41 protein-coding genes, 1 tRNA gene and 1 pseudogene (1 of these 43 running past the window's edge) are annotated in these 57671 nt (G+C 61.0%); 27 read left to right on the forward strand and 16 right to left on the reverse strand.

The window, feature by feature from the left end:
- Positions 1-170: 170 nt before the first annotated feature.
- Positions 171-422 carry a hypothetical protein gene (locus tag BW14_RS07545; RefSeq protein WP_140462996.1) on the forward strand — a complete coding sequence of 84 codons (252 nt, stop codon included), beginning with the start codon at positions 171-173 and terminating at the stop codon, positions 420-422.
- Positions 423-464: 42 nt separating this feature from the next.
- On the opposite strand, the gene BW14_RS07550 is transcribed toward BW14_RS07545, so the two are convergent.
- The 4 genes from BW14_RS07550 to BW14_RS07565 all read right to left on the reverse strand — a co-directional run bounded on the left by BW14_RS07550 (position 465) and on the right by BW14_RS07565 (position 7345).
- Positions 465-2807, reverse strand: a complete 2343-nt coding sequence (locus tag BW14_RS07550) for a YhgE/Pip domain-containing protein (RefSeq protein ID WP_140462998.1) — start codon at positions 2805-2807, stop codon at positions 465-467.
- Positions 2804-5548 (reverse strand): YhgE/Pip domain-containing protein, encoded by a 2745-nt coding sequence (locus BW14_RS07555; RefSeq protein ID WP_140489949.1) that lies wholly within the window; start codon positions 5546-5548, stop codon positions 2804-2806. The genes BW14_RS07550 and BW14_RS07555 overlap by 4 nt, the downstream gene beginning before the upstream one ends.
- A gap of 302 nt (positions 5549-5850) precedes the next feature.
- Positions 5851-6618: a nitroreductase family protein gene (locus BW14_RS07560; protein WP_140489951.1), complete on the reverse strand. Its 768-nt coding sequence runs from the start codon at positions 6616-6618 to the stop codon at positions 5851-5853.
- A 349-nt stretch (positions 6619-6967) separates the two neighbouring features.
- Positions 6968-7345 carry a DUF4235 domain-containing protein gene (locus BW14_RS07565; RefSeq protein WP_044090566.1) on the reverse strand — a complete coding sequence of 126 codons (378 nt, stop codon included), beginning with the start codon at positions 7343-7345 and terminating at the stop codon, positions 6968-6970.
- A gap of 175 nt (positions 7346-7520) precedes the next feature.
- On the opposite strand from BW14_RS07565, the gene BW14_RS07570 reads away from it, so the two are divergent.
- On the forward strand, positions 7521-8234 hold the full coding sequence (locus tag BW14_RS07570; RefSeq protein ID WP_044090568.1) for a histidine phosphatase family protein: 714 nt from the start codon (positions 7521-7523) through the stop codon (positions 8232-8234).
- Positions 8235-8724: 490 nt separating this feature from the next.
- Here BW14_RS07570 and BW14_RS07580 read toward each other — a convergent pair whose 3' ends face one another.
- Positions 8725-10209, reverse strand: a complete 1485-nt coding sequence (locus BW14_RS07580; protein WP_140489953.1) for an amino acid permease — start codon at positions 10207-10209, stop codon at positions 8725-8727.
- 28 nt (positions 10210-10237) lie between these two features.
- Between BW14_RS07580 and BW14_RS12000 the strand changes: the two genes are divergently transcribed.
- Positions 10238-10573 carry a hypothetical protein gene (locus BW14_RS12000; protein WP_150335689.1) on the forward strand — a complete coding sequence of 112 codons (336 nt, stop codon included), beginning with the start codon at positions 10238-10240 and terminating at the stop codon, positions 10571-10573.
- Positions 10574-11542: 969 nt separating this feature from the next.
- Here the strand turns inward: BW14_RS12000 and BW14_RS07585 are convergent.
- Positions 11543-12160, reverse strand: a complete 618-nt coding sequence (locus BW14_RS07585) for a TetR/AcrR family transcriptional regulator (RefSeq protein WP_044090574.1) — start codon at positions 12158-12160, stop codon at positions 11543-11545.
- Positions 12161-12330: 170 nt separating this feature from the next.
- On the opposite strand from BW14_RS07585, the gene BW14_RS07590 reads away from it, so the two are divergent.
- From BW14_RS07590 to BW14_RS07600, 3 genes are all read left to right on the forward strand, one after another.
- Complete coding sequence (locus BW14_RS07590) at positions 12331-13035, forward strand: ABC transporter ATP-binding protein (protein WP_140489955.1); 705 nt, start codon at positions 12331-12333, stop codon at positions 13033-13035.
- Between the two features lie 212 nt (positions 13036-13247).
- Complete coding sequence (locus tag BW14_RS07595; protein WP_181162337.1) at positions 13248-17093, forward strand: FtsX-like permease family protein; 3846 nt, start codon at positions 13248-13250, stop codon at positions 17091-17093.
- A 226-nt stretch (positions 17094-17319) separates the two neighbouring features.
- Positions 17320-18840 (forward strand): amino acid permease, encoded by a 1521-nt coding sequence (locus tag BW14_RS07600; RefSeq protein ID WP_140489999.1) that lies wholly within the window; start codon positions 17320-17322, stop codon positions 18838-18840.
- A 439-nt stretch (positions 18841-19279) separates the two neighbouring features.
- Here BW14_RS07600 and BW14_RS12005 read toward each other — a convergent pair whose 3' ends face one another.
- Positions 19280-19435 (reverse strand): hypothetical protein, encoded by a 156-nt coding sequence (locus BW14_RS12005; RefSeq protein ID WP_181162333.1) that lies wholly within the window; start codon positions 19433-19435, stop codon positions 19280-19282.
- 921 nt (positions 19436-20356) lie between these two features.
- Between BW14_RS12005 and BW14_RS07605 the strand changes: the two genes are divergently transcribed.
- From BW14_RS07605 to BW14_RS07615, 3 genes are all read left to right on the forward strand, one after another.
- Positions 20357-20896: a MarR family winged helix-turn-helix transcriptional regulator gene (locus tag BW14_RS07605; protein ID WP_044090628.1), complete on the forward strand. Its 540-nt coding sequence runs from the start codon at positions 20357-20359 to the stop codon at positions 20894-20896.
- Between the two features lie 438 nt (positions 20897-21334).
- On the forward strand, positions 21335-23212 hold the full coding sequence (locus BW14_RS07610) for an ABC transporter ATP-binding protein (protein ID WP_140489957.1): 1878 nt from the start codon (positions 21335-21337) through the stop codon (positions 23210-23212).
- Between the two features lie 172 nt (positions 23213-23384).
- Positions 23385-25211, forward strand: coding sequence for an ABC transporter ATP-binding protein (locus BW14_RS07615; protein ID WP_375138438.1), 1827 nt, complete (start codon positions 23385-23387; stop codon positions 25209-25211).
- Between the two features lie 297 nt (positions 25212-25508).
- Here BW14_RS07615 and BW14_RS07620 read toward each other — a convergent pair whose 3' ends face one another.
- On the reverse strand, positions 25509-26528 hold the full coding sequence (locus tag BW14_RS07620; RefSeq protein ID WP_181162334.1) for an FAD:protein FMN transferase: 1020 nt from the start codon (positions 26526-26528) through the stop codon (positions 25509-25511).
- Between the two features lie 82 nt (positions 26529-26610).
- On the opposite strand from BW14_RS07620, the gene BW14_RS07625 reads away from it, so the two are divergent.
- From BW14_RS07625 to rsmI, 3 genes are all read left to right on the forward strand, one after another.
- Positions 26611-28038 (forward strand): MFS transporter, encoded by a 1428-nt coding sequence (locus BW14_RS07625; protein ID WP_140489963.1) that lies wholly within the window; start codon positions 26611-26613, stop codon positions 28036-28038.
- Between the two features lie 106 nt (positions 28039-28144).
- Positions 28145-28217 (forward strand) — tRNA-Ala (locus tag BW14_RS07630).
- 332 nt (positions 28218-28549) lie between these two features.
- Positions 28550-29566 carry a 16S rRNA (cytidine(1402)-2'-O)-methyltransferase gene (gene rsmI, locus BW14_RS07635; RefSeq protein ID WP_223847938.1) on the forward strand — a complete coding sequence of 339 codons (1017 nt, stop codon included), beginning with the start codon at positions 28550-28552 and terminating at the stop codon, positions 29564-29566.
- 52 nt (positions 29567-29618) lie between these two features.
- On the opposite strand, the gene BW14_RS12540 is transcribed toward rsmI, so the two are convergent.
- Entirely contained in the window at positions 29619-29849 is a 231-nt protein-coding gene (locus BW14_RS12540; RefSeq protein WP_140463065.1) for a hypothetical protein, read from the reverse strand.
- 125 nt (positions 29850-29974) lie between these two features.
- Positions 29975-30646 (reverse strand): hypothetical protein, encoded by a 672-nt coding sequence (locus BW14_RS07645; protein ID WP_181162338.1) that lies wholly within the window; start codon positions 30644-30646, stop codon positions 29975-29977.
- A 473-nt stretch (positions 30647-31119) separates the two neighbouring features.
- Between BW14_RS07645 and metG the strand changes: the two genes are divergently transcribed.
- Together metG and BW14_RS07655 are read left to right on the forward strand one after the other, a co-directional pair.
- Entirely contained in the window at positions 31120-32985 is a 1866-nt protein-coding gene (gene metG / locus BW14_RS07650) for a methionine--tRNA ligase (RefSeq protein WP_140489965.1), read from the forward strand.
- 417 nt (positions 32986-33402) lie between these two features.
- Positions 33403-33699 carry a hypothetical protein gene (locus BW14_RS07655; RefSeq protein WP_013141452.1) on the forward strand — a complete coding sequence of 99 codons (297 nt, stop codon included), beginning with the start codon at positions 33403-33405 and terminating at the stop codon, positions 33697-33699.
- A gap of 462 nt (positions 33700-34161) precedes the next feature.
- Here the strand turns inward: BW14_RS07655 and BW14_RS07660 are convergent, their stop codons facing one another.
- Positions 34162-35247 carry a hypothetical protein gene (locus tag BW14_RS07660; protein WP_044090579.1) on the reverse strand — a complete coding sequence of 362 codons (1086 nt, stop codon included), beginning with the start codon at positions 35245-35247 and terminating at the stop codon, positions 34162-34164.
- Positions 35248-35523: 276 nt separating this feature from the next.
- Entirely contained in the window at positions 35524-37014 is a 1491-nt protein-coding gene (locus BW14_RS07665) for a C1 family peptidase (RefSeq protein WP_044090580.1), read from the reverse strand.
- A 297-nt stretch (positions 37015-37311) separates the two neighbouring features.
- Here BW14_RS07665 and BW14_RS07670 point away from each other — a divergent pair, with 297 nt between their 5' ends.
- The 4 genes from BW14_RS07670 (at position 37312) to BW14_RS07685 (ending at position 43242) form a co-directional block, all read left to right on the forward strand.
- A complete protein-coding gene (locus BW14_RS07670) occupies positions 37312-38295 on the forward strand; it encodes an ABC transporter permease (RefSeq protein ID WP_044090581.1) in 984 nt (327 codons plus the stop codon).
- 72 nt (positions 38296-38367) lie between these two features.
- On the forward strand, positions 38368-39318 hold the full coding sequence (locus BW14_RS07675; protein WP_044090590.1) for an ABC transporter permease: 951 nt from the start codon (positions 38368-38370) through the stop codon (positions 39316-39318).
- Positions 39319-39404: 86 nt separating this feature from the next.
- On the forward strand, positions 39405-41474 hold the full coding sequence (locus BW14_RS07680) for an ABC transporter ATP-binding protein (RefSeq protein WP_169740248.1): 2070 nt from the start codon (positions 39405-39407) through the stop codon (positions 41472-41474).
- 31 nt (positions 41475-41505) lie between these two features.
- On the forward strand, positions 41506-43242 hold the full coding sequence (locus tag BW14_RS07685; protein WP_140489969.1) for an ABC transporter family substrate-binding protein: 1737 nt from the start codon (positions 41506-41508) through the stop codon (positions 43240-43242).
- Between the two features lie 369 nt (positions 43243-43611).
- Here the strand turns inward: BW14_RS07685 and BW14_RS12315 are convergent, their stop codons facing one another.
- Together BW14_RS12315 and BW14_RS12320 are read right to left on the reverse strand one after the other, a co-directional pair.
- A complete protein-coding gene (locus tag BW14_RS12315) occupies positions 43612-43848 on the reverse strand; it encodes a hypothetical protein (protein ID WP_234918554.1) in 237 nt (78 codons plus the stop codon).
- Between the two features lie 83 nt (positions 43849-43931).
- On the reverse strand, positions 43932-44288 hold the full coding sequence (locus BW14_RS12320; protein WP_241451295.1) for a hypothetical protein: 357 nt from the start codon (positions 44286-44288) through the stop codon (positions 43932-43934).
- Here BW14_RS12320 and BW14_RS12430 point away from each other — a divergent pair.
- Together BW14_RS12430 and BW14_RS07705 are read left to right on the forward strand one after the other, a co-directional pair.
- A pseudogene (locus tag BW14_RS12430) lies at positions 44280-44401 on the forward strand (AraC family transcriptional regulator); the annotation flags it as partial. The gene BW14_RS12320 and the pseudogene BW14_RS12430 sit on opposite strands and share 9 nt — an antisense overlap.
- Positions 44402-44607: 206 nt before the next feature.
- Entirely contained in the window at positions 44608-45978 is a 1371-nt protein-coding gene (locus tag BW14_RS07705) for an ATP-binding protein (protein ID WP_044090586.1), read from the forward strand.
- A 74-nt stretch (positions 45979-46052) separates the two neighbouring features.
- Here BW14_RS07705 and BW14_RS07710 read toward each other — a convergent pair whose 3' ends face one another.
- Positions 46053-48167, reverse strand: a complete 2115-nt coding sequence (locus tag BW14_RS07710) for a beta-galactosidase (RefSeq protein ID WP_052404692.1) — start codon at positions 48165-48167, stop codon at positions 46053-46055.
- A gap of 275 nt (positions 48168-48442) precedes the next feature.
- Here BW14_RS07710 and BW14_RS07715 point away from each other — a divergent pair, with 275 nt between their 5' ends.
- From BW14_RS07715 to BW14_RS07740, 6 genes are all read left to right on the forward strand, one after another.
- Positions 48443-49489 (forward strand): LacI family DNA-binding transcriptional regulator, encoded by a 1047-nt coding sequence (locus tag BW14_RS07715; protein ID WP_044090588.1) that lies wholly within the window; start codon positions 48443-48445, stop codon positions 49487-49489.
- A gap of 276 nt (positions 49490-49765) precedes the next feature.
- The gene (locus BW14_RS07720; RefSeq protein WP_044090589.1) at positions 49766-51013 is read left to right on the forward strand and encodes an ABC transporter substrate-binding protein; all 1248 of its coding nucleotides are present in this window, start codon (positions 49766-49768) and stop codon (positions 51011-51013) included.
- Between the two features lie 162 nt (positions 51014-51175).
- Positions 51176-52135 (forward strand): carbohydrate ABC transporter permease, encoded by a 960-nt coding sequence (locus tag BW14_RS07725; protein WP_013141440.1) that lies wholly within the window; start codon positions 51176-51178, stop codon positions 52133-52135.
- A 3-nt stretch (positions 52136-52138) separates the two neighbouring features.
- Complete coding sequence (locus tag BW14_RS07730; protein ID WP_081886666.1) at positions 52139-53014, forward strand: carbohydrate ABC transporter permease; 876 nt, start codon at positions 52139-52141, stop codon at positions 53012-53014.
- A gap of 120 nt (positions 53015-53134) precedes the next feature.
- Complete coding sequence (locus BW14_RS07735; RefSeq protein ID WP_101028115.1) at positions 53135-54115, forward strand: family 43 glycosylhydrolase; 981 nt, start codon at positions 53135-53137, stop codon at positions 54113-54115.
- Positions 54116-54188: 73 nt separating this feature from the next.
- On the forward strand, positions 54189-55142 hold the full coding sequence (locus BW14_RS07740) for a DUF4143 domain-containing protein (protein WP_241451298.1): 954 nt from the start codon (positions 54189-54191) through the stop codon (positions 55140-55142).
- Between the two features lie 117 nt (positions 55143-55259).
- On the opposite strand, the gene BW14_RS07745 is transcribed toward BW14_RS07740, so the two are convergent.
- Entirely contained in the window at positions 55260-55430 is a 171-nt protein-coding gene (locus BW14_RS07745; RefSeq protein WP_003829636.1) for a hypothetical protein, read from the reverse strand.
- 420 nt (positions 55431-55850) lie between these two features.
- Here BW14_RS07745 and BW14_RS07750 point away from each other — a divergent pair, with 420 nt between their 5' ends.
- Positions 55851-57671 carry the 5' portion of an ABC transporter ATP-binding protein gene (locus tag BW14_RS07750; protein WP_044090448.1) on the forward strand. The gene runs 81 nt beyond the window's last position, so only the first 1821 of its 1902 coding nucleotides appear in the window; its start codon is at positions 55851-55853; the stop codon falls past the right edge of the window.

The raw sequence follows: 57671 nt of genomic DNA on the forward strand, positions 1-57671 counted from the left end.
GTCCCTGGTCTCTCCCCCAGTCAGCTACGCTGACAGCCCCCTCGTCAGAGGGGGCCAGCACCGCCGCCGTCCGCCTCACGGTGCTGTGCTGAAAAGGGGAGCCGGGAATACAGTCAACGTAATAATGACGCGACATACGATGTCAATGCCGTCTTTACACTGAAAGTGCTATGCATTACTTCACGCCCAAACGCTGCGCCACGTCGAACAAAATCATGTACCACGACAAGGTACAGGCGCAGCATGCCGCGGAACAGAGCTTCATCGAGCGGGGAGCGGAATTGTGGGTGTACCGCTGCGAGTTTTGTGGCTGCTGGCATCTGACCCATCGCGATCCACAATCGAGTTATCGGTATATCCCGCTCAACCAGGACCTCAAACCGCATAGCCGCAAAAAAGGCTACAAACCACGCAGACGCTAGCAGTCTGTTTTGCAATTGTCGAGTGGCGTTGGTTTCCTCCGATCACATTACCTTGGTGCTTTCCAGATTGCGGATAATCCAATCATTGAATCGAATCACCGGCTTGCGAAGCAGCAAGCCGAGCAACAGCGAAGGCACCAGGAACAGCGCGAGCTTGCCCATCGCGATCCAATACTCCATGCCGTACGCTCCAGCCATAGCGGAGTGCATCGCGTCCACCGCATACGGGAACAGCAGCCATTTGGATACCACTTGGAAGAACGGAGGCAGCGTCTCAATGGGGAATGTGCCGCCGGTGCCGGCAACCTGCACCACCAATAGCACCACAGCAATGGCCTTGCCGATATCCCCGAACGAAACCGTAAGCGTATACACCATATTCGAGAACACCAGAGCGGCCAGCCAGCCGACCATCATAAATTGAACCGGATGCTCGCATTGCACACCCAAATACAACAGATCGCCAAGGCACACCAGCGTGCCCTGCAGCAGTGCGAGGAAGCCGAAGATCATGTATCGCCCGAAATACTCATGATGCAGATGCAGCCCAAACGCACGGGCATTGCCCGGGGACTCCATACGTGGCTTGGACAACACATCCAAAGCGGCACCGGGGCCTGCCTCGCGGCCGGCGATAAGAGCCTCCTTGATACCCACCTCGGTGCCGAGCGGCAGATCATTGCCCAAACCGAGGATTTTCGCCTTTTCATGGTCGGAGACGGACACCTTGAGCATGGCCACCAGAATGATGGCACCCACCCAAATGGAGAGGATTGTATAGAACGGGGTCATGGCCGAGCCGTAATTGGCGGTCGGGTACAGCGGGATGCGGTTGACCGACACCGGTGCGGACAGCATGGTGGCAAGGGCATCGGGGTCGGACGACAGTACATCGGACAATCCTGTGCGGCCGGCGCTGCTGGCGCTGCTGGCATTGCCCAGGCCGGAGAGCCGGCTGACCAAGGTGTCGAGTTTCTTCGCAGAGCGCCGGAGCGCGGCGGAAGCGTCGCCGAGCGAGGTACGAATATCACTGATGCTGGATGACAGGCCGCTCGACAGCTTGGATACGCTGCCGACAGTACGGCTGAGTCCGGCGATGACCGTGTCGGTCTGGCTGGCGACATCGTCCATGGCGGCGGTGAGTTTGTTGAGCTGCGGCTGCAGCGTATTCGTATACGTGTCGGATGCGTCGCGGATGGACTTTCGGGCTGCGGCAATGGAATCCTTGAGCTTCTGCCGGGTCTGCGCAACGGATGCCGTACCGTTCGATATATCGTTCGCCGCTGTGCCAAGGTCGGCGGCGGCGGACTGCAATTGCTGCTGCGTCTGCCGTGCCTGCTGCGAGGCGTTGGTCAGCGCCTGCTTGACCGCCGTGGAACTGCTGGAGTCCGCCAACGATTGCAAGGCGTCGGCATACTGGCCGAAGCTGTCCGCCTGCACCTGCACTGTGCCCTGCATGTCGGTCAGGGTGTGCGCCACCTGTGAAGCCTGCGTATCGATATTCGTGAAGGCGTCGTCGATCTGCGTACTCATCGCAGCATAGGCGCTATCGGCCTGTCCCAGTGCGCTGCTGATGCCCTCCATCGCGCCCGACACGGCTGCGCTGAGGCTGGCGGAACTGGACTTCGCCTGTTTCATGGCCTTACGGGCGTCCGACGCGGCCGAGTCGGTGGAACCGAGCAGCTTGTCCGTCGAGTCGATGATGCTGTTCGCCGCGCCCAGCAGATTCGAATAGGAGTCGATCTGCGACGCCATGGAGTTGAGTTTGGACGACGTGTCCTTCACATGAGTGGTGGCATTGGCGGCGTATTGCGCTATTTCCGGGCTTTGCGCATAGTCGGCCACGTTCGAGGCCAGATTCAGCGCCACGCTGGACAGTGTCTTTACGAACGTGCGATCGATGGTATTGGCCACGGTGCTGGCGCCCTCGTCCGTGATATGCGGGGCGATGGGATTGATTTTCTCGTTCAGATAGTATTCGAGCTGCGCATGCTTGATCTTGGGTGAGAACAGCGTCATCATATCCGCGCTGAAGCTTTTCGGTATGACCAGCGCCGCATAGTATTCGCCGGAATACACGCCGTCCACGGCCTTGTCGCGGTCCACGAACTGCCAGTCGAGGTCATGGTTGGCGCGCAATGCGCTGATGACGGTTTCGCCGACGTTAATGGGTACTGGAATCAGATCCGACTTATAGCCTGAGTCCGTGTTCGCCACCGCCACTTTCAAGGCTTTGGTATTGCCATACGGATCCCAGCTGGCCGCGATGTTGTACCAGGCGTACAGTGCCGGTACGATCACCAGGCCCATGGTCACGACCACCGCGATGACATTGCGGGTGGCCTGACGCAGGTCGCGCGTGAACAGTCGCCAGATCAGCTTCATCGCGCGCCTCCGCTCTGCGTGCTGCCTGTGTTGCCTGCGCTGTGTGCGCTGCCGGTATTGCTCATATCGCTCGTAACGTTCGCATTGTCCCATGCGCCTGCCCACGAATTCGCGTGCTTGTGACGAGCCCTGCGCCACACATAGCCGTTGAGCATGGTGTCGCGGAATTCATCGGCTGTCATTGCGCTGATGCCGATCTGACGCGCAAAGCTTTCCCGTATGTACTCCACAACGATGAGATATGCGTCAATGAGGATGATTGAGAGAATCCAGGCGGTCAGCATCGCGATTTTCGCGCGTGTGACGAACAGCAGAATCAGGAATACGAACGGCAGTACCGTAAGCAGCACCAGACCTGTGGTGATCAGGTGCGGATACCGGGCGAAGAAACGATGGGCGCGGCGGGTGATGAACGCGCGAAGGTCCTTGCTGCCGGATGTCGCGCCGAATACCGACGTGAGGCTTACCTGTTCGTTGACCATGCTGTTGTGCTCGGTGATCATCAGATCGGTGTCTCCCAGACGCCGATCGAACAGGGCGTTCAGATTCATCGCATAGCGGCGGACCACCAGCCCCACGAACAGGGCGACCGGCAGATACCAGGACAGATGCATCATGTCCAGCCAGTAGTGGTTCGCATAGGTGCCGGCTATCGGGCCGCGCATGGCATTGATGCCATAGGTGAATGGCAGCCACGGATGCAGTTCGCGGAAGAAGTCGGGCATGAGCTCGATGGGGTAGAGGCCGGATGCGCCCGGAATCTGCACGATGACGAGGATGACCGCCACGGCCTTGCCGATATGGCGGAACGCCACTGCCAGCGCATAGATGATGTTGATATAGACGAACGAGCAAAATATGCCGGCGAGCAGGAACAGCGCCGGATGCTCGCATTGGATGCCGAGGACGAGGTCGCCGACACATGCGATGAGCGCTTGCAGGAAGCCGACGGTGACCAGCAGCAGCCACCGGCCGAGGTACGCCTGCGTGGCGGTGACGTGGCGCAGATGCTCGCGGTCGACCTCCAGCTTGTAGATGGCGATGAGCACGAAGCCGCCCACCCACAGCGCCAGATTCGTATAGAACGGGGTGACTGCGGAGCCGTAGTTGTCGGTCGGATAGACGACTTTGGTGGCCAGACTGACCGGCTGGCTTAAGAATGTGCCGAATTCCTGATCATTAAGGTGCAGCGTATCGGTGAGGCTTTTATAGACGGCGGAACTGTCGAGTGCGCCCAGATCGGTGCGCACGGTGCGTACATCGCCGGCCAGCTGCGTGAGCGACTGCTGTGTGCCGGATACCGTGGAACGTGTCTGACTGATGGTGCCGGACAGTTGCTTGAACAATCCGTCCGCCTGATCGAGTGTGCCATTGAGCGAGACCAGCGTGCCATCCAGAGTGCCGTTGAGCGCGGCGAACCCGTTCAGGGATGCGTCGAGGTTGGGCATGACCGTGCCGGTCAGCGATTGGCGGGCCTGGCTGAGCGCCGCCAGGCCGCCTGTGGCCGCAGTGCCTATCGCCTTGGAGAGGTCGGTGGTGGCGTTCTTGCCGGAGCTGATGAACTTGGAGGCATCGGCGTGGAAGTCGTTGACTTGACTCTGCTGGGTGCTGATGACGTTGCTCAGTGCGTTGATTTGTTTCCATATCTGCTGGACGTTCGGGTCGCTGTTGTTCTCGTCGAGCCCTATCTGACGAAGCGCGTCCTTGACGTTGTCCAAAGCGGCCTGTGTGCGGTCGAGCGGTGCGTTGAGTGCGTTGGTGATGGAGTCGACAGAGTTCTGTGCGGTATTGAACGAGCCGATGATGGTGCCGGCCGCGGTGTTCACGTCCACGGCGATGCCGGACAGCTGGGCTGAACTGGTATCGAGCGCTCCCACCAGCGTGGTGGAGAAGGCCTGGGACCCCTGTTGCGCTTCGGCCAGCAGTGTGCCGGATTGCTGCGAGGCCTTGCGCGCGCTCTCAATGGACTGTTTCAGGGAGTCGGTAGTCGCGGTGGCGTCCGCGATGGTGCTGTCCGCTGCCTTAAGTGCGGCGGACAGGTCGGTCAGCGACCGGTCCACGTTGTCGAGCGTGGTGAGCACCGTGTTGAGATCTGCGATGGAATCCTGTTGGGCGGCGTCTCCAGCCTTGTCCAGTTCACCTTTTGCTGCGGAGATGGATGACATCACGGTATCGCCGACGGTGGCGATGAATGCGGCGTTGATCTGTTCGTCGATGGTGGTGGCGCCGGTGTCGGTGATCTTCGGCGCGATCGCGTTCTTTTTCTCGTTGACGTAGTAGCGGATCTGGGGATGCTTGGAATTGGTGCCGCCGGTGGAGCCGCTGGTGGATTCGCCGGTGGAAGCACCGGTGGAACCGCCGGTGACTGAGTCGACCAGGCTCTCGCTGAAGTCCTTCGGCAGTACGATGGCCGCATAATATCGGCCGGTTTCCACGCCTGAGATGGCGTCATCCTCGCTGTCCACGAACCGCCAGCCCAGCTGATGATTGTCTTTCAGCTCGCTGACCACCTGATCGCCGGCGTTGAGCTTGCCGACCAGCTCGTTGGAGGTGCCGCGGTCCTCATTGGCAACGGCCACCTGCAGGTTGCCGGTGGCCGAATATGGGTCCCAGTTGGCGAGGATGTTGAACCAGGCGTAGAGCGAGGGAATGATGGCCACACCCAGCGTGACTACCACGGCAACCGGGTTGCGCAGGATACGTAGTAGGTCACGCCGATAAATACGCCATATTGTCCGCATGAGGACCTCGGTTCTAATTGGCGATGTTGCGTGTGCCGGTCTGCTTGTCGGCCTGATAATCCGCACTGGCACTGAAACCAACAAGCAGTCTATTCCCTGTGTTGCCGGGGAAGGTTCGGCAACACAGGGAACGCTCACGATTCGGCCCCTGCGTGTCCAACATGTGGTCTCAAGGTGTGGAATCGAAAGGGGCCGCAGCAAGCTCGCCCGAGGTATTGCACAGCGGAGCCACGTGATGTTTCACGGAGTGTTTCACATGGTGTTCTACGTGGCCCCACCGGGTGTCTGACAAAAGCGGTTGTCTACTTGTCCAAGTCGAATCCTTGAGCGGCGGCCTTGTCAAGCAGCGTCTTGCCGCTCACGTCCTGCTGGCTGACTGTGGCGATCTGGTCGCTGAACGCATCCACCGGACGATCGGTCTGGCGCAGGTCGTAATACTGGTGCACTGCGGCATCGAACTCGGGCAATCCGGCGAGCACGGCATCCCCATCGGCCGGATAGGTGTTCTCGAAGAACTGCATCGTGCGCGGCATGCGCGGCTTCAATGCGGGCTCCTGATCGGGCTTGCCGATGGCCAGGCCCAGTACCGGGTAAGTGTATTCGGGCAGATGCAGGGTCTCGATGAGGCCGGGGATGTCGTTGAGTGGCGAGCCGAGGATCACGCATCCCAGTCCGAGCGAGAACGCGGCCGTCTCCATGGCGTGCAGGGCGAATGCGGCATCGTTCTGGGACTGGGTGAAACGGTAGCTGTTCTTCAGATGGAACGCCTCGGACTCGGGGTCGATGCCCTTGGACTTGACGATCAGGGCGTTGCGGTGCTCATCGATGATGAACACGTACAGCAGGGGAGCGGTGGCGATATACGGCTGATTGCCGTATTCGGCGATGGTGGCCTTGATGGTCGGGTCGCTGATGCGGATGGCGGACCAGTCGTTGAGGAACTGGCTGGATGCGGCGTGTTGGGCGACGGTCTCCAGCGTGGCGACGGTATCGGCGTCGATGGCTTCATCCTTGAACTTGCGGATGGAGCGGCGGTTGAGCAGGGTTTCGATAGTTGCGTTGGTAACCATACCTGCATTGTCGCACGTCTCACGGGCGGCTGCAGGTATTTTGTGCTTTCGGGGAACCGACTGCAGGTATTTTGTGTCTCGTTATGACCTTATATGGCCTGTAACTATGCACAATTCACCTGCAGTGGCGGTATTTGTACCGGTTTTACCTGCAATCAGGGTTGCTTCATGGCTGCAAAATACCTGCAGGCCTAAGGGAGTTTGGCCGAATGGGTTGCTATGCACCCATAAATAGGCTTGTTCTACCTGCAGCGCCTTTTGAAAGACGTGGGAACCGCAGTCTGCTGCAGGTGATTTGTGCCTAATTGTGAATCGACGGCTTGCCAGTGTTCGGCGGTCGTGTTTGGCGTCACCGGTGCAATCGGCGATGACGCCGATCGACCAGCGCCTGCGAGCCGCGGTCGGACAGCTGCGAGACCACCGCACCGCATGCGGCGGATATCGCAGCGAACGCGAGGCTCATCATCAAGCCCTGCGGCGCATCGGCGGCAAGTCCTTTGCGGAGATTGCGACGGGCCACGCCCTTGTCCCACACGGTCTGCAATACCTTGCCGGCCGCCAGTCCCGCCAGCGCCGGGACCGCGGACTTGAATAGCTTGTCCAGCAGCGAATCCGGGTCGTTCAGTCGGCGGTCGCGCAGGTTGTTGACGGCGTCATCGACGCGATGTAGACCATCCACCACCTGGTCGGCCTCGGTATGCAGGGCGGAGTCCATGTCATTGCTCATAGCCTACAGTCTAATGTCTTGGCTCGAATGGATTCGCCTCGCCTCACCTCGCGAGCTGTGCGGATGACCGTTGTGCGGATGACCGGTGTGCGCGGTACTGCAATACCTCAATCGAAATCACAGCAGTCGTGTGGCGAAAGTGGAGTCCGGGGCCCGCAGAGACTACAGTGGAGGCATGAGCGAACAGAATCAGAATGGCACCGTTGCTGTTGAATCGTCTCGTGGGGGCACTGGATTTTTGGTATTGCTGCGTCACGGACAGACCGTATGGAGCGAATCCGGTCAGCATACCGGCCGCACCGACATCCCGCTGACTGAGGTTGGCCGCCAGCAGGCGCGCGAGGCCGGGCAGCGGTTGCGCGACGCGTTCCCGGGAGGGTTCGCGGACGGCTGTGTGTTCTCCAGCCCGTTGAAGCGCGCGCGTCAGACCGCAGCGCTCGCTGGATTCGAGAATTGCGGCGTGCTGGATGGCATCGCCGAATGGGATTATGGTCCGGCCGAGGGCCGTACCCGTCAACAGGTGAGCGAGGCCTGCGGCTTCCAGTGGGATATCTGGCGTGACGGGCCGCGCTCGTTGGGTGCCGATATGCAGGGTGACTGGGTGGAGACCCTGCCGTCCGGCGAACAGGTTGCTGTGCACAACGGCCCCGGCGAGACCTTGGAGGAGGCCGCCGCGCGGGCCAAGGGGGCCATCGACGAGGTGCTGCCGCTGCTTGAAGGCGGGCACAACGTGCTGTTGGTGGCGCATGCGCATATCCTGCGCATCCTCACCTCGCAATGGCTGGGCGTCGACCCGCATTTCGCGCGCCTGCTGCGCCTCGACACCGCGCATTACTCGGTGCTGAGCGTCTACAAGGGCGATCACGTCATCGAACGGTGGAACGCCTGAGCTAGGGGATTGCGGCTGTGGTTGGAAGGGCCGCCCAATTCGGTAGCAGTATCGCCGCCGTTAACCCCGTTTGTAAAGAACTCTCACTGAGCGCTCCCCAGTGAGAGCTTTATCGTGTCACGATTATAGAAATCGTGTTACTACTGTGCGGTGCGATATGTCTGTTTACTGCTTTGCGGTTTGCCCGGCAAGCCTAGAACAAGTTGACCAGATACGACCAACGGTTGCACGTAAGTGCGCATCGTGTACGCAGTACTATCCAGACCGATGAAGTCTGCAAAAAGTACAATGTTTAGTTTGAGTTTATCAAATTATGTACAACACTTTGGCGTTGCACTTGAGATTTTCAGGTTGTCTCAGTAATGCCCTTTATCCGTGTAGGGGTTCCCTCAATTCGGTAGCAGTATCGCCGCCGTCAGCCCCGTTTGCAAAAACTCCCACCGAGAAGCTCTCGGTGGGAGTTTTTGCAAACGATCCCTACTCGCGCACCCTACTTGCGCGCCTGAGTGAGCTGATAGGCCACGAAGAGGATGGCGAGCCAGATCACGCCGGCGATGACGGCCACGCGGTAGCTGGCGGAGAAGCACATCAGCACCACCACGAGCGCCAGGAAGGCGAGTACCACCCAGGGCGTGACGCGGGCGAACGGCAGTTTGAAGTGGATCGCGTCGAGCGCTTTCTGGCCGGAGAGGCCGGCCAGTGCGGAATCCTCGGGGGCGTTGCCGGCGGCCACCACCTTGCGGAACTTCATTTCGGTGAACATGATCATCGTCCAGTTGATGATGCCGGCGATCGTGGCGATCGACATCAGGTAGTTGAACGCGAACTCGGGCCACACGAACACCACCACCACGGCGATCGCGGTGATCACCGCAGAGGTGAGCACGCCGGCCACCGGCACGCCATGCGCATTCAAGCGGCCCAGATAAGCGGGCGCGTTGCCCTGCTTGGCCAGCGAGTACAGCATGCGGGAGTTGGCGTACAGGCCGGAGTTGTAGACGCTCATCACGGCGGTCAGGCACACGAAGTTGAGGATGCCGGCGGCTGCGTGGATGCCTACGGAGTCGAAGATCTGCACGAACGGGCTGGGCGTGTCGTCGCCGCCGATGGTGTTCCACGGCACCACGGCCATGATCACGCCGAGCGCGCCGATGTAGAACACGAGGATACGCCAGATGATGTCGTTGGTGGCGCGCGGAATCGTGGTGCGCGGATCCTCGGTCTCACCAGCGGTGATGCCGATGAGCTCGGTGCCGCCGAAGCTGAACATCACGACGACCAGCGCCATCAAGAGGCCGGTCCAGGAACCGTCCTGAGCCTGGCCCATCAGGCCGTGCGGGAAGAAGCCGCCGCCCACCGTGAACCAGTTGGCGAAGCTCGCCTTGATGCCGGATGCGGTCGGCAGGGCGAAGACGATGACCGCGAGGCCGCCGATGATCATCGCGATCACGGCCACGATCTTGATGATGGCGAACCAGAATTCGAACTCGCCGAACTTGGAGACGCCCAGCAGGTTCGCGGCGGTGATCAGCACGAGGAACACGGCTGCGGAGACCCAGGTCGGAATCGCGGGGAACCAGTAGTTCACGAACGAGCCCACCACGGCGAGCTCCACCATGGAGACGAGGATGTAGTTGAACCAGTAGTTCCAGCCGGAGATGAAGCCGGCGCGCTTGGACCAGTAGCGGGTGGCGTAGTAGCTGAAGGCGCCGGCCTTCGGGTCCTCGACCGACATCTCGCTCAGCGCACGCACGATCATGAAGATAGCGAGTCCGCCGATCAGGTAGGCGAGCAGGATGGACGGGCCGGCCAGCGCGATGGATTCGCTGGAGCCGTAGAACAGGCCGGTGCCGATGGCGCCGCCGAGCGCGATCAGCTGGATGTGGCGGTTCTTCAATGATTTGCGCAGCGTTGCGGGAACCGGCACGTCGTCGGTTTCGCGCGGCTTGCCGCTGGGTGCGTCTGCAGTGCTCATGATGGTGTTTCTTCTTCTCTGATTATGGATGGTACTGCGCATTGCAGCCCTGATGCTTCCGCGGCGGCTGCGGCGCGCAATGCAGGCCATTGTATGCCGCCCGCGTCGCATTTTGTGTGATGCGTTCGGTTGGCGGCGCGATATTCGACCGTGTCACGGTGATTTGGGCGTGATGCTGTGCTGTGCAACGGTGCTGTGCAACTTGCGTGTGCTCATCCACCACGGTGAGGGACACCTGATAATGGTGTTCGCCATCGGCGTCCGTTGCGCAGAAGTCGACTTCAGCGGCCCCTATTTTGCCGATGTTGACGGTTCGGTAGCGGCGCTGTTGTGCTGTATGGGGATGGCTGGTTTGTCTCTGTAGCGGGGAATCGTGCTTTTGTGTTGTATCGGGACAGTGTGGCGGCCGTGTTTTTGTCCCTGTAGCTGAAAAACCTGCCTTCGTGGTGTACGGGGACGGTTGTCTTTGTCTCTGTAGCGGGAAACTGTGCCGTCGTGGTGTACAGGGGCAGGTTTTCGTGTCCCTGTACCGTGTATCGGCGTTTTTTGTTCTTCCGGGACAGTTTTTCCTGTCGTCACTTGTTGCCCGCATTGCGGGCATCTTCGGAAATCCTTGATATTAAGCCATTCTTTGCGTGTGGGGATTCGTGAGGTGCCGAGATGTCGGGAGATTGTCTGTCCTTATACGCGACAAGCCGCTGATTGTGGCTACAGGGGCACGGAATCATGTCCCTGTAGCCGAATTTGGGGTGATTCTCGCGTTCCGGGACAGTTGCGTCGGGCGGTTGCGCCGAAGCCGCTCCATGATCGTCCCTGAATCGTCCGATTCGATCGCCGGCATCATGACTCGCTGCAGGTGCCGCCTCATGCAACCATCCCGAGCAGTCGCCGCGTGCAGCCATCCCGGGCGGTCGCCGCGTGCAGCCATCGCGTGCAGCCATCGCATGCGGCCATCTCATGCCGCCCCCGAGCAGTCGCCTCATGCAACCGCCCGAGCAGCCGCCCCATGTAACCGCCCGAGCAGCCGCTCATCCGCCATCCCGAGCCGCCATCCCAAGTAACCGCAGTCACCGCTGCCGCGCCTTCATCTCGGCGCGCGCGACCTGCTCGATAGGGGCGGCGGTCAACCTGAACGCGCATTCCGACCATGCCATGTCCAACATGACTGCTGCTCGTTGCGGAACGTCACATCAGACATCGCCTCCCTGAAGTGAAACCTATCAGTCACCTGATAGGTTTTGCCGTTTATATCGATTTTAATCAGTTGGCTGATGGGTTTGTGCGGTTGGGGTGTGAGCTGAGCATGGCTCGGCATGGGATCGCGCTCTGGCTCCTACGCCCGCGCGTTGTGTCGCTGGAATGAGGGTATGGTGGGTGAGTCGCCGTCATGCCTTGGCAGGGCCATGGTGAGGATGGTGCGGGCCACGGCTTCCGGCGTGGCCGTGAGGTCGGTGGAAAGCCAGTACTGGATGAGTCCGATGCTGCCGGATACGGCGAATCGCATGCGCATCTGCGCCTCGGTAGGGTCGGGTGCCCCGGATTGCATTTGCTCGGCGACGCCTCGCCGGCTGTAGATCAACTCCAGCAGCTGCTGCTGGAATCCGACGTCGGCCTTGGGACTCATCAGCACCTGCAGATGATTGCGGTTGTCGGCGATATACCGGCAAATCTGCTCGATGATGCGCTCGATGCCGGAGACGTCCAGCTGGCGCAACAGCTGGTCGAGCGCCGCCGTGACCCATGCCATGGTCCCGTCCTCGATGTCATGCAGCAGCTCGTCGATGCTCGCGTAATGCGCGTAGAACGTCGAGCGATTCACATCCGCCCGCTCGCACAGTGCCTTGACGGTGATGGCGTTGACCGGCCGCTCGCGCATCAGTTCGATCAGCGCATCCTGCATGGCCTGCCGTGTATATCGTGTGCGGCGGCTCTCCGTCATGTCCTTGGTCATGCAATCGTCCTTCTGCCTGGGGGGCTGTCCGGTCTTGCCTGGTTCTGCGTAGTCCGACATTATGCAAGCCGACTGTCGGTTGTGGAACCGACACAGTGTTGTTTTACTGGAGTATAGCAATCATTCGTGGGTTGTCGTTCGGGATTGTCATTCATGGGCAGGGGAGTGCGATGGCGTATATCGAATTCGATCATGTGGTCAAGGAGTATGCGACCGGTGCGGGCGAGCCGATCCGTGCGCTCGACGAGGCGAGCTTCACCGCCGACCGAGGCGAGCTCACGGTGATACTCGGCCAGTCGGGTGCCGGCAAGACCACGGCGCTCAACATCCTGGGTGGCATGGATACGGCCACTTCGGGCCGCGTGGTGGTCGGCGGCCGTGACATCACCGGCCTCGGCAAGCGCGAGCTCATCGGCTACCGTCGCACCGACATCGGCTTCGTATTCCAGTTCTACAATCTGGTGCCGAACCTCACCGCACTGGAAAACGTGGAGTTGGCCTCACAGATCTGCCCCGACCATTTCGACCCGGCTGAGACGCTGGGCAAGGTCGGGCTCGGCAATAGGCTCGACAATTTCCCCGCTCAGTTGAGCGGCGGCGAACAGCAGCGCGTCTCCATCGCCCGTGCGATCGCCAAGAAACCGAAGCTATTGCTCTGCGATGAGCCGACCGGTGCGCTCGATTATGAAACCGGCAAGGAAGTGCTGCAGTTGCTGCAGGACATCTGCCGCGCCGAAGGCATGACCGTGCTCATCATCACGCACAATTCCGCGCTCGCGCCGATGGCTCACAAGGTGATCCACTTCCGCTCCGGCAAGGTGGTGGGGCAGGAGTTCAACGTCGCTCCCACGCCCATCGCCGACATCGAATGGTGAGGCCGATGACAATGGCTGCGAGACACGGGCGTAACGGTGGCGGCGACGTTCCGCGCGGGGGATTGCCTGCAACCTCTGGAAGGGTGACCGAAGACCCCGAACAGGGCGTGGAACCTTCTGTGAAACCTTCTGTGGAACCTCCCGTGAAACATGTTGTGAAACAATCTGTGAAACATGAAGAAGAGCGTCGTTCCAGCGATGACGGCAGCGCCATGCGAGGCGCAGGCCTCTCCGGCGCGTTCGCCAAGGATATGTGGCGCTGCTGGCTGCGCAGCTGGAAGCGATTCGTGTCGATCGCCGTCATCACGATGCTCGGGGTGGCGGTGCTGACCGGCATCTACGCCGGATGCCGTGACGCCTTCCTCGCCGCAGGCCGGTTCTACCATCAGCAAGGCCTGCATGATCTGCAGGTGCTTTCCACATACGGTCTGACCGACGACGATGTGGCCGCATTGCGCGAGGTCGAAGGCGTGGAAGTCGTGCAGCCGGAGCGCTCGCAGACGGTCACTGCATCAGTCAAAGGTGCGAAGAAAACCGTCACCATGCAGGAGATCGGCACCGAGGGGCTGGACCAGCCGTATCTACAGCGTGGTGAAATGCCAGACAAAGCCGGTGAAGTGGCGGTGACGCAGCAGTTTCTGGACGACAGCGGTCTCAAGATCGGCAGTCATATCACCGTGACCGCTCAGCAGACTGCGTCGCCGATTGCTGGGGCCATGCCGTCGGGAACAAGCGTTGACGACAACGGCAATAGCAACGGCAATACAAGCAGTGACACCGCCGAAGTCGAAGGTACGGGAAAGGCGGGTGCAGCGCCTGATGCTGCAACATCGCCATCGACAGGTACCGGGATCGCTTCCTCCGCCTCGGACGACTCAGACGCTTCAATCACCGATACCGAGCAAGCCCCGCAATTCCCCACGGAACTCACCATCGTCGGCGTGGTGCTCGACCCGCGCGACCTCAGCAATCCGGCGGGCTACTCCAGCATGACCTCCTTCCGGTCCACGTCAGCCGAGGATTATGTGTTCTTCGCGCCCAGCGCGGGAGTGACCGGCAACGTGTACACGGCGATCTCCATCGCCGTCGCAGGCGCGTCCGCATACGACACGTTTTCTGATGATTATGACGCCATCGTTAAGACCGTCGCCGACCGCATCGAGAGCCAAGTGCAGAACGAGCAGCAGAAAACCCGGCGCCAACGTATCGTGGCCAACGCGCAGAGCACGCTTGATGATGCCAAAACCAAGGCCATGAAGCAGCTTGATGACTCCCAAAAGGACATCGACGGCAATCGAGCCGAACTGCAGGCCAACGAGAAAACGCTGACAGACAGTCGTACCCAACTGGAGCAGAACAAGACGGCTCTCACCGACGGCGAGCGGCAGATCGCTGAGGGACGCACGCAGATCGCCGACGCACGCCAGCGCATCGCCGAGGGACGCACGCAGATCGCGGACGCTCGCGCCCGACTCGAATCCGGCAAAGCGCAACTGGCCAGCGCTAGGCGGCAACTTGACGCTGTGCAAGCCGAGCTGACCGCCAATCGCACCAAAGTCGAACAAGGCATCACACAAATCGGCCAAGGCATGGCGCAAATCGATCAGATGCTTGCGCTGATCGAACAGGCCGATGGATTGCTGGCCCAGCTCGACCCCAATATCGACCTTGACTCGCCCACCTGGCAGGCCATCAAGGCACTGCTCGCGCGCCTTGGCATCACCGTGCCGGACGTCCCCTCCATCGGGTCGCTCAGGCAGCAGCTCGCCGCCAAACAGGCCGAACTACAGACCCAGCGCGATTCGCTGGCCGGACAGCAAGCCGAACTGCAGCGCACGCTGAACGAGACCATCATCCCTGCGCAATCCACCTTGGACGAGCAGAACCGGCAGTTGAGCGCCAAAGAACAGGAGACCGCCGCCGGCGAAGCCCAGCTCAATACGCAATCCGCCGAACTCGAGGCCAACGCCACCCAGCTGGAAACGCAGTCGGCGCAGCTCGAAGCACAGGCCGCGCAGCTGGCGGCCGGCCGACAGCAGCTCGAAGAAGGCGAACGTCAGCTCGAACAGGGCGAGCGGCAGCTCAAGGACGGCAAGCAACGACTCGACGAAGCGCAACAGCAATTGGACGCCAAGCGCAGCGAGGCGGAAAGCACATTCGCCCAGCAGCAGCGCCGCATCGACGACGTGGCCAACGCGCGCTGGTATGTGCAGACGCGCGCCTCAATCGGCGGGTTCAGCGCATTCAAATCGGACATCAGCTCCATCGAATCCATCGGACGCGCGTTCCCCGTCGTGTTCCTGGTGGTCGCCGTACTGATGAGCCTGATTACCATGACCCGCATGGTCGAGGAGGACCGCGGCCTCATCGGCACATATCTCGGGCTTGGCTACGGCGGTCTCACGGTGTCCATGCGATACCTGCTGTTCGCATTGCTCGCCTGTCTGATCGGTGGCGGGGTCGGGTTGCTGGCCGGATTCCTCGGCATTCCGGCGTTCCTGCTCGTGGTGATCGAGGGGCTGTACGTGCTGCCCGGCGTGCGGCTCGAATATGACTGGCTGTATGGCTCTGCGGGCATCCTGCTGTTCGTGGTGGGCGTGGGTGTGGCGACCGCGCTCGCCTGCCGAGGCGAGATACGGCATGCACCGGCCGTGCTGATGCGGCCCAAGGCCCCCAAGGCGGGCGCGCGCATCCTGCTGGAGCGAATAACGCCGGTATGGGGTCGGCTGAGCTTCCTCGGCAAGGTGACCGCGCGCAACATCTTCCGGTTCAAGGAGCGACTGCTGATGACCGTGGGCGGAGTGGCCGGCTGCACGGCGCTGATCGTCTGCGGATTCGCGATCAACGACACCGTGGCCACCATCGGCGTCAAACAGTACGAGAAGATTTATCAGTATGATCTGATGGTCGTGTCCAACGACGACGATGCCGCCGCGATGCGCAAGCGGATTACGGCGGACGGGAAGACCTCCGAAACACTGGATTTGCGCGTAGACAACGGTACGATGAGCAACTCCGCGCAGGAGAGCGAGACCGTGCAACTGATGACGGTTCCGGAGGATTCGCTCGCCGCGCTGAACGACATGGTGACGCTTCGACCGGCGGATGATGGCGGTTGGCTGGGGCTGCCGAGGTTTGCTGATGTGGCGGATTGGTTCGGCGGCTCCGGTGGCCGCGGCAGCTCGGTGACGCTGGATGACAGCGGGGTGATTGTGGCGCAGTCGGCGGCCAATTCGCTGGGCGTGCGCACCGGAGACACCGTGACGCTCGGCAATGGCGGCAGCACGCGCGCTACGGTGAAGGTCGCCGCGGTGACGCGCAACCTCATCGGCTCGGATGTGTACATCAGCGAGCGGCTGTATGACCAGAAGTTTGCGGGTGACGGCTCCTCCCGGGCAGACGGCGAGGCGGCGTCTGCTGCGGATGGTGCTACTGCGGATGGTGCTGCTGCGGATGGTGCTAAGGATACGGATGACTCGGCAGCGTCGTCGAATTCCGATGTATCCTCCTCGACCCTGACGTGGAACGCCATGCTGGCCAAGCTCAAGGGTTCCGATGCCGATCAGATCGCGTATGCGGACCGGCTGGGCGAGGATTCGGCGGTGCTCAAAGCGGTGAGCTCCGCGCATCTGGCGGAATCGTTCAAGTTCGATCTGATGGGAGCGGTGGTGGCGCTGATTGTCGGACTGGCGGGCGGCCTGGCCTTGGTGGTGCTGTTCACGCTGGCCAATACGAACGTCTCCGAACGGGTGCGTGAGATGGCGACGCTGAAGGTGCTCGGCTTCTTCGACCGGGAAGTGCACTCATATGTGAACCGCGAAATGCTGATACTCACCGGCATGGGCGTGCTCGTGGGGCTGCCGCTCGGCCGGTGGATAGGCGGCTTGCTGACCGCTGCGCTGAACATGCCGTCGCTGTATTTCGAAGTGGAGGTGCACTGGTATAGCTACCTCATCGCCGCTGCAGCCACGTTCGCGTTCGCGCTGCTCGTGCAGCTGTTCACCAACCCGGTGCTCGACCGGATCGACCCGGTCAGCTCACTCAAATCCGTGGAGTAGCAGTTCAATTTATGCGACAATAATTGAACTTTTTGGATGGAAATTTACAACATTGTTACGCCTGTTCGTTGAACCGCCGAGGCTTGCGTATGCCAAGCAATGCTACAGTCTGAACTTGAATTGAACAGTTGGCGTGCCTGCCTATGCGATTGATATCGGCATGGGCGGCGCGCAGCGGGAAAGAACGAGTTGTATGACCGAATCGAACACGACGGCCGGAAGCGGTATGGGAAGCGTTGACGTCGCTGGGAATAAAAGGGATTCCGGTACTCTGAAATCCGTCGAAAGCCTCGACAAGAACAACGAGATGGCGCGCGGCCTGAACAACAGGCACGTGCAGTTCATCGCCATCGGCGGCACCATCGGCACTGGCCTGTTCCTCGGCTCCGGCAAATCCATCGCGCTGACCGGTCCGAGCATCGTGTTCGTGTACATCGGCGTGGGCATCATCATGTTCCTGCTCATGCGCGCCATCGGCGAGCTGATGTACCGCGACCCGAGCCAGCACACGTTCATCAACTTCATCACCCGCTACCTCGGCCGCGGATGGGGCAAGTTCGCCGGCTGGTCGTACTGGATCGTGCTCGTGCTCATCGGCATGAGCGAAATCACGGCCGTCTCCACGTACTTCATCACGTTCTTCGACACGTTCGGCTTCGATCTGAGCCATTGGAAATGGCTGATCGAGCTGTGCTTCCTCGCCGCGCTCGTGACCATCAACCTCATCGCCGTCAAGGCGTTCGGCGAGGCGGAATTCTGGTTCTCGATGATCAAGATCACGCTGATCTGCGCGATGATCGCCACCGCTGTGGTGATGGTGGTGATCGGCTACCATTACGACGCCGTGCAGATCACCGGCCAGGACGGCATCTCGCCGGCCGGTCACGCGGGCATCGACAACATCACCAACAACTTCCAGATCGCGCCGAACGGCTGGCTGAGCTTCCTGATGAGCTTCCAGATGGTGTTCTTCGCGTACGAGATGATTGAATTCGTGGGCGTCACCGTCTCCGAGACGCAGAATCCGAGGAAGGTCTTGCCGAAGGCCGTCAACGAGATCATCGTGCGCGTGCTCATCTTCTATGTCGGCGCGCTGCTGGCCATCATGGTGATTGTGCCGTGGACCACGTTCAAGCCGAACAAGGATGGCTCCTTCGCGTCCCCGTTCATCATGGTGTTCCAGTTCGCGGGGCTCAAGTGGGCTGCCGCGATGGTGTTCTTCGTGGTGATCACCGCGGCCTCCTCGGCCCTGAACTCGCTGCTGTACTCGGCCGGCCGTCACCTCTACCAGCTGGCGAGCGAGTCCGAGTCGCCTGCATTCCAGAAGATCGGCCAGGTCTCCCGCCGACAGGTGCCGGCGCGCGCGATTCTGGTGTCCGCCGCACTGATCCTGCTCTCGCCGATCGTCAACGCGATCCCCGGCGTCTCCGGCGCGTTCGTGCTGTTCGCCTCCGCCTCCAGCGCCGTCATCGTGTTCATCTACGTACTCACGATGATCGCCCACCGCAAGTATCGCCGATCCGCCGACTTCATCGCCGACGGCTTCGTGATGCCCGCGTGGAAAGTGCTCAATACGGTGGCGATCGCGTTCTTCGTGTTCGTCTACTGCACGCTGTTCCTGGCCGACGACACGCGCATGTCCGCAATCGCCGGACTGGTCTGGCTCGTGGTGTTCGGCGGCTACTGCCTGCTGCATGACCGCTTCCAGAATCGCGATCTGAAGGCCGCGCTGCAGCATCACGACTGAACGCGCGCGGCACTGTACTGCGCTGCACCCATAAGCCCCGGTTCCTGCATCGATGATGCCCGGATACCGGGGCTTTGTGCATCTCACCGTGGGGTCTACGTTGCTGTGTTTACCATACGGACCGGTATGCGTCAGGTATCCACTATGTGAGTAACGAATCATCGAATATCGGGTGTGTCAACCAGCTGTCGCAAAGGCGTCTGCTTCATTTACGAACGGCATGATACGGCCAAGGCATGCAGGCCGGTCGACGAGCCGAAGCTGTCTTTCTTTCATATGAGAAATTGTGGCGAAAGGATGTGTGATTTCCTGCATGGAAGAAAAACTGGCGCGATGATGCGAAATCGGCTACCGTGGCACGAAAGAGTGTCGCGACAGCCGATATCTGAGTTCTTTATTGTCTCGTGTGGTATGAGCCGCGCCGGAATGGCGTCTGATTTCAGTGCAGCGCGGGGCGTCCTCCGGCGAAACCGTACTGCAATGTGCCGTGCACCAGCGCAGAAGTGAAGTGAGCCGTGCACAGACCTGCCTCTTCGGCTTCATGCGTGCATCCGGCAATACTGCACAGTAAGACCTTGTGATTGCGAATCATCATTAATCCCCTTCATTGGGATGGCGTCCATGCCATCTATTGGTTCCCAGCATAGGCGAACTACGTCATAAAAGCCAAAGCACGGGCGATTCTGCGCGGTTTTGAGCGATTCGAGATGGATTGTTGGGATTTTTGCGCGTCCCCGCGAGCGGCAGCGAGTTGGCGGTGGGCGGAGCAGATAAGCACGTCGGCGCGGTGGTGCTCCCGCATGTGCTGAGCGTGTTGTAGTGCATCGCGCTCAGCACAGCTAGCGCTCTGCGTTATTGAGAATCAGGACTTCCCAATGGCAAAGGCCGGGCCAGACCCGGCCCGGCCTTCTGTTTGCCATGAATAGGAGGCAGAAATGAACAACCGGAAGAAACAGGGTTCATGCAAACCCGATTGGACGTGGGTTGTCATAATGATGGTTATGGTAATCCTCGCGGTTCGCGTCCCGGAGACGTGGACCGCGGCGACATGCGTCGGTGTCATCAGCATCGTCGCATTGCTGTGCAGTCGTAAGTAACGCATGCGCTCCGGCTTCGCCCTCATCCTGCGAAGCCTCTTCTCGTTGCTTACGGGATTCACTATACCGTATTGCTGCGAACGGCTGATGCATTGGAAACTTCATTGCCGATGCGATCCGTGCGTATTGATTGTGGCGTGTGCGTTGATGGTGACTAAGCCTGCCCGGTGGCCATTGAAAGCGTATGTGCAAGTTGGTCGATGCCGATGATGCGGATGGTGATTCGTCAGACGATAAAAATTGTTTACAGTGTGAGGTAACCTAGGATGGCTGTATGGCGCGGCATGTCTGGCGGCGACTGAGGCCTTGGTGGGGCGGATACGCTCGAGTCGGGTAGTGGGGTCGCTTGCAAAGCGGGTGAACGCCGTTCGCGATTATGTATGACGCGCTGCCGGGATTACAGGAGAATGGAAGGCGATATGGGCTTTGAGGATGAGGCGGTCCACGAATTGTGGACCACGGTATGGGGCCATAGGTCGGCGATGCAGCGCGAGATGATGCGCGGCGCGCACGGCGAGGCGTTCGCTATCCGTCAGCTGGCCCATGTCGGCACCATGACCCCCTCGCAGCTGGCCGATTCCATGCATGCCACCTCCGGCCGCGTCTCCACACTGCTGGCCGCCATGGAGAAAAAAGGTCTGGTGACGCGCGAAGTGGATCCCAACGACCGGCGTGTGGTTCGTGTGAGCCTTACTGACGCCGGCCGCGAGCATGGGCGCCGCGACATGCAGGAGATGCGTGATGCCGTCTGCTGGATCTTCTCGCAGATGGGGGAGCGCAGAACTCGCGAATTCCTTGACCTCTCCCGCGAATTCATGACCTACATGTCGATTTGCCGTCCGGGAAAGCCGCGTCCCACGCCGGAAGAAGTGCGGGCCGCGTTCGAGAAGCGCGATCGGCAAGTCGGGGCTGAGGAGGAGCAGCGCGGGCGTGCGGCTGATGCTCGTCGAGGATTGTAGCGGCGGGAATGGCTCGAAGGAAAGTCGCTTCGCCGCCTAATGGACAGCGCGGCTCGGGCTCTGACTCGGGCTCCTGCGGTGAAAGCCTTCCCGGGGCCGTCTGGGAGGATTCGGTAGACGGTTTGTCGGTGGCTTCATCGCGCGCCTGGGTGCGCGCGGCTTCACCGTGTGGTTCGCGTTCGCGCAAAGAGAAATATGCGGAGTCCAGAAGCCTTTGTCGTTGCCACGCGTAATATCTTACACTGTAAGTAATTCAATAACAGAAGATAACTTGCTGGTGCAGTCGGCGTGCGGGCCAATGCCCGGCAATGCTCAACCGACGTAATGCAGTAATACTCAATCGATGCTTGGCCGACAGCCAGGCCGGCAATAAGAATCAGCACAACCAACCCAATCCATCACAATCCAATCCAACCAAACCAACCCAAGGGGAAACCAATGCTTCGCATCCTGAAATACCTCTCCAAAGCGGAGATCGGTCAGATGCTCATCGCCCTGGTGACCATCGTCGGGCAGGTCTATCTCGACCTGAAACTTCCCGACTATATGTCGGACATCACCAAGCTGGTCGAAACGCCGGGCAGCGCCATGTCGGACATCTGGATCGCCGGCGGCAAAATGCTGCTCATCTCGCTCGGCTCCGTGGCATGCGCAGTCGTGACCGGATTCCTGTCCGCGCGCGTCGGCTCGTCGTTCACCCAGCGCCTGCGCTCGCTGGAATTCCGTCAGGTCGAATCGTTCGGCCCGGCCGAAATGAGCCGATTCTCCGCCGCAAGCCTCATCACCCGCTCCACCAACGACATCACGCAGATTCAGATGTTCATCACCATCGGCCTGCAGCTCATCGTCAGGTCGCCGATCATGGCCGTGTGGGCGGTGGCCAAGATCGCGAACGAAGGCTTCGAATGGACGCTTGCCACCGGCATCGCCACCGCGTTCCTGCTGGGTGCGGTCGCCATCATGATGGCCATGGTCATGCCCAAATTCAAGGCCATGCAGGCTCTCACCGACAACATCAACCTCGTGGCGCGCGAGAACCTCACCGGCCTGCGCGTGGTCCGCGCCTACAACGCCGAGGACTATCAGGAGGCCAAATTCACCAAGGCCAACCGCGACCTGACCGAAACCCAGCTGTTCACCAACCGCGTCATGGCATTCATGATGCCGCTCATGAACACCGTGATGAACGGCCTCATGCTCGCGGTCTACTGGATTGGCGCCTACCTGATCGACGCGGCCGCGCTCACCGACAAGCTCACCTTGTTCTCCAACATGGTGGTGTTCTCCAACTACTCCGTGCAGGTGATCATGAGCTTCCTGCTGATGAGCATGGTGTTCGTGCTCTGGCCGCGCGCCGACGTGTCCGCGCAGCGCGTGCTCGAAGTGCTCGACACCGAACCGCTGGTCAAGGACGGCCGCGAATCCGCCGCCGAGAAAGCGCTGGAAACCGCCGCGCGCGGCACGGTGGAATTCCGCAACGTGAGCTTCGCCTACCCCGATTCGCGCGAGGCCACGCTCGAAGGCATCAGCTTCACCGCCGAGCCCGGGCAGACCGTGGCGTTCATCGGCTCCACCGGCTCCGGCAAGTCGTCGCTCATCAATCTGGTACCCAGGTTCTATGACGCCACCGGCGGCCAGGTGCTGGTCGATGGCGTGGACGTGCGCGACTACGATGTGAAGACCCTGCGCGACAAGATCGGCTACGTGCCACAGCAGTCGGTGCTGTTCAAGGGCACCGTGGCCTCCAACGTGAGCTACGGCGACGATGTGCGGGGCGAGTCGGCGGATGTCGAAATGGCTGATACCTCCACCATCGCCGGCCGCAAGCGCGAGACCGCGTTGATCGCCGCCGGCAAAGCTGCGGAAAGTGCCGATATGCCGGCCGAGCAGCTGAATCGTATCAAAGCCGCGGCCGACGTGGCCCAGGCCAGCGAATTCGTCAATCGCATGGACGGCGGGTATTCCGCTGCGATAGCACAGGGCGGCTCGAACGTGTCCGGCGGGCAGAAGCAGCGCCTGTCCATCGCGCGGGCCGTCTACCGTCACCCGGAAATCCTGATCTTCGACGATTCGTTCTCCGCGCTCGACTTCAAAACCGACCGCGAAGTGCGCGACGCGCTCGCCCGCGAGGCCAAGGATTCCACCAAGCTCATCGTCGCCCAGCGCATCGGTACCATCATGAACGCCGACCATATCGTCGTACTCGACGATGGCAAGGTCGTCGGCCAAGGCACCCACCGCGAACTGCTGAAGACCTGCGAGATCTACCGGCAGATTGCCGAATCCCAGCTCAGCCAATCGGAGCTTACTGCGTAAGCCGCCGTAATTCGGCTCCCGTTCGCGGGAGCTGCCGAGCATAGAGCATAGCGAGACCGAGGGCAGTTTCTGAGGCCTTCCAGCTTCTCTCCCTCCGGCGCTTCGCGCCACCTCCCTCATCAGAGGCAGGCCAATACGGACTTATAAGGAGCAACACATGCCAAGAGAATCCATGGGGCATGGGCCGGGCGCAGGGCGCGCGGTCGAAAAGCCCAACGATTTCGGCAAAGTCATGGGCAAGCTCGTGCACTATTGCCGCAACTACATTCCCGTCATCGCGGTCGCGCTCGTGCTGGGCGCGATCGGCACCACCTGCCAGATCGTCGGCCCGGACAAGCTCAAGGAGATGACCAACGCCATCGTCAACGGCCTGCCCGCCATCGTGAACGGCCGGCCGGTCATGCGATCGATCGATTTCGGCGAAGTCAGCCGCATCGCATGGCTGCTGGTCGCGCTGTACGTGGGATACGCGGTGCTCGGCTACGCGCAGAGCTGGCTGATGGCGAACGTCACCCAGCGCACCGCCCAGCGGCTGCGCGAGTCGATTTCGGTCAAAATCAACAAACTCCCGCTCAAGTACTTCGACAAGGTCAGCTACGGCGACGTGCTCTCCCGCATCACCAACGATGTGGACGCCATCGGCCAGACGCTGGGACAGTCGCTCGGCGCGCTGATCACCTCCGTGACGCTGTTCGTGGGCGCGCTGGTCATGATGTTCTATAACAACGTGATCATGACCCTGTGCGCCATCGGAACCAGCCTGCTCGGCATGGTGCTCATGATGGTGATCATGAAGACCTCGCAGAAGTACTTCGTGCGCCAGCAGATCGCGTTGGGTGATGTGAACGGACACGTGGAGGAGATGTACGCCGGGCATCTCATCGTCAAGGCGTACAACGGCGAGGCGGATTCAATCGAACGCTTCGAAAAGTACAACGCCGACCTGTACGATTCCGGCTGGAAGTCGCAGTTCCTCTCCGGCCTGATGATGCCGCTCATGCAGTTCGTAGGCAACCTCGGCTACGTGGTGGTGTGCGTGGTGGGTGCGGCGCTCGCCATGGACGGGCAGATCGAGTTCGGCGTGATCGTGGCGTTCATGATGTACATCCGCCTGTTCACCCAGCCGCTTTCCCAGTTCGCCCAGGCGTTCCAGAACCTGCAGCGCTGCGCGGCCGCCGCCGAGCGCGTGTTCGGCTTCCTCGAGGAGCCGGAGATGGCCGACGAAGCCGGCAAGTCCGCCTTGCTGGGGGCCGATGGGCATCCGGTGAAGGGCGACGTGGAATTCAAGCATGTGCAGTTCGGCTACGAGCCTGACAAGCCGATCATCCATGACTTCTCCGCTTCGGTTGCGGCCGGCCAGAAGGTCGCCATCGTGGGGCCGACCGGCGCCGGCAAGACCACCATGGTGAACCTGCTCATGCGTTTCTATGAGATCTCCGGCGGCTCGATCTCCATCGACGGCGTGGACACGGCCAGCGTGCCACGGTGGAACGTGCACGACCAGTTCTCCATGGTGCTGCAGGACACGTGGGTGTTCCGCGGGACCGTGCGCGAGAACATCGCCTACTCCAAGCCGGGCGTCACCGACGAGCAGATCGTGGCGGCCTGCCGTGCCGTCGGCCTGGACCACTTCGTACGCTCGCTGCCGCAGGGCTACGACACGGTTCTGGACGACAAGTCCGCCCTGTCCGCAGGCCAGAAGCAGCTGCTCACCATCGCCCGCGCCATGGTGCAGGACGCCCCGATCCTGATTCTCGACGAGGCCACCTCTTCGGTCGACACCCGTACCGAAGAGCTCATCCAGAAGGCCATGGACGCGCTGACCGTCGGGCGGACGAGTTTCGTGATCGCACACCGCCTCTCCACGATTCGCGACGCCGACATGATTCTCGTCATGAACCACGGCGACGTGATCGAACGCGGCACCCATGAAGAGCTGCTGGAGGCGGGCGGGTTCTACGCCGACCTCTACAACAGCCAGTTCGCGCAAATCGCCTGATGGCGTGTCTTCTGCGCCCCGAGTCGTGCAGCGGGGCTGCATGCGGAGTGGTTCTTGATGAATATGGATGGCTATCTGCTTTCAATGAGGTACATTTCACGTTTTGCGGAAAGCTATCTGCTTTGAATGAGGTACCTTGATTCTCGAACTGCGGGTATTCAGCCTGTGGAGATAGCGATATTCTGCGGTTGTTGGCCTCGGGCTACCGGATCATGTACCTCACGTAAGGCAGATAGCTCTCTGTAAGACGTGAAATGTACCTCATTGAGCCGAGATAGCTTGAAATAGTACGCAGAATCATCGCACGAAGAAGCCGCCGGGGAATCCGGCGGATTGTGCGGCGGTGCGGTCGGCGTTGAGGATGGCGCAGTCGAAGGCGAAGTGGGCGCGCAGCTGGTTGGCTGGGGTGGTGAACAGGGCGGTGGCCAATCCGTCGGCCAAGGCCGTGGAATATGCGGGCGGGACGTCATGATTGCGCAGCCCGGCTTCCCGATCGACTTCCCGTCTGACTGCACGGTTGCCTTTCCGGCCAGCATCATCTTGAGAGGATTCGATCTGCACCGCAACCCACGTGGCAGCCACCTCGTCTACCGGCAGCCCATCGATGGCGTTCAGCAGATGATGCAGATGATGCCCGGCCGCCTCTCCCCAGCGTCGGCGACTGGGGGCGCTCGCGCAGAACGCGCCGGAGCGCAGTTCGACGGTGCCCACCGCTCGGGTCGGATTGGCGGGGTCCTCCATTGCGATGGTGATCGGCGCGTTCGTGTGGATCAGCAGGTCGCCGCCCGCGTCGATGACGTATCCGGTCTCCAGCATCCCCGCGATCAGATCCACCAGATATCCTTTGCCGCACGCGCCGAAGTCGAGCGCGACCGGTCCGTGCGTCACTAGCGTCGTGCCATGGCGCTCAACGTCAACTGGCCAAACGGCCCGTCCGTGAATTGCGCCTGCATGTTCGGCGGCGTCGGACTCAACGGCAAACGAATAAGCGGCATCATAACCAAGTCGAATCAAATCCTCGCCCACGCATGGGTCGATTGCGCCATCGGTGGCGTCGAACAGGCGGTCATACAAATCGAACAGCGGACCGCACCAGTCGGGGAAATCGAACGTGCCGCCGTGTGCGGCAGTACGCATCCGGCCGACAGTCGAATCGCCTCTGAACCGGGACAGCGCGGACTCGTATGTGTCGATGAACGTGCCAATCCGGTCTCGAATCCCATCATTGAGTGCGGCATCGGTGTGCAGTAGCAGTCCGGTGCCCAACGCTGCGGGAAAGGCGGCGACGTGCGGCAATCGTTCGGTCAAACCAGTCATGCCTACCATCGTAGAACGCGTGGTTCTCCCGGTGTATACTGGATTTTGACACTGTGTCAATGTTGATTCGGAGGTTGTGAGAATGGGCAATACGACTACAGCAAGTGTAACGGGAGCGCAAGTTGCATCGTCGAAGTCATCCATCAAAGACCTGCCCCTGCCCAAGGTGTGGGCGTTCGCCATCGGTCAGTTCGGCTGGGCGCTGCTCTCCGGCATCATTTCCAACTGGCTGGTGTATTTCTACCAGCCCGACCAGGAGACTATCTCGCAAGGCCAGACCGTGTTCGTGCCGCAAGGCCTCGTGGTGCTCGGCATAGTGACCGTGGTGGGCGGCATCACCGCGTTCGCCCGTTTCTTCGACGCGTTTGTGGACCCCGCGGTCGCGTCCCTGTCCGACCGGTGCAACGCTCGTTCCGGCCGCCGCATGCCGTTCCTCAAGTTCGCCGCAGCGCCGCTCGCCATCATCACTGTGCTCGTATTCTGGAGTCCGATCAACGGCACCAGCTGGGCCAACGCGGCGTTCCTGTTCGTCACCGTTATCGGCTACTACATCGCCCTCACGTTCTACTGCACGCCATACAACGCACTCATCGCCGAACTCGGCCATGACTCCAAGCAGCAGCTCACCATCTCCACCGCCATCTCCTTCACGTGGGTGGCGGGCACGGCCATTGCGTATGTGGCGCCGGTGATCTGGGGCGGTTTCGTGCCGGCGATGGGCCGCATCACCGCCATCCGCGTGACCTTCACCATCATGGCCGCCGTGGCGTTCGCCTGCATGCTGGTGCCGCCACTCGCCATCCGCGAGAAGGACTACGTCAACTCGCAGCCCACCTCCGAATCGACCATCGAATCCCTGAAGCAGACCTTCGGCGACGGCGAATTCCGCAAGTTCGTCTGCTCCGACGTGGTCTACTGGGTGGCCATCACCACCTTCCAGACCGGACTGCCGTTCTTCGTCACCTCGCTGCTCAAGCTCCCCGAAACCACCACGACCATCTACTTCGTGCTCATGACCGGCGTCTCCGTGCTGTTCTATCTGCCGGTGAATCTGCTGGCCAACCGCGTGGGCAAGAAGCGTCTGCTGCTGGTGGCGTTCGTGATCTTCACCTGCGCGTTCGCGTTCGCCGGCGCGCTCGGCTCCGGTGCTTTGGGCTTCCTGCCGGCGATGGCGCAGGGGCTGATGCTCTCGGTGGTGGGGGCGATTCCGATGGCCGCGTTCGGCATTCTGCCGCAGGCCATCGTGGCGAATATCGCCGACGCCAGCTCGCGCGTCACCGGTCAGGATCGTCAGGGTATGTTCTACGCCGCCCGCACCTTCGCGATGAAGATGGGTCAATCCGTGGCCATGCTGCTGTTCACCGGTGTGTCGACGATTGGCGTGGCATCCGGTGCCGGTTACCGCATCGCAGCCATTTGTGCGGCTGTGTTGTGTGGCATCGGCGGCATCGTGTTCGCGTTCTATGACGAGAAGAAGGTGCTTGACGTGCTTGGCGCGCGTAAGGCGTGATTCCCTTCTCTTTCCCTCTCGAGCGACGTCCCACGCCGAATTGCGTTTGACCGCACTTCGTACTATACTGTTGCGAGTTGCTTTGCGGAGCAGAGCAACACGCCAAGGGGCTGTAGCTCAGTTGGTAGAGCGTTTCGTTCGCATCGAAAAGGTCGCGGTTTCGATTACCGTCAGCTCCACGAACCCTCCGGATTCCACCCCGGAGGGTTTTTCTTTTTCGCGCTATCTGGACTATCTGCGATACGAGGTGCTGTCGTCGGCATAGCGTCGTCGGCATAGCTCAAACCGCAACGATTTTGCCAAACATTCTTGCTGATTGGCTTGATTCCGGCAGCTCGGGGCGGTGCGTGGCAGAATCGTTGCTGCGCGCTGCTTCGCATGGCTGCTGTCCCGGAGCGGGACCCCTGTAAGGCAGGCAGATGTTCCGAAAGACGGTAGTCGGCCCCTCGTAACGGAGAAACAGCGTTCGCTATGTAGTGAAATGCTCCGTGGCTTAGGCAATACTGGAGATATGACGACACGTGCCACCGATTTCACCGAACAGTTCCGCTCCGACGATGAGAGGGAGGTGAACGGTGACGCTCCCGTCGCCGAAGCTGCCGCCGACAGTGCTCCGCATGCGCAATCCCGTGAAGCGGCCGTCGAGATTCCCGCCGGCACCGTGGTGCTCGCCGCGACCCCGATCGGCAATATCGGCGACGCCTCCGCCCGCCTGGTCGCGCTGATGGAGCGTGCGGACATCATCGCCGCCGAAGACACCCGCCGACTGTACGATCTGGCCCGTCGTCTCGGCGTATATGTGACCGGCCGCGTGGTCGCCTACCACGACCACAACGAGCGAGCCAAGGCGGACGGCCTGCTCGATCAGGTCAAGACTGGTGCCACAGTGCTGGTGGTTTCGGATGCCGGCATGCCCACCATCAACGACCCCGGTCTGGCCATCGTGCGCCGCGCCATCGAACGCGGGCTGCCGGTGACCTGCGCGCCGGGCCCGTCCGCTGTGCTCGATGCGCTTGCCCTCTCCGGCCTGCCCACCGACCGCTTCTGCTATGAAGGATTCCTCCCGCGCAAGCACTCCGAGCGCGTACAGTCCCTGCGCGCGCTGCTGCCTGAACGTCGCACCATCGTGTTCTACGAGACGCCCCATCGTATCGCCGAATCGATGGACGACCTGCTCGATGCGTTCGGTCCTGACCGCCCGATGGCGTTGTGCCGCGAACTCACCAAGGATTATGAGCAGGTGCGTCGCGGGCCGATTGGTGAGATTCGCCAAGGCGTGATCGACGACCCGCCACGTGGCGAAATGGTACTGGTGATCGCCGGTGCGTCCAATGAGGAGGCCGAGGCTGCGGCCCCCAATATGCTGAGTGTGGAGGATATGGCCGTGCTCGCCATCGACCGTGCGCTCGAAGACGGGCTGCGCATCAAGGATGCCATTGCCCAGGTCGTGCAGGAACACCCGCTGCCGGACGGATCGTTGGCCAATCGCAAGCAGGTGTACTCCGCGGTACTGGAGATCCGCGGCTGATGTTCGCAGCCGATGCCTGCGGCTGACTTACTTCTGCCAGCGGAACTGTTCGTTACTCATCCTCCAAGGATTCGAGCAGTATTTCGAGCGATTGCCGCACGCCCGGCCCGCCTGCTTGGGAAATGAATTCCAGGATAGCCGCGTCGGCGGAAGGATTCGCCACAATCCACCGTCGCAGCTCTGGCACATGAAGCGCGATGTGCCAGAGCGTCTCCGCTTCAGTCGACGGATCGCATGCCACGAGCGGCGTCAGGGCGATTGGCGGGGCGGGGGGAGTGGTCAAGTCGGAGATAGGGGCGGATGCCGTAGTAGTGGCGGAAGATAGCGGAAGCCGATGTGATTGGCGCAGACGATGCAGCCGCTGCGAGGACCGTTTCCGGATACGAGGTCGCCGGTGGTTCCATTCCATCATGAGTATCGTTCCGTGGTGATTTCGTCGATCTCGCGCTGGATGGCGGTGAAGAACTCCTTGGCGCGGGCCGCGTATTTGTGGTGCCGATGCTCTTTGACGATTTGCAGACAGTCGTCCGGCTGGAATTCGTATGCGGACATCAGTTGGCACACCAGGGCGTTGATGGTGGAGGGATCCGGGTCGCTTTCGGGCGCCATGACCAGATCGCAGGCGGTGCGGGCCGGCGTGGTGATGGTGAGGGATCCGATTTTGAGTATCTGCTCGGGCAGTGTCAGTCGTTTGAACACGCGGATGCGCCGGCCGACGGTCGATGAACGGAAATGAGAGGTGGAGATCACGTCGATGGTGTTGGGGAACGGGTCGCCGCCCAGCCAAACCCATGCGGCGGTATAGGTGCAGGCCACTGTGCCGAAGGGTGCGATTGACGCCACGATGGCGGCCCGGCCGTACAGCGTGTTGGCATGTTCGGACCAGTAGCCCGAGAATTCGTCCAGTTGGTTGACGGTGCCGAATGCGCTGAGACGGCTGAGGCTGAGCGGGCCGGGCAGGTCGTTGGTGTGCAGCAGTATCGGCACCGTCGGTTGGCATGGGGTGGCGGCAGAGGTGATGGACGGCAGTGTGGACGGGCGCGTCGTGTCGGAATGCGATGCGCGGCCGGCTGGATGCATCGCGCGTGGGCCATTGGCGTTCCTCGTTGCGCGCGGCGTGCTGCTGTGTGGCGCGATGTTGCGAGGCGCGCTGCCGTGTGGCGCGATGCCGGTGCCTGCGGCGTTCATATCGGTACTCATGTCCCTACCGTGGCACAATGCGCGCCCGCGTGCCATCGGCATGGCGAAAACGGTGGATAAGTGGATAAGTGCGGAGGTCGGATGATTGTGGACGGATGATTGGCGGGGCGCAGTACGGCGTGGTCCTGTAATTGTGGTCGGGCTTTGCCCGCGCTTTGCTGGCATGGCTGTCGCCATGCACACGCTGGCGAACAGTCCACAGGACTGTTCTTATTCCCAGCGTGGTCCTGCAATTGTGGTCGGGCTGCGCCCGCGCTATGTTGGCTCGACTGTCGTCTCGCACACGCCTACAAACAACCCACTGGGTTGTTTGCTTTACGGCGTGTCCGCAATGCGCCGGATAATCGGGGGTTATGAGTCATGTATTGGTGAATGTTGCTTGGCCGTATGCGAACGGCCCCCGTCATATCGGCCATGTCGCCGGCTTTGGTGTGCCGTCCGACGTCTATGCGCGCTACGAACGCATGAAGGGCAATGACGTGCTCATGGTCTCCGGCACCGATGAGCACGGCACCCCGATCCTGGTGGAAGCCGAAAAGGAAGGCCTCACCGCCCAGGAGCTGGCCAACCGCTACAATCGCGTCATCGCCAAAGATCTGTGCGATCTCGGCTTGAGCTATGACCTGTTCACCCGCACCACCACCGGCAACCACGAACACGTGGTGCAGGAGATGTTCAAGCAGTGCCTGGAGAACGGCTACATTTACAAGGGCACGCAGCAGGTGGCCATCAGCCCGTCCACCGGCCGAACACTGCCAGACCGCTACATTGAAGGCACCTGCCCGATCTGTGGCGCCGAAGGTGCTCGCGGCGACCAGTGCGACGCCTGCGGCAACGAGCTCGACCCGGACGAGCTGATCAACCCGGTCTCCAAGATCAACGGCGAAACCCCCCGCTTCGAGCAGACCGAACACTACTTCCTCGATCTGCCTGCGCTCGCCGAAGCCAACAAGGCATGGCTGGAGACCCGCAAGGGCTGGCGTACGAACGTCATCAACTTCTCGCTCGGCCTGTTCAAGGAAGTCAAGCCGCGCGCCATCACCCGCGACATCGACTGGGGCATCCCGGTACCGGTGGCCGGCTGGATCGACAATCCGAACAAGAAGCTGTACGTCTGGTTCGACGCCGTGATCGGATACCTGTCCGCCTCCATCGAATGGGCCCGTCGCCAGGGCGACCCGGAGAAGTGGCGTGAATGGTGGAACGACCCGAGCTGCCCCGCCTACTACTTCATGGGCAAAGACAACATCACCTTCCACTCCCAGATCTGGCCGTCCGAAATGATCGCCTACAACGGCAAGGGCTCCAAGGGCGGTGAAACCGGCCCGATGGGCCCGCTCAACCTGCCCGAGCAGGTGGTGGCCAGCGAGTTCATGACCATGGAAGGCAAGAAGTTCAGCTCCTCGCGCGGCATCGTGATCTACGTGAAGGACATCCTCGCCCGCTACCCTGTGGACGCAGTGCGCTACTACATCTCCGTAGCCGGCCCTGAATCCTCCGACTCCGACTTCACTTGGGCGGAGTTCGTGCGCCATAACAACGAGGAGCTCGCCTCCTCCTGGGGCAACCTGGTCAATCGTGTGGCCAACCTCATCAACAAGAACTTCGGCGAGATTCCGGCGCTTGACGAGGACTCGATGACCAACGAGGATCGCGGCCTGCTGGAGGAGACCTCCGCTGCATTCGACGTGGTCGGCTCCTCCATCGAGACGCATCACCAGAAGCATGCGCTCGCCGAGGCGATGCGTGTGGTCGGCGACATCAACAAGTACATCTCCTCCACTGAACCGTGGAAGATCAAGGATGACCCGGCCCGTCTCGGCACCGTGCTGCACGTCGCCGCCCAGGCTGTCTCGGACGCGAACCACCTGCTCGCGCCCTTCCTGCCCCACTCCGCGCAGAAGGTGTGGGAGGCGCTTGGCGGCACCGGCACCTTCTCCCCGCTACCGGAACTACAGGAGGTCGAGGATCTCGACAAGCCCGGCTTCACCTACCCGATCATCACCGGCAAGTATGAGCTGGGCGTGAACGTGCACCCGTGGAAGAGCGAGCCGATCGAGGTCGGCGCTCCGGTCGCCAAGCCGACGCCGATCTTCGCCAAGATCCCGACCGAGGCCGTGGCCGAGGAGCTGGCGCGTTTCGACGAGGCGCTGGCCGCCCGTCGTGCCGCCGAAGCCGAGCGTCTGGCCGCCGAGAAGGCCAAGCTCGCCGCCGAATGATTCGGCATTGCTAGCTCGTAGCTGACGGGCCACCTCGCACATGAAGTGTTGCGAGGTGGCCCGTTGCCGTATGTGCGGTCAAGCCCCGACAATGCGAGGCCGGTTGTCGGCGGGCGTCACAAATTCGTCACACTCCGCCAAGACTTTTCCCAGACAAGCACATCAATTCGCCAAGCATGGAGCGGTTATATAGAAGATGTCAACGGAATGAAGTTCATACCGGTGGCGAGGTTCTTCGAACCCCATAACTGAACCCTTCTTCTCTCTTCTCTCTCACCCGGCGGCCCCCTCCGCCGGGTTTCTTTTTTTAATACTGGGAATGCCATGGGCCGCATATTGAAAAAGGATTATGGCAGAGTGCTGTCTGTTTACAATAAGGCATTGCTGTTCTAGAAAATAACAAAGAAGGGGGGACTAATGATGTATACCGTCACATTTTCGGGCAACCTGACTCAAGCGGAATCGGCCTTGGTCAAGCGAGGCGCCATACAGATCGCCGCGTTGCTGGCCGCAAAAATCACTGGCCGCGGACTCATCATCAACGACGGTGACACCGAATACTCATGGGATTTCATCCTGATCGATGCCAGCAGCGATGAGCGGCACACCTTTGACGAGAGGCTATTGCGGATGCTGTCCGATTACATCCACGCCGGTTTCCCCGATGCCGTGATCCGCCACGCCAAGCACGAGGCTCCAAAGCTCGGCAAATAATATTGGTCGCGTGGTGAGTCCCATACTTCCGTCGGAATATCGCTATCGCGATATGGTCGCATGCCTGTTGCGCATTGAAGCGTTCGACCTATGCGCAGTTGATGTTCCGGTGATGACGGCAACCGATTGACGCGATTACCGGGACAGATTTCGCTGTCCCAGTTCGTGATTTCGGCTTCTTATTGGGAACCGGGACAGCCCCCTTGTAAACGCCCATTATCCGTAATCCCAAAACCCCGGAATTCCGCCGATGTACGATGGCGAATATTGCACGGTGGGGTGATAGGTGAATGAAATTTTGTCTTGGTTGCTCAAAAAGGGGCGAAATGGAGAACCGGGACAGCGAAATCTGGCCCGGTCCACACATAAATCGATTGACATCGCTACCGGGACATCGGACACGGACACCGAGTCGCGCAGCGTCGGCGCAACATGGATACTGTACGACTTTCGCGATAAACGTTATATTCTTCGTCGCCTCCGCCGGGCGAGCTCATCGAGTGGCGTTGCCGTCAAAGTGAAATCGAATACGGCACCTCGCAATGCCAACTGCCGCCCGACCCGGTAGGCGAGTTCGGCTTGGGATGGCTCATCGGCCATGTTCGCGGCAGTGGCGATGATGACGATCCAATGATGATGTCGCAGCAGTTCGCGCTTGTCGTTGTCCCGCCGCCACTGGTTTTTGTCGGTGCGATGATGATCGCCGTCATATTCGATGGCGACGCGAAATTCGGGCCAAGCGAGATCGAGCGTTATCGGCGCACCGTTGCTGAATGTCGCGCCGGGCACCGTGTAATTTGTCACGGCTGGCGGAAGCCCGTATTTCGTCGTCGCGATGCGGGTCTTTGATTCCATCGGAGAGTCCACGCGGGGCGTAATGAATGCAAGAGCGATCATGCACTTGGATTTTGCGTTGAATTTCGGGAGTTCGGTGACTTGCCGCACGAAGTCCTGATAAATGCCGTCAGCAGTGCGGCCGTTCGCCAGACCCGGCTTGCGGGCGATTGCCGTAAGGATTGCGTCGCCAAGTATGACCAGCGATTCGAGCGAAATATGAGCGGCGAGTTGTGCCCAAGTGTGTATCAGATCCAGTGCGTACACATGTTTGTTGATACGCACATTGTGCGCATCGCTCAGCGGCTTCCAGATGTGTGGTGTCGTTGGCGGCACGATGGCACGTATTCGTGTGCGGTGTGAGTCGGAGACGGTATGGAGCTCGGCGGGGTCGATATCGCAATCCTTGGGAAGCGGCACGGATTGCAGTATCAGCGATGTGGCCATGCCGAAGAGCACCGGTTGCCCGAGCTGTTGCGCGGCGTCCGTGCATCGTTTAAGCATTTCCCGCTTACGTTGGGTGAGGGTTTCGCTCATTGCTGGCGACACAGGGCCTGTAATCACAGTTGGCGCGGAACTCGCCATACATGGTGATGAACGTAGCTCAGGATTGATGGTGCGCGCAGACGCAACGCCCGGTGTGTGGGGCCGGGTCCAGCCGGACGGTTCGTCGTCGAATACGCCGGGCGGTGGAGTGGGCAATATGTCGTTCATGACGCCACCGTAGCGCAGCGGTCACATGCTCGCTATGAAAACCGGGGTATGTGGCTCTAGCTTGCGGGAGATGTGGATAACTCTGTGGATAACTAGTTCGGAACAATTAGCGAGGCCGGAACCTACCGGCAATTGGCCGATGATGACGGCACTTTTGCTCAGCTCAGCCGCGATAGTCTCGAATAGGTGCGGCCGGGCGTACTCGCATAACGTAATGCCTCTTCTCTCTGAACAGAGAGAAGAGGCATTCGAATATATGCTCCCGCCAGCGGGACGTCAGCGGCAGCGACGGGTGAGGGGCTGCCAGGGATCGAGCTCGACTGGTTCGGTGGTGAGCAGGGCGCGGGTGGCGTCGTCGAGGTATTCCTTGCGGATGATGAGCTCGGTAACGTAGCGGTCGAACCAGGCGTCGGACATGACGTAGTAGCCGTCCTTGCCGGCGTCCTTGCCCCAGCTGTTCTCCACCTTCCAGCGGTTCGGCTTGCCGTCCTCGCCGAGGTTCACGCCGGTGAAGGTCATAGCGTGGTTGCTCGGGCTGTCGCCGTATTCGAGGCCGTGGGCCTTGTCGCCGGTGAATTCGGTGCCGAACAGCTGGTCGACGCGCACCACGGACTGGTCGAAGAAGCCGTCCTTGCGCAGGGCGAACTGCGTGCAGTCGCAGGCGAACCAGATCGGGTGGCCGGCGGTGAGCTGGTCAAGCGCGGCCTTCTTGAACACGTCCAGCGGCACGTTGACGAACTCCATATCGCCAGCCTCGACCACGTTCGCGCTGAAGCGGATGCGGTAGCGCCGGTTGAACGGGCGGTTCTTGAGTGGGGCGTTGGCCAGCGTCGCGAAATCGTTGACGTCCACCGGCACGTACTTCTTGTAGAACTCAAGCGGGGTGATGCCGATCTCGCGAATCTGCGGGCGCTCGTCCTTACCGGTTTTCGGCTTGTCGGACTTGTCCTTATCGCACTTGCAGGCCTTGGCGTCGGATTTGCCCTCGCATTTACAGGAGTCGCCGCACTTGCAGGATTCGGCCTTGCCGTCTGCGTCGGCCTCGGCGTCATCCTTGGTGCGCGCGAAGAAGTCGAACTTCTCCGGCGGCTCGCCAAGCGACACGGCGCAGATGCGGTACACGGTGCCCATGTACTCGTCCTTCAGCGTGCGCAGCTCGTCCTCGCCAGCGCCCGCAGCCGAACGGCGGCGCAGCTCGGCTGCGAACTCGCGCAGCTTGGAGTTGAGGTACTGCTTGAAATCATCGGAATTACGGGAGTTCTCAGACTCTGGGTAGGCGCTCTTGGGCACCAGACCGTACTTGTTCACCAGCGCGGCGAACATCTGCCACCAGCCGCCGTCGTCGGACGGGCCCCAGTTGATGGCTTCGAACAGGCGCGAGTCGGTGGGCTCGTCGAGCGTGCGCAGCACGTTCTCCAGGTAGGTGTTCGACTTCTCCATCGCGTCCCAGAAGAACAGGTAGGTCTCGGAGAACTCGAAATCCTCAAGATTCCAGCGATGCATGAGTTCGTAACGCAGCGTGTTCAGGGAGGCGAACATCCAGCAACGGCCGGAACGCTCCTGATTGGTGATCGAACCCTGCTTGAGTTCGATGGAGAAGTCGCGCGGCAGCGCACGCACGCCGCGATAGTCGGTGGCCGCCTTGAGCACGCCGGCCGAAACCGCCGCGTCCGCCGCGATCAGGTTGGCGCGGTCCTTGTTGAAATCCTCGGTGTACGTACGCAGAAGTTCGGGTTTGATGGCCCGTGCGCTGGCGTCTGTCGTCATGATGCCCCTGTCTGATGCTGATGGATAATCCGTTGCCGGCGGCGGGGACTGTCACCATCCGGGCCGGCGGACTGCTGACACGAAAGTATAAGGCATGTCCAGCAAAGGCTCAGGAAATACAAAATTAACAAACGGATGTTTGCCCAGCATTTGCCCAATATACAGTAAGTGTTTTCGCAGTTTTCCATACAGGAAAAAGTCGGAAAAGTCAATACCCATATTCCATATATTGGACTCAATTTGTGGTTTTGAGCGGGGGGAGGTATCACTTCCCCCAGTTATCTGGGAGGTGGTTGGGTGTTCAAGTACATCATCAAGCGCATTGTGAACTACGTGATCATGCTGTTCGTGGCAGTATCGATGACGTATTTCCTGGCCAGCGCATTCATGGATCCGCGTTCGAACTACATGTCGCGCAATCCGCATCCGCCGATCGAGTCGATCAACCGGTCGCTCGATCTGGCCAACATCAACGATCAGACGCCGGTCGTCATCCGTTACTTCCGCTGGCTCAAGGGCATCCTCACCCAGTGGAACTGGGGCCTGAGCCCGGACCAGTCGCCGGTGGCGCCGGCCATCGCCTCCCGTATCTCCGCTTCGCTGCAGCTGGTGACGCTCGCCACCGTGCTCTCCATCCTCTTCGGCGTGAGCATCGGCGTGTACACGGCCATCCGCCAGTACAAGTGGCAGGACCGCGTGCTCAACACCACCGCAACGTTCTTCCTGGTGGTCCCGGCCGCCGTCATGGGGCTGATGGTGGTGCTGCTGGCCATCAACTTCAACAACATCGTGGGCAGCCGCGCGTTCTACGTGACCGGCCTGCACTCCTACCAAGGTTCCAACCCGGTGCTCTGGGTGTTTGACTACCTGCAGCACCTGATCCTGCCCACCATCGTGATGACGATTCCGGGCATGGTGGGCTACCACCTCACCCAGCGCACGTACCTGCTCGACACCATGAACGCCGACTACGTGCGCACCGCCCGCGCCAAGGGCCTGACGCTCAACGCGGCCATCCGCCGCCACGCGCTGCGCACCTCGCTGATTCCGACCGCCGTGGACGTGGCCTTCTCCATCGCCGGTGTGTTCACCGGCGCGGTGATCACCGAAAACGTGTTCGCTATCAACGGCTTGGGCATGTACTTCACCCAGACCATCGCCAACAACGACATCAACGGTGCCGTGGCCGTGGCCGCGTTCGGTGGCGTGTGCACGCTGACCGGCGCGCTGCTGGCGGATATCTTCTCCGCCTGGCTTGACCCGCGCATCCGACTGAGCTGAGCCCCGCGCAAAGGACGATCAAACATGATGAACGACAACGAGAACATGGTCTCCGACGCCGTCGCCCAGGATATGGAACTCACCGATCCGCAGGGCAGCGAACCGCAGTCCGCCGACGCCAAGAACGCCCAGGAGGCTTCCAGCAACGACGACTTCCACCGCACCGGCCGCATGCAGCTGTACGTGCGCCGCTTCATGCGCCGCCCCTCGGCCGTGGTAGGTCTGGTGGTGCTGATCCTGCTGATTCTCTTGGCGATTTTCGGCTCGAAATTCTCCCAGTGGAGCTACGACGAGCCTGATTTCGCCGCCCTCGCCTCGCCGCCGTCCGCCCAGCACTGGCTGGGCACCACGGTCGGTGGCTCGGATATGTACGCGATGATCATCCGCGGCCTCGGCCGCTCGCTGACCATCGGTATCTTCAGCTCGTTCGGCACCACGATCATCGCCGCCCTGGTGGGCACGGCCGTGGCGTTCTTCGAAGGCTGGTTCGAGAAGGTCGGCATGTGGCTGCTGGATATGCTGCTCGTCGTGCCGTCCTTCCTGCTCATCGCCCTGATCGTCGGCATGGCGGCCGGCGGCAGCGACTGGCTGTGGCTGGCCATCGGCCTGACCGCGTTCGGCTGGGTCGGCTATGCGCGTACGCTGCGCACGCTGACCCTGAGTCTGCGCGACCGCGAATACATCCGCGCGGCGAAGTTCATGGGCGTGCCGTCCTTCACCATCATCGTGCGCCACCTGGTGCCGAACCTGGGTTCGGTGCTGGTCATCAACACCGTGCTCGGCGTGATTGGCGCGGTCAACAGCGAGACCTCGCTGAGCTTCCTGGGCCTGGGCATCAAGGCGCCCGACACCTCGCTCGGTACGCTGCTCAACGCCGGCCAGTCCGTGGTGCAGACCTCGCCGTGGGTGCTGGTCTTCCCGTCCGTGGTGCTGATCGTCCTGACCTTCTCCGTGCAGCTGATCGGCGACGGCCTGCGCGACGCCATCGACCCGTACTCCCGCTCCGGCGGCAAGGCCGAGTGAGAGGGGAGACGGGCATCATGAGCGACGAACGCAACGCAAGCAACGTAACAACCAACACCAACCCCGACACCACAGGAGCGCAAGGCATGGCATCCGAACCGGTGATTTCAGTACGCGACCTCACCGTCAGCTTCGCTTCCGAAGCCGGCACCGTGCGCGCGGTGCGCGGCATGAACTTCGACCTGTACCCCGGCAAGACCCTCGGCATCGTGGGCGAGTCCGGCTCCGGCAAGTCCGTGACCTCCATGGCCATCATGGGCCTGCTGGACAAGAACGCCAGCGTCAAGGGCTCCATCACCTACCACGGCGAGGAATTGCTCAGCAAGTCCGATCTTGAGATGAGCGAGATTCGTGGCAAGGGCATCGCCATGGTCTTCCAGGACCCGCTCTCCGCTCTGACCCCGGTGTTCTCCATCGGCGACCAGATCAAGGAAGCGCTGGTCACCCACAATCCGAAGATGACCGAACAGCAGATTCACGACCGCTCCATCGAGCTCATGAACCTGGTCGGCATCCCGGACCCGGAGGACCGCCTGAAGTCCTTCCCGCACGAGTTCTCCGGCGGCATGCGCCAGCGCGTGATGATCGCCATGGCCATTGCCAACGACCCGGACGTGATCATCGCCGACGAACCGACCACCGCACTGGACGTGACGATCCAGGCCCAGGTGCTCGAAGTGCTGCGCAAGGCCCAGCGTGAAACCGGCGCGGCCGTCATCTTCATCACCCACGATCTGGGCGTGATCGCCGGCGTGGCCGACGACATCGTCGTCATGTACGCCGGCCGCCCGGTCGAGAAGGCGGACGTCGACTCCATCTTCGACCACCCGGCCATGCCGTACACCATGGGCCTGCTGGGTGCCGTGCCGCGTTCCGACCGCGAACGCAACAGCCGTCTGGTGCCGATTCCGGGCTCCCCGATGAACCTGGTCAACATGCCCAAGGGCTGCCCGTTCGCGCCGCGCTGCCCGCTGGCCACCGACATATGCCACACCACCGAGCCGGCCATGGAGCCGGTGCCGGGCCGCCCGGGCCAGTTCGTGGCCTGCCACCGCACCCAGGAGATCGTGGACAAGGGCCTGACCTTCCACGACGTGTACACGGTGGCCGAGGCCGCCAAGTCGAAGTTCGCCGGCATCCCGCGCGACGAACGCAAGATGGTGCTCGACGTCAAGCACATGCGCAAGACCTTCCCGCTGACCGCCGGCGGCTTCCTGCGTCGCAAGATCGGCGAGGTCAAGGCCGTGGACGACGTGACGCTGGACGTGCGCGAAGGCGAGACCGTGGCGCTCGTGGGCGAGTCCGGCTCGGGCAAGTCCACCACGCTCATGGAGATCATGGAGTTCAAGCAGCCGCAGGACGGCGAGATCGAGATGTTCGGCACCAAGCTCGAACACAAGATTCCGCGCGAGAAGCGCCGCGAGCTGCGTTCGGCCGTGCAGTATGTCTTCCAGGACCCGATGAGTTCGCTCGACCCGCGCCTGCCGATCTACGACATCCTGGCTGAGCCGATGAAGGTCCAGCACTACTCCAAAGAGCAGATCCGCGAACGCATCGGTGAACTCATGCGTCTGGTGGAGCTGAACCCCGACCAGGTGGACCGCTTCCCCACGCAGTTCTCCGGCGGTCAGCGCCAGCGCATCGCCATCGCGCGTGCGCTGTCGGTCAACCCGAAGCTCGTGCTGCTCGACGAGCCGGTCTCCGCACTGGACGTGTCCATCCAGGCCGGCGTGATCAACCTGCTTGAGGACCTGCAGAACAAGCTGGGCGTGGCCTACCTGTTCGTGGCCCATAACCTGTCGGTGGTGCGCCATATCTCCAGCCGCGTGGCGGTGATGTACCTGGGCCGCATCGTGGAATCCGGCGACACCGAAGACGTGTTCGAGCACCCGTTGCACCCGTACACCCAGGCGCTCATCAGCGCCGTGCCGGTGCCGGACCCGAAGGCGGAACGCACCCGCCAGCGCATCGTGCTCGAAGGCGAGGTGCCCAGCCCCACCGAGACGTTCGAAGGCTGCCCGTTCATGGGCCGCTGCCCGCTTATGCCCAAGCTGAGCGCCGAACAACAGGCCCGCTGCCGCGGCGAACGCCCGGCGCTGCGGCCGTATGACACTTCCCGACCGAGCGGCCATCAGGTTGCATGCCATTTCGCATGACGGTCGGAACCATATAGAGGAGGAAATAACAATGAACAAGACACGTAAGCTGACCGCGCTCGCCGCGGCCACTGCGGCGCTTGCCATGCTGCTTGCCGGTTGCGGCGGCGCGAGCAACGGGAACGGAAACGGTTCCAGCAGCGCTTCGGCCGAACCGCCGGCCGGCATCGATTCGTCGTACACCGGCGACCTGCCCATGCCGAAGGTCACCGAGCGTTACGACAACCACCAGAGCCGTGACAACGTCAAGGACGGCGGCACGCTGACCCTGTCCATCACCGAAGTCGGCCCGAACTGGAACTACCTGTCTTCTGACGGCAACACCGGCTACATGTCCGAGCTGTGGAGCTGGTACCAGCCCAGCCTGCTCATGACCGACCAGGTCAATGGCTCCCCGATTAAGGTGAACCCGGACTTCCTGACCGACATGAAGCTCGTGAGCAAGGACCCGATGGTCGTGCAGTACGACATCAACCCGAAGGCCAAGTGGAACGACGGCTCTGACATCGACTGGACCGCCTTCAAGGCCACGTGGGAAGCCAACAACGGCTCCAACCCGGACTACAACCCGCCGAGCACCGACGGCTTCGACCGTATCGCTAGCGTTGAGCAGGGCGACAGCCCGAAGCAGGTCAAGGTGACCTACAAGACCCCGTACTACCCGTGGCAGGAAGTCTTCGGCACTCTGGTGAACCCGAAGGCCGCCGACCCGAAGACCTTCACCCAGGGCTGGGTGAAGAACCCGCACAACGAGTGGGCCGCCGGTCCGTACAAGGTCGACTCCTTCTCCGACTCCCAGGTCACCTTCGTGCCGAACGAGAAGTGGTGGGGCAACAAGCCGAAGCTGGACAAGATCGTCTACAAGCAGATGGCCGACACCGCCTCCATCAACGCCTTCCAGAATGGCGAGATCGACGCCGTGAGCGCCTCCACCAAGGACGACATCAAGGCCATCCGCTCCGTCAAGGACGCCCAGCTGCGCATCGGCTACAGCACCACGACCCGCGTGCTGGAGTACAACGGCAAGTCCAAGCCGCTCGACGACCTGCAGGTGCGCAAGGCCATCACCCAGGCCTTCGACGCGAACACCTACAACAACGTGCAGTTCCAGGGCCTGAACTGGAAGGCCGAGCAGCCGGGCTCCGAGCTGCTGCTGCCGTTCCAGAAGGGCTACGAGAACAACCTGCCCGCCGAAGCCAAGTACAACGTGGACAACGCCAAGAAGACCCTTGAGGCCGACGGCTACAAGATGGGCAAGGACGGCTACTACGCCAAGGGCGGCAAGACCCTTGAGATCTCCTTCACCTTCTTCGGTGACGACGCCACCCAGCAGGCCCTCGCCAACGCCTACCAGGCGATGATGAAGAAGGCCGGCATTAAGGTCAAGGTCGTGAACGTGGCCGAGTCCAAGTTCTCCGACACCGTGACTTCCGGCAACTACCAGGTGCTGCCGATGGCTTGGCAGGCTCCGAGCGCCATGACCTTCGTGGTGTCCGCCCCGCAGCTGTACACCTCCGACGGTCCGTCCAACTTCACCTACGTGGGCAACGCAAAGATCGACAAGCTCGTCAAGGTGGCCGGTGGCCTCTCCGACTACGACGAGCAGACCAAGGCCGTCAACGCCGCCGAGAAGGAAGCCCTCAAGCTGTACGGCACCATCCCGGTTTCCAACCCGGCTTCGTACCTCGGCGCGAAGAAGGGCCTGGCCAACTACGGCCCGTCCGGCTTCGCCGGCAACCTGCCGCAGGACATCGGCTGGCAGAAGTGATGACGTCTGACTGACGTCTGACATGGCCACCGCGCCGGGAACGGCCGGCCGCACGCATCGACTACAGGGCTTTCGATGACGGACGCGGCCTGCGGCAGGTTCCCGGCGGGGTGTGACCGCGGCAGCATATGCCTTACTCTCCTTATTTCTGCATATGATGCTGCGGTTGGGAAGCCTCCCGTTTGCGCGCGCTTATGCGTCGCGCGAACGGGAGGCTTTTGCATACTTGCCGCGATTCCACCCCGGCAACGATTTGTCCACCTTGCTGCCCGCGCGGCTGAAACCGTATCCACCTTCCTCTTCCCGGATTTGTGACGCTGACGGTTGCCGAGCGTCACAAATCCGGGAGATAGTCGCCCTTACTTGTTGTCAGAACTTGGTGAGCCCGGATTTGCGGATATGGTCCTCCCAGCCATCCGGCTTAGGCAGTGTGACCAGTTCCCTCATTGTCACGGCAGGGATCGCGGCCGCCACGATGCACAAGCCCAAAGCCACGGACGTGACTGAGTAGCCCCAGTGTTGCATGGCGATGCCGGACAGAAATGTGATCGCCGGGGCCGCAATCGTCTCAATCATGCCCATGCCGAGGCATATCGCAAGTACCATCAGCACCGGGTATATGAGTAATCCCGCCCATCCTAGGGCCGCGCATATGCCGAACGGTACGAAACCAATCAGGCCGAATGCAATCATAAGTTTTCGCGGTCGTACTTATCTTGTACCACGCCACTTGGCAGCCGCAATACCGACGATATCAGGGTCATGATTGAATCCAGCAGCGTCGCCTGTGCCGGTGAGCCCGTGACGGTCTGCGCGATGAGTGGCAGTGCGAAACCTTGGATACTTGATGACAGCGACGTGCATGAATCCTCTACGAACCATTTGCCATCTGCTGCTACTGTAATGTTTCGTTGCCCTAACCCGCACCACAGCGTCGAAGTTAGAGGATTGCAAATTACGCCAAGCATTTCGCGCGCCATCGCTTGCTTTGCCGGTTGATCAGAAAGAACACAATCCGTATAAAAATCCCGCACGCTCTCGCGCACGACGTGGGCTACGCCGACCCAAAATACTTCATGCGCGTCTTTAAGCGCCGCCCCGGACTCACCCCGGCCAATACCGCGACGCCTTCCCCGCCCGCCTTTACAACACCGTGTGATTAGGGAAGGTCAGGGTACTAACCCTGGGAAAAGTGCAGTATTCTGCATTATTAACCCTAGGAAAAATGTAATTTTGGACAATCGCAACCCTAGGAAAAATGTAGAATACGCGAATTGCAACCCTAGGAAAAGTGTGTATTGCGGTATGATGGAGCGACAGGACAGTGATTTGTGATGTACGGTCCTATGCGATAGGGAGGGCGGCATGGCGGAGTTCAGGCGAGATATATATACCAGGTTGTCGGCATGGGCTGAAGCGACGGAGCACAAGCCGATAGTGCTGTGCGGCGCGAGACAGGTAGGCAAGACTCATGTGCTTAAGGTGCTGGGTCGGGACAAGTTCGAGTCATTTTCTTATGTCAACTTGTTCGATGGCGGTGCAAAGGCTGCGTTGACAGGTGTGGATTCGGTGCACATGTTGCTTGATTCCATGGAGGCGTTTAATGGGGTTCGCGTTCGGCCCGGCAAGACGCTGCTGTGCATCGACGAGATACAGGAAATCCCTGATTTACTGACTCTGTTGAAAGCGCTCCATGAGGAAATGCCGGATCTCCATGTCGCTGTAGCGGGCTCCTATCTGGGCATGGCTCAGCACGAAGACCTGTCATTCCCGGTTGGCAGTGTCACCTCCATCGATATGTATCCGATGACGTTTGTGGAGTTCTTGGAAGCGGTCGGTGATGGAGTGATAGCCGAACGCATCCGGAACCAGCGTATTGAGACACTTGGGGGATTTGCGGAACGTTTAGAGCGAAGGGTTCGTCAGTACTGTTTTGTTGGCGGCATGCCCGAAGTCGTTGAGACATTTGTAGAAGATGGCTATCAGCATGCGCGTGCCGTGCAGAAAGAATTGTTATCCAATTACGACATGGACTTTTCCAAACATCCCAGAACCGGTGTGGATAGTGAGAAAATGCGTTTGGTGTTTTCCTCGATTCCGTCCCATCTGGCGCGTGAGAATCATAAATTTATTTTTGGCCACATCGCTCGTGGCGCTCGGGCGGCGCAATATGAATCCGCGATTCAGCAGATTGTCGATTCTGGTCTTGCGTTGCGGGTGTATCGCGTCGAAAAACCTGCGGCACCATTGCCGTCATACCGTGATGATTCCGCGTTCAAACTGTATCTCCATGATGTTGGGCTGCTGGCAGCGGCCCTGGATCTGACTCCCGCAAGCGTGGTCCTTGGTGATGACGGGCTGACCGAATTCCGTGGTGCGTTAACGGAACAGTATGTTTGCCAGCAATTAGTGGCCGCCGGCATCACACCGATGTACTGGTCGAATGCGAACAGTACGGGAGCAGTTGATTTTGTCTTTGCAGGTAATGGCGCAATCATTCCGCTGGAGGCCAAAGCTGGTACCGAGCGTCATAAGCGTAGCTTGAAGTGGCTGTGCGACAAATACGGGATTTGCGGTTACCGTACGTCGATGCGGAATTACAAGGAGCAGGATTGGCTGACCAATGTCCCACTGTGGATAGTCGGGAGCTACTTCCGCCCGTGGTTGGCGAGTGATTATGAGCCGGATGGCGGAGCTGATTTAGGGCCGCTACCGAATACTGATGATGAAGGATGACTGAAGCCGCGAGATATGGTTCGGCCGGTTGCTGACTTGGGATATGGTCCGCGACCGGCCGGCGGTCGAATCCGTCATGCCGCGGTGCGCACCACCGTCACGCCGTACGGCTCCAGCACCAGATCCCTGCCCAGTACCGTGCCGTCAAGCACCGACTCGCATCCGGCGAACGGCGTATCCTGCCACGCCGTGGCCGTATCCGCATGGTTGATCACGAACGTCAACGACTCCCCGCGTGACGGGTACCGCCGCGTAACCACCTCCACCGGCTCCGGCGAGACGATGCCGGTAACGCCGGCCCGGTGCACCACGTCGCCGACCACGGCGTCCATGCCGGCCTCGTCCAGCACCGCACCGGCGAAATACGCCGTGCCCGCGCCGAAATCGTTCACCGTCACCGCCGGCGTACCCCGGTAGAACACGTCGCCGGCGTAGGCCGCCAGCGGGCGCGCCCCGCCGTCGAGCTTGATCAGCCCGGCAACCAGCGAGACCCGGGACCCGTCCGTGTCCGCGTCCTCGCCCGAACCGAACACGACACGCACGTCGCGGCCGTCCGGGATCATGTCCATCTCCTCCATGCGCATTCCGCACACCTCACGGAACGCGCCCGGGTATCCGCCGAGGATCACGTTGTCATGCTCGTCGTGCATGCCTGACATCACCGTCGCCAGGAACGTGCCGCCGGCGCGCACGAACCCCTCGACCAGCTCACGAACGCCCGGCTTGGCCATCATGAGCGCCGGCGCGACCAGCACGCGATAGCCCGCCAGCCGCCTGGCGTCAATGTCTTCCGGCACCACATCCACCGCGATGTTGCGGTGGTGGAACGGCGCATACCAGCGCCGCACCTGATCCGGATAGTCGAAGCCCTTCGGCAGCAACGAGATGTTCTCGGTCGACCAATACGAATCCCAGTCGAACATCAGCGCGACCGGCGCCTCGGTCAGACCGCCCACGAACCGCGCGCCGTGCGCCGCCAGCTCGCCGCCGAGCGCACGCACCTCGCCGTACACGCGCTCGTCCTCGCGCCCGCCGTGCGAGATCACCGCGCCATGGTACTTCTCGAACCCGCCGCGCGACTGCTTGAGCTGGAAATACTGCACGGTATCCGCGCCATGCGCGACCGCCTGATAGCTTTCCGCACGCATCCGCCCGGGCGCGCGCAGTACGTTGCACTCCTGCCAGTTCGTCTGGTTCGGCGTCGACTCCATGAGCATGAACGGCCTGCCGTCGCCCACGCCGCGCATCAGATCGTGCTTGAACGCATTGTCGGAAGGCGTGGTGTGCGGGAACGGATAATCGTCCCAGCTGATCACGTCCATCTCGCGCCCCCAACGGAAATAATCGGCACCCTCGTAGGTGTCCATGAGGTTCGTGGTGATCGGATGCATCGCGTCGAACGCGCGGATCGCGTCGCGCTCGGTGACGTAGGTGCCCAGCAGCGAGTCGGACTGGAACCGCTTGTAGTCGATGCTGCAGGCGGACAGAGTGGCGCGCTCGCCGTCCAGTCCGTCGCTGATCGCGTTCGGCGGTAGGATCTGGGCGAAATCGGCGTAGGTGTGGCTCCAGAAGTTCGCGTTCCACGCGCGGTTCAACGCCTCGATCGAACCGTACTTGCGTTCGAGCCAGACGCGGAAGGCGGCGGCGCAGTTGTCGCAGTAGCAGCGGCCGCCGAGCTCGTTGGAGATGTGCCAGGCGATCAGATGGTCGTTGGCGCCGTAGCGTTCGGCGAGCTTGCCGGCCAGCGCGCCGGCCAGGCGCAGGAAGTTCGGCGAATTCGGGCAGGCGTTGTGCCGCACGCCGAAGCGGTGGCGACGGCCTTCGTAGTCGGTGCGCGTGGCGTCGGGGTAGCGTTGCGCGATCCATGCGGGTAGCGCGCCGGTGGACGTGGCCAGGACGAAGCCGAAGTCGTGCGCGACCAGCAGGTCGACGATGCGGTCGAGCATGGCGAAGTCGTAGCGGCTCTCGTCCGGCTGGATTAGCGCCCAGGAGAACACGTTGATGGTGGCCTCGTTGATGCCGGCGCGTTCGAGTTTGGCGATGTCGTCCGCCCAGGTGGATTCGTCCCACTGCTCGGGGTTCCAGTCGCCGCCGAAGACGAAGCGGCCGCCCGGTGCGGTGATGGTCGGTGCAGGTGATGCGGGTGATGCGGGTGATGCGGGTTGGGTGTGTGCCATGGTGTCGGTCATGATGCGTACTCCTTTGCGATGACGATGATGCGGCCTGCGGCCGGTCTCGGCGTTGTGGCCGGCGTGCGGGGGACTCGCGTTGGGGTGGTTCGGCGTCGCGCCGTCGGGAGCGGCGGTCCCCGTGTGTGGTGACGTTACCCCTTCAGTGTTAAACCGATTTAATTCCTGGTGACCATTATGTACGTCGAGGTTGTCTTCGTCAAATGGATGATTGAAGGTGTCGGCAGCTGCTCGGTGAGATGCCGAAAAGCCCATAAATACCTAAGGAGGACGCCATGGCGGTGACGATGCGTGATGTCGCGAAGGCGGCGGGTGTCTCTCCTGCGTCCGTGTCGTTCGCCCTGCGCGGCGATCCCAGAATTAAACAAGAAACGGCACGGCACATCATCGACGTGGCCAATCGGATGAACTATTCGGTCAACATCACTGCCAAGAGCTTGCGTTCGGGGCGAACCGGCGTGATCGAGGCCGCCGTTTTCCAGCTTGACCGGCCGTTCTACGCGCAGCTGCTCGCCGGCGTGTCGAATGCGGCGTTCGACCGCGGCATCCAGGCCGTGGCGCAGCAGATCTCGACCGGCAAGGTCGGCCATGAGAAAAGCATCCTCGAGAAGGTCGCCAACAAGTTCTGCGACGGCGTGATCCTGAGCGCGGGCGGCCTGAGCGACGCCGAGATCATTGAGCTAAGCAGGGGCAAGCCGGTGGTGCTGCTCGATGACCAGTCGTACCAAGGGCCGTTCGACTCGGTGTTCACGCCGTGCGAGAACGGTGCCGAGGCCGCGGTGACGCACCTGTTCGAGATAGGGTGCGAGCGCGTCGGGCTGGTCGGTACGGACTTCATGCCGGCCGACCAGGCGTGCCGGTCGATGCGCGTGGGCGACCGACGTCTGATCGGCTGCCATCGCGCGTTCGAGCGGCATGAGCGCACGCTGACCAAGGCCGACACGATCCAGCTGTTCGACTGGGGCACCGACGACGCGTACCGCGCGGTTTCGCGGCGCATCGAGGAGGGGGACTTCCCGTTCGACGGGCTGTTCTGCATGACCGACGCGATCGCTTTCGGCGCGTTGCGCGCGTTGCGCGAGCATGGCATCGGCGTGCCGGACGACGTGGCGGTGATCGGCTTCGACGGCGTGCGCGAGGGATCGTACAGCGCGCCGACGCTGAGCACGATCGCGGTGGACATCGACAAGCTTGCCCGCGAGGCCGTCGACATCCTGTGCGAGCGCATCGAGGAGGGGCGTTGCGGCGCGCCGGCCATGCCCAAGCATGTCACGGTGGGTTATGAGGTGCTGGTGCGCGAGTCGTCCAACCGCACGCGCTGACCGGTCGTCCGGTGGTTGTCCGCGGTGGATCGCCGATCGGTGGGATAACTCGCGGCGTTTTTTGTTTAATTATTTTTCGTTGTCCGGTGCGATTCCGCGCGTTCCACAGCCCTTGTGTTTAAAAGGCTTTGCAACGAGTTGACGCCGTTTGAACGGAGTACTATAAATACAACTACAAGATTAAATCGGTTTAAAACCGGGCTCTTGCACGGAAGATAATGTGGTTTCTTTCGGCATACAACATGGCGTATGCCACCAACACAAAGGAGAGTTGCAATGTCAATGAAGATCTGGGGCAAGCGAATGCTCGCTCTGGCCTGCGCGGGAGCGATGCTGGTCCCGCTGGCCGCCTGCGGCTCGGACGCCGACGCCGGCAAGATCCGGCTCAGCTACCTGAGCTGGGACAACGAGCAGACGTCCAAGCCGTACATCGACGAGTTCGAGAAGGAAAACCCGGACATCAAGATCGACTTCAGCTACGCGCCGCCGACCAGCGAGTACATCTCCACGCTGCAGACCCGTCTCGTCGGCAACCAGGCCCCGGACGTGTTCATCATCACCTCCGAGAATCGCGACGACCTCATCGACAACGGCTACGCCAAGGACCTGACCGACGAGTCGTTCATGAAGAACATCTCCCAGGCCAACAAGGACTTCGTCGGCCGCGACGGCAAGACCTACGGCATGTCGATCACCTCGTGGGGCTCCGGCATCGCCTACAATAAGGATCTGCTCAAGCAGGTCGGCTACGACGAGCCGCCGGCGAACTGGGACGACTTCCTCAAGCTGTGCAAGAAGCTCAAGAACGCCGGCATCGAGCCGTTCCTCGAGCCGAACGCCGACGAGCCGAGCCGCTTCATCGACGCCTTCCAGGGATCCATCCTCGAGAAGAAGGGCGTCGACCCGACCACGCTGTCCACGCAGGACAACCAGACGCCGGGCACCGACGAGCTCGAGGCCATCAAGGAATACATCCGCCTGTACGATGAGGGTGGCGTGACCCGTGACACGGTCGGCATCAGCGGCGACGACATGAAGACGCAGTTCACCAACGGACAGGTCGCGATGATCGTCGACGGCGCGTGGGACTTTGCCACCTTCGAACAGGCCGGCATGAACTGGGACTTCGCCCCGATGCCCAAGCTCGGCGACGACTACACGCAGTACGCGCAGGGCTCCGCCTCCCCGGCGTGGGCGATCTACGCGAAGCTCGACGGCGACAAGCTCAAGGCCGCCGAGAAGTTCCTCACCTTCCTGTCAAGCAAGTGGGCGCTGCAGAAGCGTAACGACGCCGGCGACGCTGTCACTGTCGACGGGTTCGACGCTACGGTGATGACGCAGTACCAGAAGGTCTACGATCAGGACATCAAGACCGGCAAGTACTACCTGCACACCAACTTCTATTCGAAGCCGGACATTCTCAAGAGCGAACTCAAGGCGCAGAACCAGCAGCTGGTGCAGGGGCAGATCACGCCCGACCAGTATGCCAAGAACATCGACGCCAAGGTCGCGGCCGCGCAGTGACCCGCAACGGATCGCACATAATCACACATAGATAACTACAATCTCCGGTTCGTCATGAACCGTGCGCATGGTAATGGGGCGGCCTGTCGGCTGCGGCTGGTCGCCCTTCGCATGCCCGCAATCGGATTTCGGTCATAAGCCAATGTCAAAGGAGGATGGCATATGAGCGCAACAATGCAAGGCTCGGCGGTCGGCAACCTGCCGCCGTTGGACGAAGACCTGTATCGTCGGCGTCGTCGTGCGCGTGGCCTGCATGAGGACGTGACGTCGTTCTGGTTCCTGCTGCCGATCCTGGCGGTGTTCGTGGTTCTGTTCCTGGTGCCGTTGGCACAGACCGCGTACTTCTCGTTCACCGACTTCAACGGTTACAGCATGGACATGAACTGGGTCGGTCTGGACAATTACAAGAAGGTGTTTACGGATCCGTCCACCCTGCAGGGCCTGGGCTTCACGATCCTGTACGCGATCGTGGTGATGGTCGGGGTGACCGTGATCGCCATTCCGCTGGCGGTCATCCTCAACCGCAAGTTCGTCGGCCGTGATTTCGTGCGCTCTGTGTTCTTCTTCTTCTCGGTGCCGTCGCTGGCCATCATGGGCATGGTGTGGAAGTACATCTTCTCCCCGATGAAGACCGGCGTGGTCAACAGCGTGCTCGCGGCGTTCGGTTTGGGACCGGTGCCGTGGCTGTCGAACAACTCTCTGGCGAAGTTCTGCGTGATCTTCATCGCGATCTGGGCGCAGATCGGCTGGCATGCGACCCTTTACTTGGCGTTCCTGCAGGCGATCCCCGCGGACCTGTACGAGCAGGCGACCGTGGACGGTGCGAACAAGTGGCAGCAGTTCGCGCATATCACCCTGCCGCAGCTGATGCCGGGCATCGTGACCTCGACGTTCCTGCTCATGTCGGGCGGCCTGAAGGTGTACGACCTGCCGTTCACGATGACCAAGGGCGGCCCGGGCTATTCGACGTACACGGTCACGCAGTCGATCATCCAGCAGGGCATCGGCCAGTCGCAGTACGGCATCGGTTCCGCGCTGGCGGTCCTGTTCTTCATCGCCACGGGCGTCGTGGTGTTCCTTCAGATGGGCATTTCCAACCTGATCTCGAGGAGGTTCGAGTAAATCATGGGCAACAAGGCTTCTTCCGTCACGGCCGCGCCGAAGGGCATGAACTTCACGACGCGCAAGAGGATCGGTTCGGCGGTCACCAGCGTGGTGATGATCCTGATCGCGCTGGTATGCGCGGTTCCGCTGTGGTACATCCTGATCAACACGTTCAAGACGATTCCGGACATGTCCGCCAACCCGCTCGGCCTGCCGAAGGAATGGACGATCAAGAACTACATCAACGCGTTCGAGAAGGTCCCGGTGTTCCGCTCCCTGCTGAACACGTTGATCGTCACGTTCTTCGCGGTCGTGATCCAGGTGCTCGTCGGCGCCTTGGCCGCATACGGCATGATCCTGCGCAAGTCCACGTTCACCGCCGCGGTCGGCGCGATCCTGATGGTCGCGTTCGTCGTGCCGGCGCAGACGACGCTGATCCCCCTGTACCGCATGGAGGCGAACGCGCACCTGGTCAACACCTTGGCCGGACTGGTGATTATCTACCTGGGCGGAGCGGTGTTCTGCTACTTCCTGATCGTCGGGTACATGCGCAGCCTGCCGTTCGAACTGATCGAGGCGGCACGCATCGACGGCGCCGGCCCGCTGCGCATCTTCTGGTCGATCGTGATGCCGCTGATCCGCCCGATCCTGACGACCGTGGTCGTGTTCCAGACGATGGGCACGTGGAACGACTTCATGAACGCGAATGTGTTCCTCTCCAGCTCGGAACTGCGCACAATCGTGCTGCAGGTGTACAACGCGGTGGGCCAGTTCTCGACCGATTGGCCGAGCTTCATGACCATCACCGTGCTCGCCCTGCTGCCCGTGTTCGTGTTCTTCATCTTCTGCCAGAAGTGGATCATCTCCGGCCTCGTCGCCGGTTCGGTCAAGGGCTGATCGGCTGATCGACTAGTCGGCTGGCTGATCACGGTATTAATTCCGGCTCCCCACTACGCTCATATCATCTCCTTCTGCGGCGTGTGGGGAGCCCTGTTCTTCACCAGATAAGAATTTCCTATGGGTACTGTTGGCACTGTGCTACAAACATCGCCAAAACCGAGAGCCGTGCCTCGTGACGGCCTTCCTCATCGCGTGAATAACGCGGTACTGACCACTAATCCGCTGCGCAGGTATTGCGCCGACCCGAATCTTGCCATTTTCGATGGCCGATATTTCCTGTACTGCACCGATGACGGTGTGGATAATTGGGACACCACCGCGTTCAGTGTGTATGTGTCCGATGACTTGGCCACATGGGAGCGATATCCGGCGCTCGACTTGCGCGATGTGCCGTGGTGGGATGGCTCGGATGGTGCTTGGGCGCCTTCCGTGGTACAGCGCGCGGACGGCAAATACGTGTTCTACTTTGTGGCCGGTTCCCAGATCGGCGCCGCTGTGGGCGAATCCCCGTGCGGGCCGTTCGTGCCTGAGCCCGAACCAATCGTGCGCGAAGGTACGTTCGATTGCCACACCATTGACCCCGGCGTATACGTGGAGGATGATGGCACCCGGTACTTCCTGTGGGGCAACGGCATAGCTTGGGCCGCGCCGCTCAATGAGGACTGTCTGTCGTTCGACGAATCGCGCGCTTTCAGCTGGGTGCCGGGCGATTTCCGTGAAGCCATCTGGATTCACAAGCGCAACGGCATCTACTACGCCAGCTGGTCGGAGAACGACGCCCGAGAGCCGGAATACTGCGTCAAGTACGCGATGGCCGAATCGCTGCATGGGCCCTGGAGCGAACCGCGCGTGCTGATCGAACAAGACCCGGCGCGCAAGCTGTATGCCACCGGTCATCACAATATCGTGAATATTCCCGGTACCGACGAATGGATTATCGCGTATCACCGGTTCGCCTACAATCCGGCCGGTCGCTGGGCTGGAGGCGATGGTTGCCATCGCGAAGTGGTATTCGCGCCGCTCGATTATGATTCGGACGGCTCGTTGGTTCCCGTTCGCCCGCAAGTTGGTTCCTACGTGCGTTCGCTGGCGTTCTGACCTGTAGGATGTCTGTCTCTGTCTGTTCTCGTTGTCTTCGCCTTGCTTGCGTTTTGTACGTTTTATCTGTTTCGTGAGTTTCGTGCGTTCTGCGGATTTCATGCGTTTCGCGCAGTGCCGTACGCTGATCACCATTCAGCGTGCGGCACTTTTGCATATCTCACGTGTTGCGGGAGATGCCGATTCCGTCGCACAATACGTAAAACGTGAATGTTATGTGGATCGACGGGAGGTTCCCGATTATCTACATGAACGGCTCACCGACCTGTGGTACAAGTATCTGCTGATTGGTGGCATGCCCGACGCAGTGCAGTCATTCGTGGATTCTGCCGATATTGTCAAGATCCGCAATACTCAGCAGGCCATATTCGATACCTATGAATACGACATCACCAAATATGTCTCCGATTTGGTGGAACGTCGTCATATCAAGAGCATTTACGAGGCGATTCCAAGTCAGCTCAATGCGGAAAACAAACGATTCAAGTTCTCCAAGTTGGGCAAGAATATCAGGTTCGCTCATATGCAGACGGCGTTCGATTGGTTGGCGAACGCAGGTATCGCCTTGCCTACTTCGCGCGTGCAGAACCCTGAATACCCGCTGACGGAGCATACCGACGAGAACACGTTTAAACTGTACATGAACGATGTCGGTTTGCTGACCTCCCGTTTGATACGCAGTGTGGACTTGGAGATTGTGAATCACCGATCCAGTATGAATTACGGGTCGATTTTCGAGAATGCAGCGGCTCAGGAACTGTTTGCACAGGGATTGGAACTGCATTACTTCAACCAGAACCGTATTGGGGAAGTTGATTTTGTTGTGCAGCAAGGTCTGGATGATATTTCACTGGTTGAAATCAAATCAAGCAAGGACTATACGCGGCATCGGGCCATGAACAACCTACTGGATACCGACAATTATCGGTTTGCCCATGCCTACGTGTTCCATGATGGCAACGTGGAGACTGTTGGCCGAACCGAATACCTGCCCATATATATGCTGGGTTGTTTGAGCGTGATGTAACGCGCACCACTTTCCCGGGAATGTGTCGCGGATTGGGTCTGTTGCCCGTCCTAGAGGTTCGATCCATTGACCCAGCCCTGTTACTTCACCCTTACCGTCCGCAATGGAGTGAACCGACTAATCCATATCCGCAAAATCGACAAGCGTCACTGTACCGTCTTGCGCCGCGCGGGCGGCGACGTGCTCGTCGAAGCCTGATTTGGAGAACAGCATGTAATGGCTGGTTTCGGGGTGCAGCAGTCTGGCGCGATTGCGCAGCACTTCCAACTGCTGCAGACCGGATGGCATGCTGCGCCATTTGCATTCGCAGAATAGAATCGTAATTTACTTAATTGTGATTCTATAATTTGGTCGACTGGTATGCAACAGGTCTCGAGCGTGCATTGCCGCATGCGCAACGTTTCGCGCGACACATTCCGGGGAATGCGTCGCGAATTGGGTCGTGCCGCGTTGCTAATGCGGGGAACACGCAGAGTTGCAGGCTGTTGCGATTGGACGCAGGCCGCCTAGACTAGTACGCGTTTGCGAAAGTCGAACGTGCTTCGACCGATGAAGGAGAGCTCCGGTCATGCGGCCAATGACAGGCGCAGTGCGAAGCACGGCACGGCTGATCGTGAATCGTGGCGGCAGCGATTGCCGCGTGCGGCGCAGGAGCATGCCGCACCATACCACAAGCAAACAATCCCCAAGAAACGGTGATCCCCTCACATGTACGTCGATCCGGGAATCAATACCAGCGCAAGCAACCTCAAATGGGTGCTGCCATACTGCAAACCAGACCTGCCCCGCGTGGTAGGCGCGCTCCTACTGTTCATCGCCAACAACACGATGGCCCTGACCATTCCGATTCTGTCCGGCATCATCGTGGACCGCGTCATCGTCGGCGGACATGCCGACGAACTGCCGCGTCTGTGTGGACTGATGATCCTCATGACCATCATCCGCGTGGGCGCGCGATACGGCTACCAGATGTGGATGGAGCGTTTCGGCCAGAACTCGGTCTACCGCCTCGTCTCCGACGAATACGAGAAGCTGCACGAGCTCGACTTCACGTACTTCAACCACACACGCACCGGCGACATCATGAGCCGCCTGACCTCCGACACTGACGCGATCCGCCACTGCCTGAGTTGGGTGAGCTATCAGATCGCCGACTGCGTGGTCATGTTCGTGGGCGCCCTGTGCGTGATGTTCGCTATCGATTGGCGACTCGCGCTCGTCCTGGCCTGCGTCACGCCGTTCATTTTTGTGCTCACGCGCGGCCTGTCCACGCACGCCCACCCGCTGTTCTTCTCCATCCGCAACTCGCTGGCCTCCCTCAACTCCATGGTCGAAGAGAACATCGAGGGCAACCGTGTGGTCAAGGCATTCGTGCGCGAACCGTACGAGACCGAAAAGTTCGACGAGCACAACGATGATTACATGCAGCGCAACATGGCCCTGGCCTACAACTCGCGCAAGTACATGCCTTGGCTGGACGGCCTCGGCTTCTCGCTGCAGCTCATCACGCTCGGCCTCGGCGGCTTTCTTGTCATCAAGGGCTACATGACCCTCGGCAATCTGGTGAGTTTCAACTCCTTCCTGTGGATGATCGACGGCCCGGTGCGCCAGTCCGGCTGGCTCATCAACGACTGGCAGCGATTCAACGCCAGCTGCATCAAGATTCGTAAGCTGCTCACCGAACAGCCGCGCATCGTGGAGAAGCCCGACGCGGCCGAAGCCGTCAAGCAGGCGGTCACGATCGTCGAGCAAGTCAAGCACGATGATGAGGCTACCGGAGCGCCCGGGGCTTCCGGAACATCCGGTGCCCAGCAGTCCGCCGAACGCAAGTCCTGCCCGCTGCGCATCAAGGGCGACATCCGCTTCGACCACGTCAGTTTCGCCTTCCCGGACGACCCGGAGACCCCGATCCTCAAGGACCTCGACTTCACCGTGCCCGCCGGCTCCAAGCTCGGCATCCTCGGCGAAACCGGCGCGGGCAAGTCCACGCTCGTCAGCCTTATCTCCCGCTTCTACGACCCGACCGTGGGCCATGTGCTCATCGACGGCATCGACGCACGCGACTGGCCGCTGGCCACCTTGCGCTCGCAGGTGTGCATCGTGGCGCAGGATACGTTCCTGTTCTCCGACACCATCGGCGGCAACATCGGTTTTGGTGCCAGCGATGATAGCGACGACCGATATATCCGGAAAATGGCCCAGATCGCCGGCGCGGACAATTTCATCAGGTCGATGCCGCAGGGTTATGACACCGTCGTGGGCGAACGCGGCGTGGGCCTGTCCGGCGGGCAGAAGCAGCGCCTGTCGCTGGCCCGCGCGCTCGCGGACGATCCGTCGATCCTGATTATGGACGATACGACCTCGGCCGTCGATATGGAGACCGAGGCGGAGATCCAGAAGCACCTCAAGGAGATGGACGGCGGCAAGACCATCGTCGCCATCGCCCACCGCATCTCGTCGGTCAAGGATTCCGACCTGATTCTGGTGCTCGAGCACGGGCGTATCGTCGAACGCGGCACCCACGCCGAA

Source organism: Bifidobacterium sp. UTBIF-68, assembly GCF_006408855.1.
Classification (GTDB): domain Bacteria; phylum Actinomycetota; class Actinomycetes; order Actinomycetales; family Bifidobacteriaceae; genus Bifidobacterium; species Bifidobacterium reuteri.

Coding starts and splice junctions, on each gene's coding strand:
- BW14_RS07545 (WP_140462996.1), top strand. CDS start 171: ATGCATTACTTCACGCCCAAACGCTGCGCCACGTCGAACAAAATCATG.
- BW14_RS07550 (WP_140462998.1), bottom strand. CDS start 2,807: ATGAAGCTGATCTGGCGACTGTTCACGCGCGACCTGCGTCAGGCCACC.
- BW14_RS07555 (WP_140489949.1), bottom strand. CDS start 5,548: ATGCGGACAATATGGCGTATTTATCGGCGTGACCTACTACGTATCCTG.
- BW14_RS07560 (WP_140489951.1), bottom strand. CDS start 6,618: ATGGTTACCAACGCAACTATCGAAACCCTGCTCAACCGCCGCTCCATC.
- BW14_RS07565 (WP_044090566.1), bottom strand. CDS start 7,345: ATGAGCAATGACATGGACTCCGCCCTGCATACCGAGGCCGACCAGGTG.
- BW14_RS07570 (WP_044090568.1), top strand. CDS start 7,521: ATGAGCGAACAGAATCAGAATGGCACCGTTGCTGTTGAATCGTCTCGT.
- BW14_RS07580 (WP_140489953.1), bottom strand. CDS start 10,209: ATGAGCACTGCAGACGCACCCAGCGGCAAGCCGCGCGAAACCGACGAC.
- BW14_RS12000 (WP_150335689.1), top strand. CDS start 10,238: ATGGTACTGCGCATTGCAGCCCTGATGCTTCCGCGGCGGCTGCGGCGC.
- BW14_RS07585 (WP_044090574.1), bottom strand. CDS start 12,160: ATGACCAAGGACATGACGGAGAGCCGCCGCACACGATATACACGGCAG.
- BW14_RS07590 (WP_140489955.1), top strand. CDS start 12,331: ATGGCGTATATCGAATTCGATCATGTGGTCAAGGAGTATGCGACCGGT.
- BW14_RS07595 (WP_181162337.1), top strand. CDS start 13,248: ATGCGAGGCGCAGGCCTCTCCGGCGCGTTCGCCAAGGATATGTGGCGC.
- BW14_RS07600 (WP_140489999.1), top strand. CDS start 17,320: ATGGGAAGCGTTGACGTCGCTGGGAATAAAAGGGATTCCGGTACTCTG.
- BW14_RS12005 (WP_181162333.1), bottom strand. CDS start 19,435: ATGATGATTCGCAATCACAAGGTCTTACTGTGCAGTATTGCCGGATGC.
- BW14_RS07605 (WP_044090628.1), top strand. CDS start 20,357: ATGGGCTTTGAGGATGAGGCGGTCCACGAATTGTGGACCACGGTATGG.
- BW14_RS07610 (WP_140489957.1), top strand. CDS start 21,335: ATGCTTCGCATCCTGAAATACCTCTCCAAAGCGGAGATCGGTCAGATG.
- BW14_RS07615 (WP_375138438.1), top strand. CDS start 23,385: ATGGGGCATGGGCCGGGCGCAGGGCGCGCGGTCGAAAAGCCCAACGAT.
- BW14_RS07620 (WP_181162334.1), bottom strand. CDS start 26,528: ATGACTGGTTTGACCGAACGATTGCCGCACGTCGCCGCCTTTCCCGCA.
- BW14_RS07625 (WP_140489963.1), top strand. CDS start 26,611: ATGGGCAATACGACTACAGCAAGTGTAACGGGAGCGCAAGTTGCATCG.
- rsmI (WP_223847938.1), top strand. CDS start 28,550: ATGACGACACGTGCCACCGATTTCACCGAACAGTTCCGCTCCGACGAT.
- BW14_RS07645 (WP_181162338.1), bottom strand. CDS start 30,646: ATGCATCCAGCCGGCCGCGCATCGCATTCCGACACGACGCGCCCGTCC.
- metG (WP_140489965.1), top strand. CDS start 31,120: ATGAGTCATGTATTGGTGAATGTTGCTTGGCCGTATGCGAACGGCCCC.
- BW14_RS07655 (WP_013141452.1), top strand. CDS start 33,403: ATGATGTATACCGTCACATTTTCGGGCAACCTGACTCAAGCGGAATCG.
- BW14_RS07660 (WP_044090579.1), bottom strand. CDS start 35,247: ATGAACGACATATTGCCCACTCCACCGCCCGGCGTATTCGACGACGAA.
- BW14_RS07665 (WP_044090580.1), bottom strand. CDS start 37,014: ATGACGACAGACGCCAGCGCACGGGCCATCAAACCCGAACTTCTGCGT.
- BW14_RS07675 (WP_044090590.1), top strand. CDS start 38,368: ATGGAACTCACCGATCCGCAGGGCAGCGAACCGCAGTCCGCCGACGCC.
- BW14_RS07680 (WP_169740248.1), top strand. CDS start 39,405: ATGGCATCCGAACCGGTGATTTCAGTACGCGACCTCACCGTCAGCTTC.
- BW14_RS07685 (WP_140489969.1), top strand. CDS start 41,506: ATGAACAAGACACGTAAGCTGACCGCGCTCGCCGCGGCCACTGCGGCG.
- BW14_RS12315 (WP_234918554.1), bottom strand. CDS start 43,848: ATGGTACTTGCGATATGCCTCGGCATGGGCATGATTGAGACGATTGCG.
- BW14_RS07705 (WP_044090586.1), top strand. CDS start 44,608: ATGGCGGAGTTCAGGCGAGATATATATACCAGGTTGTCGGCATGGGCT.
- BW14_RS07710 (WP_052404692.1), bottom strand. CDS start 48,167: ATGACCGACACCATGGCACACACCCAACCCGCATCACCCGCATCACCC.
- BW14_RS07715 (WP_044090588.1), top strand. CDS start 48,443: ATGGCGGTGACGATGCGTGATGTCGCGAAGGCGGCGGGTGTCTCTCCT.
- BW14_RS07720 (WP_044090589.1), top strand. CDS start 49,766: ATGTCAATGAAGATCTGGGGCAAGCGAATGCTCGCTCTGGCCTGCGCG.
- BW14_RS07725 (WP_013141440.1), top strand. CDS start 51,176: ATGAGCGCAACAATGCAAGGCTCGGCGGTCGGCAACCTGCCGCCGTTG.
- BW14_RS07730 (WP_081886666.1), top strand. CDS start 52,139: ATGGGCAACAAGGCTTCTTCCGTCACGGCCGCGCCGAAGGGCATGAAC.
- BW14_RS07735 (WP_101028115.1), top strand. CDS start 53,135: ATGGGTACTGTTGGCACTGTGCTACAAACATCGCCAAAACCGAGAGCC.
- BW14_RS07745 (WP_003829636.1), bottom strand. CDS start 55,430: ATGCCATCCGGTCTGCAGCAGTTGGAAGTGCTGCGCAATCGCGCCAGA.